Below are 57671 nucleotides of genomic sequence, written 5' to 3'. Positions count from 1 at the left end.
AGTGACGAGCTTCAAGGTGATCTCCTTTGATCGATTATCGATAATTGATAGCAGCGATGATACACGAGGGTGATGGGCATCACAAGAGGATGTCGCAGGAATGTATCTGCATCATCCCGTGCACACCGCCGACAGGCTGGGGCGGGCGTTATTCCTGGGGAAGGATGGAGTACTCGTGCTGGTGCTCGATGACGAGCTGGGTGCAGAGTTCCGGTGTGCCGCTCTCGAATGCTTCCAGGATCGGGACATGGGCTTCGGCGGCGGCGTGCAGGTCCACGTGCCCGCGGACGACGGTTGCCATGGTCCGCGCCTCGACGTAGAGGGTGTCCCAGATTTCCATCATGAGCCGGTTTCCAGTGGCGGCAACAACGGCGCGGTGAAAGGCCGTGCTGAATTTGGCGATCCCGTGGGCATCGTCCGTCGCTGCAGCCTCGCGCATGCCGGCCAGCGCTTCGCGCAACGGCGACGGGTCGGCATGCAGGGCCGGATAGGCGGCCGCGGCAGCGGTTCCCTCCAGTGCGAGGCGGACAAAATAGACCTCGGCAAGGTCGTCCTGGGAAGCGGACCGGACAAAGGTTCCGCGGCGGGGGATATTTTCGACCAACCGGGTGGAGGACAGCTCCCGCAGGGCTTCTCGTACCGGTGCCTGGCTGACGCCGAACTCCTTGGCGAGCTGGAGCTCCACGAGGCGCATGCCGGGAGGGTAGGTGCCGTCAACGACCCGGTCCACGATGGTCCGTTTGACCTTTTCGGAGAGGCTCTCGTTCTCAAACGCTGCTGATACCGCCATCTTCCCAGTCTTCCATGATGCTCTCCCGGTGCCCGAACCATCAGGCCGTTTCGGGGCATGTTCTGGATGTCTCGATGCGGGTTTCGGGTCCCCTGAAGGGTTGAAAGCCGCCGGGAGGGCTTCGGCCCCGAAAGAGAGCGCAGGGCTCGGCACGCGGGACGGGCTGAATCGATCAAACAGGCGAACAAAATTCTGTCCGGCCCGGCAATCGCCCGTAAAGCTGCGTCTTAATTCGACGGGCGACTTGAATGCCCCGGCGCCGGCCCCTAGAGTTCTATACAAGTTACCGAGGTAACGTGTCAGCGATCCTCCGCAGACGGCCGGCCCCAGGGCAGCCCAGGAGGGTGTGGGTGCCCCCATGTGGGCCTGACATTTGCTCACGGACAACTTCGTTTCAGGCGTACCAGTCGCGGCTGCGTCCTGCTGAAGTTTTCTCCGTGTTCCCCAAACTCAATTCGCTGTCGTCGGCCACCGGTTTTCCGGCCACCTGGCGCCAGGGTTCACAGCCAAGGACGCAAATGTCACCACCTAGCCTTATCGATACCCATCCCAATCTTGCCGGCGCGGCCCCCGTCGCGCTGTCGTACGAGCTGTTCCCGCCGCGGTCTCCCGCGGCGGCGGAATCGCTGTGGACCACCATCGGTGAACTGGAAGCCACCAACCCGGACTACGTCTCCGTGACCTACGGTGCGAGCGGCTCCAACCGGAACACCGCCGTCGAGCTCATCAACCGGCTCGTGCAGGAAACCACGCTGCGGCCGCTGGCCCACCTGACCTGCGTGGGCAACTCCCCGCAGGAGCTTGCCGAGATCATCGGGGAGCTGCTCGACGTCGGCGTGCGCGGCATCCTGGCCCTGCGCGGTGACCAGCCCAAGGACGGCGGCGTCCCTCCCGAGGGTTCGCTGCGCTACGCCCAGGACCTGATCGAACTCATCCGCCGCGTGGAGCAGCGCCGCTCGGCGCTGCTGTGCGCCGGCAAGGTGGCCGTCGGCGTCGCCGCGTACCCCACCCGGCACCCGGAGTCCCCGAGTGAGGCGCACGACGTCGAGGTGCTGCTGGCCAAGCAGCGTTCCGGCGCCGACTTCGCCATCACCCAGGTCTTCTTCCACACCGAGCAGTACGCGGACCTGCTGGCCCGTGCCCGCCGGGCCGGCGTCACCATCCCGATCATTCCCGGTGTCATGCCGCTGACCAGCATCCGGCGGCTGAACCGCCTCGGCGAGCTGACCGGCGTCGAACCGGCCCCGGAACTGATTGAACGGCTCGCCGCCGCCGATACCGACGCCGAACGGGCGCGGATCGGGGTGGGGGCCACCGTGGACCTCGCCAACGCGGCCCTGGCCGCCGGCGCCCCCGGCATCCACCTCTATACCTTCAATGAACACACGGCAGCGCTGGATGTGCTGGACAAGCTCGCCCTGCCCCGCCCGCGTCGCACCGCGGCGCACGACGCGGCGCGGCTCAGCCCGGCGCGGCGCACGGCCAGCCGCCAGCTCGCCAGCTAGCACCACGCTTCCTCCACTCGAACCACCAACACCAAGGACTTCCCATGACTGAAAAGAACACGTTCAACCCCACTCCGTTCCCGGCTGCCTCGATCCTGGGCTACCCGCGCATCGGCCGCCGCCGCGAACTTAAGAAGGCCGTAGAAGCCTACTGGGCCGGCAAGATCGACGCCGCCGCCCTCGACGCCGCCGCCAAGGAGATCCAGCTCGGCACCGCCAAGCGCCTCCAGGACCTGGGCCTCACCGAAGCCGCCGCCATCCCCGGCACCTTCTCCTACTACGACCAGGTGCTCGACGCCGCCGCCCACCTCGGCGCCGTCCCCGCCCGCTTCGGCCAGCTCCTCAACGCCGAGGGCCAGCTCGACATCGACGGCTACTTCACCCTGGCCCGCGGCAACAAGGACCAGCAGCCGCTGGAAATGACCAAGTGGTTCGACACCAACTACCACTACCTCGTCCCGGAAATCGGCCCGGAGACCCCCTTCGCGCTGACCTCCAGCCGGATCGTGGAGGAGTTCGAATACGCCCTCGCCAACGGCGTCGAGACCCGCCCGTACCTCGTCGGCCCGGTCACCTTCCTGCTGCTCAGCAAGGCCTCCGACGACGCCCCGGCCGGCTTCAGCCCGCTGTCCCGCCTCGAGGACGTCCTCCCGGTCTACGCCGCCCTGCTGGAGAAACTCGCCGCCGCCGGCGCCAGCTGGATCCAGCTGGACGAACCCGCCCTCGTGGTGGACCAGGACACCCCGGCAGGCGAGATCCAGGCCGCCGTCGCCCGCTCCTACGAGGCCCTCTCCACCGTCGCGAACCGCCCGCAGCTCTTCGTCTCCACCCCGTACGGCGCGCTCAACGGCCAGCTCGGCACCCTTGCCGCCACCGGCATCGACGCCCTGCACCTGGACGTCTTCAAGGGCGAGGTCCCGTCCACCGCGGCCCTGGCCGCGCTGGACAACAAGACCCTGGTCGCCGGCGTCGTCGACGGCCACAACATCTGGCGCAACGACCTCGCCGCCTCCGCGGACAAAATCGCCGAGCTGCGGAAGTCGGTCGCCAAGCTGGCCGTCAGCACCTCCACCTCCACCCAGCACGTCCCGCACGACGTCGACGAGGAAGTCCAGCTCTCCGCCCAGTTGCGCAGCTGGCTCGCGTTCGCCGACCAGAAGGCCGCCGAGGTTGTCACCCTGGCCGGCCTGCTGGCCGATCCGGCCGCCGTGCAGCCGGCCATCGACGAGGCCACCCGCATCATCGCCGACCGCGCCGGAGCCGAGGGCGTGCGCCGCGCCGAGGTCCGGGCCCGCACCGCCGCCCTGACCGACGCCGACTTCAGCCGCTCCGACTACGGAGTCCGCGAGGCCGCGCAGACCGAGGCCCTGCACCTGCCGCCGCTGCCCACCACCACCATCGGCTCGTTCCCGCAGACCGGCGAGATCCGCACCGCACGGGCCCGCGCCAACAAGGGCGAGCTCAGCACGGAGCAGTACGAGCAGCTCATGAAGGACGAGATCAAGCGCGTCGTGGAACTGCAGGAAGAGCTCGGCTTCGACGTCCTGGTCCACGGCGAGCCCGAGCGCAACGACATGGTCCAGTACTTCGCCGAGAACCTCGAAGGCTTCGACGTCACGGTGCACGGCTGGGTCCAGTCCTACGGCTCGCGCTGCACGCGTCCCTCGATCCTGTGGGGCGATGTCACCCGCAGCGCCCCGATCACGGTGGAATGGGCCCGGTACGCGCAGTCCCTGACCAACAAGCCGATGAAGGGCATGCTCACCGGTCCGGTCACCATCCTGGCGTGGTCCTTCGTCCGCGACGACCAGCCCCTCGGCGAGACCGCCAACCAGGTGGCGCTCGCCCTCCGCGACGAGATCGCCGACCTCGAAGCGGCCGGCATCAAGGTCATCCAGGTGGACGAGCCCGCCCTGCGCGAGCTCCTGCCGCTGCGCAAGGCCGACCAGGCCGCGTACCTGGACTGGTCCGTGAAGTCCTTCCGCCTGTCCACGGCCGGAGCCGGGGACAGCACCCAGATCCACACCCACCTGTGCTACTCCGAGTTCGGTGCGATCATCGACGCGATCGACGGCCTCGACGCGGACGTCACCTCGATCGAGGCCGCCCGCTCCCGCATGGAGGTTGTCCACGACCTCGAGTCCCATGGCTTCGGCCGCGGCGTGGGCCCGGGCGTCTACGACATCCACTCGCCGCGCGTCCCGGGGGAGCAGGAAGTCACCGAACTGCTCAGCACCGCCGTCAAGCACGTCCCGTCCCGCCAGCTCTGGGTTAACCCGGACTGCGGCCTGAAGACCCGCGGCTACGCCGAGACTGAAGAGTCCCTGCGCAACCTCGTCACGGCCACCAGGACGGTCCGCGCGGAACTGCTCCAGGCCACCAAGTAGCAGGCCGCCAAGTAGTCAACACGCTCTCCAGCTAACGACGCCGGCCGGTCACCTTTGAAAGGTGACCGGCCGGCGTCGTACGTTTTAACCATCGATTGCTAAGCAACCGCCGTTATGAGCCCTCAAAAGGGCAGTTGCGGAGCAATGGATTCAGTAGTGCCGGCGATTCAGGATTCCCAGAGGATCTCGTCGTCCACGACGCCGTCCTCGTCCGCTGAGGCCACCAGGACCTCATCCGTGAAATGCGCGCCGAGCGTGAAGTCCAGCACGAAGTACCGTTCCGGCTGGCCGGGGTAGATGCCCACATGGCCCAGCTTCAGCGCCTTGAGGAAGACCTCGTCGGTGAGCTGGCTCTTGTCCTGGACGCCGAACACCTTCTGCAGGTGCTCACTCTTGATCGCGTTGCAGTGGAAGTGGCGGTACTCCTGCGGGCTGGTGCCTTCCTGCTCCAGCTCCTCGGCAATCATGTCGCGGACCTGGTCCACGAGTTCAGGCAGGAAGCGCAGCCGGTAGTCAACCTTGTGCAGCGCCGCTTCGTCGAAGCGGTCATGCGCATTGACATTGAGGTCAAGCTCCACGGTCTGGCCGGCCAGTTCATGCTTGGCCGTGAAATTATGATCCCTGCCGTGGTTGAGCTCGACCTCACCGAAGTGCTTGCTCGCTACCTTGTTCATATCTTCAACATAGTCCTCAAGTCCGGACCATTCCAGCATTCCCAAGCTTTTATCCGGTGCCGGCACGGCAAGCTGCACAGGAAGCGCTACTTCGTCCCGAGCTTGTGCAGGGTGTCGGCCAGCAGCTCCACGAACAGCTGCACCTGCGCCGTCTGCTTGTCATTGATGAGCAGGGCGAAGACGTTGCGGGCCAGCCGGATCTCCGGAACGTCCAGCACCACCACCCCGGCCGGGCGGTGCAGCAGCGCAAGCTCGGGAACCAGGGCGGCGCCGAGCCCGGCCGCCGCCATCTCCAGGCTCGCGTGGAAGTCGTCGCTGTACGCCACCACCCGCGGGTGCAGATTGCAGCTGGCGAAGAGCCGCTCGATCACGGTGGCATCGCTGGTGCCCGGGTGGTGCATGATCCAGGGCATGTCCGACAGGTGGTCCGCGGCGACCTTCGACTCCGTGCCGATGCCCCAGGCCGCCGGCAGCACCACGCGGAAGTTGTCGTCCCCGATCCATTGCCGGTTGATGGTGTGCGGCCACGCCAGCCCGGACTGGCCCACCTGGTAGACCAGGGCAACATCCAGCTCGCCGCCGGTGCGCAGGCCCTGGATGGTCTGGGCGGGTTCCGCGACGGAGACGCGCAGGTCGATTCCGAGCTTCTTCCACGCCGGGTTCTGCAGGATCCGCGGGAGCACATAGGTGGCGAGACTCGGGAAGATGCCGAGCCGGAGCTCCTGGCTCGTGGCGTCCTCGGTCCGGGAAGCCGCGGCCAGCAGCGTCTCAATGTCGGTGAGCACCTTGGCCGCGTGCCGCGTCATTACGACGGCGGCTTCCGTGGGCTGGATGCTGCGGGCCGATCGCTGGAAGAGGACAACCCCGGTATCGCGTTCCAGGGCGGACATCTGCTGCGAGACAGCCGACGCCGTGTAGCCGAGCCTGCCGGCCGCCGCCGCGAAGGAACCCAACCGGATGACTTCGACGAGGGTCCGCAAATGGACGGGGTTGATCAAGGACTGCCCTTCGCCTGGTAGCTGAAATCCCGCTTCATTCTGGCACACCCGGGCAGATCCGGCTCCGGCGTGACCCGACCCTGATCAGGGCACCGGGGACGCGTGCGGAATGTCGCCGCGGCCGGGCCCGGTCCATGGCGGAGAATCCTGGGAAGGCAGCCGGGTGGAATTCAGACTCATCCGGCGGGCCCGTGGTGACGAATTGCCCGTAAGACGATTCACCAGGACGAATTCGGCAAGCCAACAGGAGCAGATCAGTGTCGCAAGAAGCAGGGATTCCGGCGGGCCGGCGGGTAGCCGTCATTGGCAGCGGCGTGGCAGGGCTGACCGCCGCCTACGTCCTGAACGAGAAGGACAGCGTCACTCTCTTCGAGGCGGACGCCCGGCTGGGCGGGCATGCCCACACGCACGACGTGCCGCAGGCCGACGGCTCCGTGCTGGGAGTCGACACCGGCTTCATCGTCCATAACGAGCGCACCTACCCCACGCTGCTGAAACTCTTCGCCGAGCTGGGGGTCGAAACCCAGGACTCGGAAATGAGCATGTCCATCCGCTGTGACGGCTGCGGGCTCGAATACGCCGGCGCCCGGGCCAAGGGACGCGGCATTCTTCCCCGGCCGTCCACGCTGCTGCGCGGCCGGTACCTGCTGATGCTGCTGGAGGTGATGCGGTTCTACCGCCGCGCCCGCGCCCTGCTCGCAGAGACAGCTGCAGCAGAGTCAGATCAGGCGGCGTCGGATACCCCCGGAACCGCCACCGGCACGGAACTGACGCTCGGCGAGTTCCTGGACCGTGAAAAGTTCAGCGGCTACTTCATCTCGCACTTCATGACCCCGATCGTCAGCGCGGTCTGGTCCTGCGACCCCACCACGGCGCTGGCTTACCCGGCCCGGTACCTCTTCACCTTCCTGGCCCACCACGGCCTGCTCGGCGTCGCGGGCTCACCGCAGTGGCGCACCGTCACCGGGGGGTCGCGCAGCTACGTGGACAAGCTCGCCGCCACCTTGCCGGACATCCGCCTCGCCAGCCCGGTCACGGGCCTCCGCCGCCACCCGGACGGCGTGGAACTGACCAGCCAGCACGGACCGGAGACTTTCAAGACCGAGAACTTCGACGCCGTCGTGATTGCCACCCACCCGGAGCAGGCGCTGCGGATGCTCAGCGACGCCTCGCCCGCGGAGAAGGAAGCCCTCGGCGGGATGCCCTACTCGGTCAACCACACGGTGTTCCACCGCGACGGCGCCGTGCTGCCGTCCAGCGACAACGCCAAGGCCTCCTGGAACTACCGCCTGCCGTCCTGCGACGCACGGCCGGACAAGGTGCTGGTCAGCTACGACATGACCCGCCTGCAGCGGCTGGAACCGGCGGACGGCCGGCCCTACATCGTGAGCCTGGGCGAATCAGACCTCATCGCGGACGGGACCGTGCTGGACCGGATGGTCTACGAGCATCCGCAGTACACGCCGGAATCACTCCAGGCCCAGCAGCAAATCCTGGAACTCGGCGACAGCAGGCTGGCCTTCGCCGGCGCGTACCAGGGCTGGGGCTTCCACGAGGACGGAGCGCTCTCCGGCGTCCGGGCGGCGGCCCGGCTGGGACGCGACTGGGACGAGACTGCAGCCGTACTCAACGAGCAGTACCGCGCCGTCTCGATCGACCCGGATCTGCACGCCGTCTCCGCGGAGAGCGCATGAGCACAACAGCAGCCATCTATCGAACCTCCATCGCCCACGTGCGGCGCACCCCGCTGCGCAACGCCTTCACCTACCGCAGCTACAGCTGGTACGTCGACGTCGACCGGCTCCCGACGGTGCCGCGCCTGCTGCGGCCGCTCGCCGGCTTCTGCGTTGCGGACCACCTGGGCGATCCGGAGGGCACGCTGCGGGGAAACGTTGAGCGGTTCCTCGCCACCAGGGGGATCGAGCTCGACGGCGGCCGGATCACCATGCTGGCCAGCGCCCGCGTCCTGGGGCACGTGTTCAACCCCTTGAGCCTGTTCTGGTGCCATGACGCGGCGGGGGAGTTGCGCTGCGTCGTCGCCGAGGTCCACAACACCTACGGGGAGCGGCACTGCTACGTCCTGGAAACCGACGACGCCGGCCGGGCCAGCGTGCCGAAGGCCTTCTTCGTCTCACCGTTCAACGACGTCGAGGGCGAGTACCGGATGAAACTTCCGGAACCCGGCGAACGGCTCGCCGTCTCGATTGTCCTGGAGCGGGACGGGCACAAGCCCTTTCTCGCCACCGTGGACGGCGAACGGCACGACGCCACGGTCCGGACCATCCTCGCCACGGCGCTCGCGGTTCCGCTGGCACCGCTGCGCGTCAGCGCGCAGATCCGCTGGCAGGGCATTAAGCTTTGGGCACGTCGGCTGCCCGTCATCAAGAGACCACACCACCCCTCACAGGAGGCAGTTCAGTGACAATGACCGAAGCGACCGGATCCGCCGCAGCGCGGGGACACGAGGCCACACCGGCTGCGCTCCCCGTCACTGTCCACACGGGCCGCCTGCCGTACACCGTTCCGCAGGCACCGGGCACCATCGACGCCACGATCTGGCCCGGCATCGCCACGGTGCCCTCGGGCCTGAAGGCCGGCCTTGCCGGCCGCGTCGCCGACGCCATCTTCAAGGCCGCCGTCCGGCGGCTGCCGATCGAGGTCCGCTACCCTGACGGGACGGTGCTCGGAAAGTCGGCGCCCGGTACGGCAGCCCTTCCGGGGGACACGTACCCGGTCATGACCATCAACCGGCCCGAGGCCTTCGCCGCCCGGCTCGGCGACGGCGGGCTGATCGGCCTGGGCGAGTCCTACATGGCCGGCGACTGGGACGCCGACGACCTCACCGCCGTCATGGAGGTCTTCGCCGCCCGCGTCGGGACCCTCGTGCCGGAACCGCTGCAGAAACTGCGCGCGTTCTACCTTCCGCGCCAGCCCCGCAAGGAGCGCAACACCGAGCAGAACACCCGCTCCAACATCTCGCGGCACTACGACCTCTCCAACGAGCTCTTCGCCACCTTCCTGGACGAGACCATGACCTACTCCAGTGCACTGTTCCCGGAATCCGGGGAGGCCCTGAAGAGCGTCGACTGGGACGGGCTGCCGTCCGCGCAGCAGGCGAAGATCGACCGCCTGCTGGACAAGGCCGGCGTCGGGCGGGGGAGCCGGGTGCTGGAAATCGGCACCGGCTGGGGAGAGCTGGCCCTGCGGGCCGCCGCCCGCGGCGCCACCGTGTACTCGGTCACCCTTTCCAGCGAACAGCAGGAACTGGCCCGCCAGCGCGTCGCCGAGGCCGGCTACACCGATGCCGTCACGATCGAGCTCAAGGACTACCGCGCCGTCGAGGGCGAGTACGACGCCGTGGTCTCGGTGGAGATGATCGAGGCCGTGGGCTACGAGTACTGGGCCACGTACTTCCAGACGATCGAGCGGGTCCTGGCCCCGGGAGGCAAGGTGGCCATCCAGGCCATCACCATCGACCATGACAGGCTGCTCGCCACCCGCTCCAGCTACACGTGGGTGCACAAATACATCTTCCCGGGCGGCTTGATCCCGTCCGTGCGGGCGATCGAGGACGTCACCGCGAAGCAGACCGGGCTCCGCGTCCGGGAACGCCTCGCGATGGGCGAGCACTACGCGCAGACGCTGCGGCTGTGGGAGGAGCGCTTCATGGCCCGCGCCGAGGAGGTGCGCGCCCTCGGTTTCGACGAAATCTTCCAGCGTATGTGGCTGTTCTACCTGTGCTATTGCCGCGCCGGCTTCGAAACCGGCTACCTGGACGTCCAGCAGATCGTCCTCGATAAGCCTTCGGCCGGCTAAGGCAGACCGGCCTGCCGCCGGCTTAGACAGACAAGCCTTTCGTCGGCTTAGGCCGGGCTGGACAGTTCCACCGCAAGAAGGCGGGCACCTCGGTGCCCGCCTTCTTCGTGTTCCCGGACACCACATGTGGTGTTTGCCGCCACCGTACGGCACCGTTCGCCCACTGCCCGACACGCCGTCTCCACGGCGACACGCGGGCCGGTTAATTGTGGCTAAGTACTCCACAGGGTGTGGATTTCGTCCTCGAAAACTGCAGAAACCCGGACATTTTGAACCCCCCTGCCTGTGGATTAAAGGTGGGTTAAATGACATACTTGTAATACATCATCTTGGGGTCCACATCGGGCTCTTGCACTACATGTAGTATCGACTTACAGTTCGAGCGGAGCAGCGCAGAGTTTCTGCAGCCCGCCGGGGACGGCCAGTAACGGATCAGGATTCCTGTCCCGGAGCGGCCCGCCCGCCGCGAACCACAGACTTGGCAAGCACCACAGACTTAGCAAGAAAAAGGGGACAGGGACCATGACCGTAACGGTTTACACGAAGCCGGCCTGTGTTCAGTGCAACGCGACTTACCGCGCGCTGGACAAGAAGGGCATCACCTACGAGAGCGTCGACATCTCCCAGGATGCCGAAGCCCTCGAACGACTGAAGGCCCTGGGCTACATGCAGGCCCCGGTTGTCGTGACGGACCAGGACCACTGGTCCGGTTTCCGCCCGGACAAGATCGAAGAACTGGCCCAGGCTGCCGCCGTCGCCGTAGCCTGAAACGCAGCTCGAGATGAGGTGACTTCCATGGCACCAGCCGCACTGGCGATGGCCGATGCACCGGTGGCAGCCGAATCTGCCGCTGTTGCGGAAGTCCGGACCACCAGCCACCTCATCTACTTCTCCTCCACGTCGGAGAACACCGCACGCTTTGTTCGGAAGCTGGGCATCGATGCCGCCCGGATTCCCCTCCACGCGAGGGAACCGGGGCTCGTTGCAACCGAACCCTATGTGCTGGTGCTTCCCACCTACGGGGGCACCGGGGGAGAGGGATCCGTTCCGAAGCAGGTCATCCGCTTCCTGAACGATCCGCGCAACCGGCAGCAGCTCCGCGGAGTGATCGGCGCGGGAAACACGAATTTCGGGGACAACTACTGCATGGCCGGCGAGATCATCGCCGCGAAATGCCGGGTCCCGCACCTATATCGCTTCGAACTCATGGGCACTCCAGAGGACGTCCAGCGGGTACAACAAGGATTGGAAGAGTTTTGGACACGACTGTCGCAGACACAGCAGTAACTGAGGGCTCGGCTTCCCGCACGCCCACCGCCACCGCCGTCGAAAAGCACGAGATGCCGGCCGCGTACAAGGGCCTGGGCTATCACGAGCTCAACGCCATGCTGAACCTCTACGGCCCCAGCGGCGAGATCCAGTTCGAGGCCGACCGCGAGGCTGCGCACCAGTACTTCCTGCAGCACGTGAACAACAACACCGTGTTCTTCCACGACCTCGAGGAAAAGCTCGACTACCTCGTCAAGAACGAGTACTACGAGCGCGAAACCCTCGACCAGTACACGATGAACTTCATCCGCGAGCTCTACAACCGCGCGTACAAGAAGAAGTTCCGCTTCGAGACCTTCCTCGGCGCCTTCAAGTTCTACACCTCCTACACGCTGAAGACGTTCGACGGAAAGCGCTTCCTGGAGCGCTACGAGGACCGCGTCTGCATGGTGGCCCTGCACCTGGCCCGCGGCGACGAGCAGCTCGCGCTGCAGATGGTGGACGAGATCATCGAGGGCCGCTTCCAGCCGGCCACCCCCACCTTCCTCAACGCCGGCAAGCGCCAGCGCGGCGAGCTGGTCTCCTGCTTCCTGCTCCGCATCGAAGACAACATGGAGTCGATCGGCCGTTCCATCAACTCCGCGCTGCAGCTGTCCAAGCGCGGCGGCGGCGTGGCCTTCGCGCTGACCAACATCCGCGAAGTCGGCGCGCCGATCAAGCAGATCGAGAACCAGTCCTCCGGCGTCATCCCCGTGATGAAGCTCCTCGAGGACAGCTTCTCCTACGCCAACCAACTCGGAGCCCGCCAGGGCGCCGGTGCGGTGTACCTGCACGCGCACCACCCGGACATCTACCGGTTCCTGGACACCAAGCGCGAGAACGCGGACGAGAAGATCCGCATCAAGACCCTCTCGCTTGGCGTCGTGATCCCGGACATCACCTTCGAGCTGGCCAAGAAGGACGAGGACATGTACCTGTTCTCGCCGTACGACGTCGAAAAGGTCTACGGCATGCCGTTCTCCGACGTCTCGGTCACCGAGAAGTACTACGAGATGGTGGACGATTCCCGGATCAAGAAGACCAAGATCAAGGCGCGCGAGTTCTTCCAGACCCTCGCCGAGATCCAGTTCGAATCCGGTTACCCGTACATCATGTTCGAGGACACCGTGAACCGGGAAAACCCGATCGACGGCAAGATCATCATGTCCAACCTGTGCTCCGAGATCCTCCAGGTTTCGCAGCCCACGACGTACCACGATGACCTGTCCTACGACCAGACCGGCAAGGACATCTCCTGCAACCTGGGTTCGCTGAACATCGCCAAGACGATGGACTCGCCGGACTTCGGCCTGACCATCGAGACGGCCATCCGGTCCCTCTCGGCAGTGTCGGACATGTCCAACATCACCTCGGTGCCCTCGATCGCCCGCGGCAACGACCAGAGCCACGCCATCGGCCTGGGCCAGATGAACCTGCACGGCTACCTGGCCCGGGAGCGGGTCCACTACGGCTCCGAAGAGGGCCTGGACTTCACCAACATCTACTTCTACTCGGTGGTGTACCACGCGGTCCGCGCCTCCAACCGGCTGGCCATTCAGACCGGCCAGACCTTCGGCGGCTTCGAGAAGTCCAAGTACGCCTCGGGTGAGTTCTTCGACAAGTACACGGAGCAGGAATGGGTCCCGCAGACCGAGAAGGTCGCGGAGCTGTTCAAGAACATCCACATCCCCACCCAGGCTGACTGGCGCGAGCTAAAGGCTTCCGTCATGGAGCACGGCATCTACAACCAGAACCTGCAGGCCGTCCCGCCGACGGGCTCGATCAGCTATATCAACAACTCCACCTCCTCGATCCACCCGGTGGCGTCCAAGATCGAGATCCGCAAGGAAGGCAAGCTGGGCCGCGTGTACTACCCGGCGCCGTACCTGACGAACGACAACCTGGAGTACTACCAGGACGCGTACGAGATCGGCTACGAGAAGGTCATCGACACCTACGCCGCTGCCACGCAGCACGTGGACCAGGGCCTGTCCCTGACGCTGTTCTTCAAGGACACCGCCACCACGCGCGACATCAACAAGGCCCAGATCTATGCCTGGAAGAAGGGCATCAAGACCATCTACTACATCCGTCTCCGCCAGCTCGCGCTGGAAGGGACCGAGGTGGACGGCTGCGTCAGCTGCATGCTTTAATCTTCAACTAAATCGGAACAGTACGACGGCGGGCGCCCGCCCGCCGTCGTACGCTTTAACTAAAGAACTAACCCAACTTTTAGGGGATGACATGACCGAGAAGGTCAAGCTGCTTAGCCACGTCGAGGCAATCAACTGGAACCGCATCCAGGATGACAAGGACGTGGACGTCTGGAACCGCCTGGTCAACAACTTCTGGCTGCCGGAGAAGATCCCGCTGTCCAACGACGTCCAGTCATGGGCTACGCTGACCCCGGACGAGCAGCAGCTCACCATGCGCGTTTTCACCGGCCTGACCCTGCTGGACACCATCCAGGGCACCGTCGGCGCCGTCTCGCTGATTCCGGACGCAATCACCCCGCACGAAGAGGCTGTCTACACGAACATCGCCTTCATGGAGTCGGTGCACGCGAAGAGCTACTCCTCGATCTTCTCCACGCTGGCCTCCACCAAGGAGATCGACGAGGCGTTCCGCTGGTCCACCGAGAACGCGAACCTTCAGAAGAAGGCCCAGATCGTCATGGACTACTACCAGGGCGACGATCCCCTGAAGCGCAAGGTGGCCTCGACGCTGCTGGAGAGCTTCCTGTTCTACTCCGGCTTCTATCTGCCGATGTACTGGTCCTCACGGGCCAAGCTGACGAACACGGCCGACCTGATCCGCCTGATCATCCGCGATGAGGCCGTTCACGGCTACTACATCGGCTACAAGTTCCAGAAGGGCCTCGAAGGCCTGTCCGAGGAGCGCAAGCAGGAAATCAAGGACTACACCTTCGAGCTGCTCTTTGAGCTGTACGAGAACGAGGTCCAGTACACGCACGACCTCTACGACTCGGTCGGCCTGGCCGAGGACGTCAAGAAGTTCCTGCACTACAACGCCAACAAGGCCCTGATGAACCTGGGCTACGAGGCCATGTTCCCGGCCTCCGTCACCGACGTGAACCCGGCCATCCTGTCGGCACTGTCACCGAACGCCGACGAGAACCACGACTTCTTCTCTGGGTCGGGTTCGTCTTATGTGATTGGCAAGGCTGTAAATACTGAGGATGACGACTGGGACTTCTAGTCCCTGCCTGTTCTTTCGTTCATCTTGTTGATAGGGCTGGCTGGCGGCGCGCCCGTGACCGGGCCGAGTGATTTTTGATGGGGAGTATTGGTGGCACCGAGAGCTTTTATTAGTTTTGAAATGGAAGACCGCTGGTCGCGGGATTTTTTGGTCCAACAAGCAAAGGACTCGCGGAACCAAATCGAGTTCGTTGATTATTCGGTGCAGAATCCGTTCGACACTTCTTGGAAAACGCAATGCAAGGAGAGGATCGCTCGCACGCGAGGAACGGTTGTGCTGATCGGTCCCACAACGGCGTACTCAGACGCAGTTCTGTGGGAGATTGAAGAGACAAAACGTCAGGGTCACTACATGTTCGGAATCCAGATTCACTCCGATCGCACGCATCCCGTACCCCCGGGTCTGCCGTCAGCTAATGTGATCCGATGGGATTCTCAGCAGATAACGGACTGGCTGGCGACGTGGGTCTAGCATGAACTACGTCGATGAGGTTGCCGCACTGATCCGCGCCGAGGTGCCTCCACACAAGCTACCCGAGGAAGACACCAGGACCCTCTTCCGCTCTTACGCAGTTCTTCTGTTTGCGAAGGGCCAGGAGGTCACGTCCTCTGATGTTCACAATGCATGGGTCGCTTGGATGTCTGAACGTGAACCGAATCATGACGCGTTGGTGCCGTTTGATGAGCTAGATAAGGCCGTGGCTATGGAGGACGAGCCGTATGCTGCGGCGATACGAGCCGTCTCGAGATCCATGGCCCGGTCAATATGACCGTGCCGGAACCAATAGACGTTCACCTTTTCCCTCAGGGCGTACCCACTGACGAAAAGGATGTAGCGCGCCTCTTTGAACTGTACAAACTCATGGTCACGAGCTCTGAGTCCCTGGTCGCCAGACGTCAGGGTGTCAACACTTTCTTCGTCACCATGAACGGTGCAGTCCTCACCGCCGCCGGCTTTCTTCTCACTAATGGGAAAGATCCTCGTCTTCAGATGTTGGGGCTCATGGCACTCACTGTAACGGGCGGGATATTGGCTTTTGCGTGGCGAAGCCTCATTTTGTCGTTCGGTCAGCTCAACACTGGAAAGTTTGTTGTAATCAATAGGCTCGAAAAAGTGCTGCCGGCGGCTATATACCTGGCTGAATGGAAAGCGCTTGGCGAAGGCCAACAGCCAAAGAAGTACCGCACGTTTACTTCCAAAGAGGTGTGGACGCCCTGGGCATTCTTTGCGGTGTATGTCACTGCCACCGTAGCCGAGTTGGCTACATTCTTTACAATCTCCTAGGCGTTTGTGGGTTCCAGGGTCTAACCTTAGTGACCGCTAGGTGCTAGGTGCTAGGTGCTAGGTGCAAGGAGTTATGGACTGAAGTCCGAAGTCCAAGGTCCAAAGCCGGATTTTTTGTGCCGACGGTGTATTGGTGGATGCGCGGTAGCGTTCCATCTCATGGACGATGCTGGCGTCGCCCACTCCGACACCCTGCGACGCGAGATCGACAAGACCCAGAATGGACCGGTGCGGGAGGCCGGAAACTACGTTTCCTATGAACTCTCTATCCCAATGAGCGTTTCCGACTACCCATGGAGCCGTTGCGCTAGAACTTGCTATAAGCAGCTTCGTCAGGGCTTCCATTCTCTGTCTGCGAAGTCCACCTTCGGAGAGTTGCGCTATGTGATTTCCGGTTTCGATTATGGTAGCGACTGGAAGAATGAGTGTGTTCCCGGTCTTGGTGACGAGGTTCTTGAACTCCTCGACCAGCGGTCCGCGATTCTGGTTTTTGCCCGGAATGTCTAAAATGCAGAGAAGCACGCTCGTATCAATGAATACAACATCTGCCATATCAGATCATCCTCAGGAAATCGTCGATACTCTCCCGAGCGATCACGGGGCTCTCAAAGGCCTCCGATATACGGCCGTTTTCGACAAGGCTTCCGAGAGGCTCCGAGGCCAAAGCCCGGTGATAACCGGGTAGGTCGATGAGTCGTGAAACTGAGCTCCACCCGGAGGACTTATCTCTGGAGACGATCAATACCCCTCGGTGCTGTTCTCCGCTGAGTGCGTTGAGAAGGGCGGGTGAATGGGTCGTTACCACTAGTTGCTGCTCGCCTGAACTAATGGACTCAACGATTAGCTGCAGGAGGGCGTGTGCCTGCGAAGGGTGAAGTCCGTTCTCCAGCTCTTCAATCAGCAGGGTGGGGGTTGACTCTGCACCCGAAAGAGAAGGTGAAATGGCTAGGCTCGAAGCCCCGCCGAGGATCGATGTTGTGATTGCCAACATTCGGAGCATTCCATCACTCATCTGGCGGGCTGGAATTATCTCGACATGATCGTCGAAAGATTCCCGGATGCCTGCCATGACATCACCGAAACTCGTGCTCACGAATTCGACTCCAGATATGGGGTGCTCGGGAAGACGCTGGATTGCGCTTGTAAGACGGGCCCAAGTGTCCGGAGCGCCACTGTCCTTCAAATGGGCTAAGACTGCTGACAAATTTCTCGCGTCGCGGTGTAGATCGGTGTCTTTTTCAGGCACATATTGCCGCATAGAGCTAGGGATAGGGTCTAAGTGAAATACGCCCAAGAGACTGGCCAGAACGCGGTTGCAGAGATCACTTACTAGGCGTTTTGCAGCAGACCCAGTGTCAAGCCTTTGCGGCACCTGGAATGTCAGTAACTGTGAGGATCTCAAGGTAGTCCGCGGGTTTACTCCACGTTTTCCGCTGTAGACCCTCGCGTCGATATCACCACGCCAAGAGTCGTCTTGTGGAACCGATTCGAAAACTGTGAAGCTCTTTTTTCCCCTCACCCCCGCCAGGTTGAGACGTTCGGATATGATTTTCGGTTCCGGACCAACCGCTATTTCTGTCTCCATGGTGAGAAGTCCATAATCGGGATCTTCGACTTCTACCGCCAACTTGATAGCACGCTTCTCGGATCCCGCCGGCGCCAAACCACTGGATCCACCACGGATGGGGGCGAGACCTTCCAGGCTCCCGTCGAGCGCATCGCGGATCTCCAGTCCGCGTGCAAGGCGGCCGAGCACTTCAAAAGCGTCTAGCGCATTCGATTTACCGCTCGCGTTGCGGCCGATCAATACGGTCAGCGGTTCAATCGGTATGCGGACACTCTGGTATGACTTGAAGGGGGTCAGAGAAATTGCCGCGAGTCGAGGAGATTTCATGGTTCTGATTGTCCAATACTTTTTGTCGAGGTCGTGCATCCAACACAGGTCACAGTACTGGCGGGCAGCGAAGCAACACTATGGAAGAAAGCGCGTCACTGGAAGTGTCTAGCAAACATGATCACGCCCGCACTTCGACAAACCGCGGCGCCATGGACTCCATCTGTTGCATGACCAGCTTAATGGCCTCGGGCTGCCTATCCGGCGGATAGCCGAAGCGGACCAGGAGCCGCTTGATCGAGGAGCGGAGTTTGGCCCGGACATCGTCACGCACGGTCCAGTCGGTGCGCACGTCTCGCCGCATCACGGAAACCAAGTCGCGGGCGATGTCAGCCAGAACGCCTTCGCCTTGGACCTCCACAGCCGACTCGTTCTGGGCCAGGGCATCGTAGAACGCCAGTTCGTCGGAGTTCAACGGGGGAGTGAACTGGTCACCGCGGTTGCCTTCGGCGGCAACTTCCCTGGCCAGCTCCACCAGCTCGGCAATAACCTCCGCTGACGTCAACTGCTGGTTGGTGTACTTCTTCATCAGCTCGGTTATCCGCTCGGAGAAAGCCCGCTGGCGGATGACGTTGTTGCGGGTCGTCTTCGCTAGCTCGTCGGCGATGAGCTTGCGCAGTGCTTCGATGGCCAGTTGCGGGTTACGCGCCTGCTGCGTCTTGGCGATGAACTCAGGGGTCAGATCATCCAGCGACGGCTTGGGCATGCCGGCGGCCTCGTAGATGTCGAGCACTTCGCCGGAGGACGTCGCGGTAGCGATGAGGTTGCCCAGCAGCCGCTGGATCTCCTCCGGCACGGGCTCGCCGCTGGCTTGCCGGTCGGCGGCGTCGTATTTCGCCATCCAAACGCGGATCTCCTCATATACCTGAATCTCCGGACGCAGCTCAGCAAGAGTTTCAGAGCCGGAGCATAGTGCCCACGCGCGGGAAAGCTGGCTGGAGAACCTGCGGTATTTCGCTGCTAGCGACTCTTCCCCGTCGGCTGGCTGGTTGCCGGGGGTGCCAGGATTTCGCAGGTAGCTCACCGCTCCCGTGACGGCGTTTAAAAACGCCTTCGGCCCGCCCTTCAGCAGCACGGCCTTCCAGTCGTACCCTGCAAGCAATTCCCGCAGGGAGGCCACGAGCGAAAGCGTCACGCCAACGGCCTCGTCGATGTTCTTGCCCACCGGCTTGTTCGTCTGGTCGGACTGCGTGTACTCGCCCAGCGCCTTGGCCAGGTTCTCCGCCAGCGGGGCGTACGCCACCAGCAGCCCGTCCTCCTTGCCGCGGAAGGTGCGGTTCACCCGGGCTAGCGTCTGCATCAGCAGCGCGCCTCTGAGCGGCCGGTCCAGGTACAGGGTGTGCAGTGGCGGGGCGTCGAAGCCGGTGAGCATCATGTCCTTGACGATTACCAGATCCAGCTCGTCGTCCACGTCCTTGAGTCGTTCCTTCACAGTGGCATTCAGGGAGTCGCGGCGCACATGGTCGGAGACTGGCGGCACGTCGGACGCCGTCCCGGAATAAACCACCTTGATCTTGCCCTTGGCCAGGTCATCGGAGTGCCAGTCCGGCCGCAGCTCCACGATCGCGGTGTACAGCTTCGCGCAGATTTCCCGCGTGCCGCCTACGATCATTGCCTTGCCCGGCGCCTCGATGAACTTGCCCATCTTGGCGCTGCGGTTCTCCCAGTGCGCCACCAGGTCCGCGGCCAGCGCCACAATTCGCTGCGGCGCACCGTACACGGCATTCACGACGGCGACGCTTGCCTCGATGCGTGCCCGCTCGGTGTCGTCCAGGCCCAGCGTGGCTTCGTCGGCGGCCTGGTCCAGGATCTCCTCCGTCACGTCCGATGCGAGCCCCACTTTGATGAGCCGTGGCTCAAAGTACACCGGCACCGTGGCGCCGTCCTCCACCGCCCGGGAGAGATCGTAGATGTCGATGTACTCGCCAAACACGTCCTGGGTGTTCCGGTCATCGAACGAGATCGGTGTCCCGGTGAAAGCTATCAGCGTCGCGTGCGGCAGGGCGTCACGCAGGTGCCGGGCGTAACCGTCAAGATCGTCGTAGTGTGAGCGGTGAGCCTCGTCCACCACCACGATGATGTTGCGCCGGTTGGACAGCAGCGGGTGCTCGGCGCCGGCGTCCTTCTCCGACTTGCTGCGACTGAACTTCTGCAGGGTGGTGAAATAGATGCCGCCGGTGGTGCGATTGCTCAATTCGTCCCGGAGTTCGGAGCGTTTCTTGACCTGTTTGGGGGACTCTGCCAGCAGCAGGCTGCGGTCGAAGCCCTCGAACAGTTGGCCGTCGAGTTCGTTGCGGTCTGTGATGACGACGACGGTGGGGTTTTTCAGCTTCGGGTGGCGCGCCACCAGATTGGCGTATAGCTCCATTTCCATGGACTTGCCCGAACCCTGAGTGTGCCAGACGACGCCGGCCTTGCCGTTACTTTCCACGGCCTGGACGGTCCTGCCCACGGCTTTGGTCACGGCAAAGTACTGGTGCGGCTTCGCGATCCGCTTGGACAGCCCATCCGATCCCTCATCAAACGCAGTGAAGTTGCGGATCAGCTGCAGGAAGCGCTCCTGGTTGTAGAGCCCCTGGAGTGCCGTCTCCAGAGCCGTCACGGCCTCACCCTCTTCCATATGCCCGGGCGCAACGGGCACGCCGTCGTCGTCGACGTTCCACGGTGAGAAGTGATTCAGGGGAGTGAACGGTGTGCCGTACTTGGCCTGGATCCCATCCGAGGCGAGCGTGAACACGCAGAAGCGGAACGCCGTGGGGAACTCGCGCAGGTAGGTCTGCAGCTGGGCGTGCGCTGAGGCGAGGTCGGCGGTGGCGCTGCCGGCTTTCTTGAGTTCGATGACGCTCACCGGCATGCCGTTGCAGTAGAGCACGAGGTCGAAGCGGCGTTTGTAGTCGCCCTGCACAAGGGTGACCTGGTTTACGGCGAGCCAGTCGTTCTGGTCCGGGTCCGAGCTGAGCAGATGGATAGTGGGGTTGGCCTCGTTGCCGTCCTCGTCGATGTAGCTGAGCCTATAGCCGTCCACGAGGTAGTTGTGGAGCCGGTGATTTTCGGTGATGGCATCGTTGGACGTGGGCGAGGCGATTTCCGCGACAGCTTGCTGCAGGTATTGGGCCGGAACTGTCGGGTTTAACTTCCGCAGGGCCTCGAGCAGCCGGGGCCGGATCAGCAGCTCGTCCCAGGAATCCCGCTCGCCCCTCCCGGGCGCGATGTCCTGTCCGGCCAAGGGCCGCCAGCCGAGCGGCTCGGCCAGGAGCTCAAGGGCTACACCTTCCCAGTCGGCTTCGGAAAAGGCTACTGCGGGTGCTGCTGTCACGGTGGTTCCCCCTGATAGACCAGTGATTCTGAAGTGTTTGCGCTAACTCTGTTCAGAGGTTGGAGGCGCTGGCTCGGATCAGCCCGTGCGACCTCATACCCCTGCGTCCCCCAGGACCCTTTCGGCATCCCTGACCCGCAGTTTGCCGGACATAAGCTGGGGGAGAAGAGCGTCGCGGGTGGCGGCAAGGCCGGAATTCTCAGTCACCGCTGCGGATACAGATTCGAGGAGCGGTCCGATCTTGGATTCCGTTTCGCACATCGTGGCTGAATCGAATCTCGGGAACGCCAAATGATCAAATGTTTTCATCGTGATGGTGTCAAATACTGAACCATGAGCGATTTCTTTGGCTCGCTCTGTGGCTCTAGCGATTGCGAAGAACAGCACTCCCGGCGGGACGACTCCGGGGACGAATCCGTAGCACGATTGATTGAACGAAGCTGGAGCGGCCAACCGGGCAACGGCTCCAACGGTTCCCCGAGCCGTTAGGATGACGCTTCCCTTTGGCAGTGGCTTGGCCTTGGTACTAGCCACAGCGAGATCAGTAATTTTTTCCACGGTGTCGATAACGATTCCGAAGTCTGCCCCGGTGATGTCCTTAGCTGAAGCCCATGGCTGGTCGCCGTCCCAAAAATCATCGCGGGAGCGCGGTGGCGTTCCGCCCAATACTGGCTGCAGAACTTGGCTCATGGGCTGCGACTCGATCTGGCCAGTCGCTTGATCGTAGATCAGCCCGGCAAGGGTGCTGGCAGTGGCGGCGAGTTTGGAGTTGGCGGCGATCTTGTCGTCGAGAGCCCCCAGCACTTCTGCGATGGAGCGCTGCTCGTGCATACCAGGGATCGGGATGGTGGCATTGCTCAGATCCCGTACCGGAAGCTGAGGCTGCGCACTACCCGATGTGAGGGACTCGATCTGCTGTGCCATGAAGTCAGACCGGACAAAGTAGTAGAGGTACCGCGGATCGAGGCGCGCTCTGTCGGGCCGAAGGATAAGCATTCCGGAGTTGACGCGCATATTTTCGAAAGGTACAGACTCGTCGAAATAGGCTACATTCCCCACAGTTCCGCGGGTAGTTAGAACCACGTCACCGCGAATAAGCTTTCCGGCGCGAAGGGAGGCGTCCTTGTCGGCGGAGACAAAGGTAGTTTCTTCGAACAAGAATCCAGACTTGGTGACGTTGCGCGCACTTAGAAATAGACAGTATCCCTCAGCAGCAAAATCAGTCCCGTTGGGATAATTCTTACCTCGATCTCCGTCGATCATTTGGAGAGGGCCACTGCCGAAAGCGTGGACGGGCCATTCGTTCATGACACCCGCCCCAACTGCTCGCGCACAACCTGAGCCAGCCGCTCGGACTCCTCGAACTGCGCAAACAACTCCTTGGAAAGCCGTCCGATTTTCTCATCGAGCGGCTCGTCGTCGCCTTCCCCGTCGGCCGCTCCAACATACCGGCCCGGCGTGAGCGCGTAGTCCGCTGCCTTGACCTCCGCGAGGCTGGCCGAATAGCAGAAGCCCGCCTCGTCGTCGTACGTCAGGCCTGACTCAACCGCCGAGCTCGTTCCGCGCCAGGCGTGGTACGTGTTGGCGATCTTGGCGATGTCCTCGTAGGACAGGGCGCGTTCGGCGCGGTCAACCATGTAGCCGAGGTTGCGGGCGTCGATGAAGAGTACCTGGCCGGTGCGGTCCACGGAGCCGTTCTTGCCGGCGGTCTTGTCCTTCGCGAAGAACCACGTGCACACCGGGATGCCGGTGCTGCGGAACAGCTGGGTGGGCAGCGCGACCATGCAGGAGACGAGGTCGGCCTCCACCAGCTGGGCGCGGATCTCGCCCTCGCCGCCGGAGTTGGAGGACATGGAGCCGTTGGCCATGACCACGCCGGCACTGCCGCCGGGTGCAAGTTTGGAGATGATGTGCTGGATCCAGGCGTAGTTGGCGTTGCCGGCCGGCGGGACGCCGTACTTCCAGCGGGGGTCGGATTCGGAGCGGGCCCAGTCCTTGATGTTGAAGGGCGGATTGGCCATGATGAAGTCGGCGCCGTTGTTGCCGGTAAGTTCCGGGTGCTGGTCGCGGGCGAAGGTGTCGCCCCAGCGGGAGGCGAGGTTGGCGTTGAGTCCGTGGATGGCGAGGTTCATTTTGGCCATACGCCAGGTGCGCTCGTTGAGCTCCTGGCCGTAGACGGAGATGTCCGAGCCCTCCATGTTGTGGGCTGCAAGGAATTTCTCGGCCTGGACGAACATGCCGCCCGAGCCGCAGCAGGGGTCGTAGACCCGGCCTTGGTGCGGTTCGAGGACCTCGACCAGGACACGGACCACGCCGGCGGGGGTGTAGAACTCGCCGCCGCGCTTGCCCTCCGCCTTGGCGAACTTCTCCAGGAAGTACTCGTACACCTCGCCGAGCAGGTCCCGGGCCTTGCTGGCGCCCTGGCCGGTGAAGCGGGCAGAGTTGAACAGGTCCAGCAGCTCGCCGAGGCGGCGCTGGTCCACGTTGTCCCGGTTATAGATCTTGGGAAGCGTGGCGGCCAGGCTCTTGTTGTCCGCCATGATCAGCTCCATGGCCTCATTGATCAGCTGGCCGATCTGCTTGGGCTCGGCGCCGTTGAGCGCCGGGAGGCCCTTGGCGTTCTCGGCGAGGTAGCCCCAGCGGGCCCGCTCCGATACCCAGAAGACGCCGCGGCCGGTGTACTCGTCCACGTCGTCGATCAGCTGGGCGATCTGCTCTTCGTTGAGCCCGTCCGCTTCCAGTTCGGCCTGGATCTGCCCCCGGCGCTCCTCGAATGCATCTGAGACGTACTTCAGGAACACCAGGCCCAGGATCACGTCCTTGTACTGGGAGGCATCCATGGAGCCCCGCAGTTTGTCCGCGGCCTTCCAGAGGGTGTCCTTGAGTTCCTTCATGGTGGACGGGGCGAGGTCCACCTTCAATTTCGGGGGCATTAACGGGTTCCTTCGGTCTGTGGTTCGGCGAGCTTAGTGCTGGGGTCTGTCAGGGTGAGGCTTCCGCCCGCTACGCCGTCCGTAATCAGGGTAGCGAGTTCTTCCAGCCGCCCGAGGCGTTCGCGGGCTTGTTGCTGGCCGTGTTGCAGCCGGGCGAGGGATTCGGCCAGCTTCTTGCGCTGGGCATCTGGAACGCGGCGCAGGCGCCACTGGCGCCAGGACTTGTCCGCCGCGGAGATGCTGTTGATATCGGCGGTGACAACGTCGGGCAGCAGCCCGCCGGGGTCACCGGCGTCGATCCGCAGCACGCGGGCGGGGAATACGACGGCGGAGCCACCTTCCACATCCACTAGTGCCGCGGGCCGCGGGCTGGTACAAAAGACGACGTCGCCGGGTTCGGTGAGGCGGCCGGACGGGTAGTTGGTGGCGAAGTCCAAGAGACTGAGATGGCGGGGCGGGGCGGTGTGCGGGTTGAGTAGTTCGGCCGGTCCCAGGACTCGTGTCCCGCCGTTTGGCCCCGGGTCCACGTTGTCCAGCCGGTTGCCTTTGATGTACTTAAGATTGCCGGCGGCGAGGAGTTCCTGGACGGAGGCAGGCTGAGCCTTCGTGTTCAGATCTGCGGGCAGAACGTTCACGGCAACGGATTGGCCGGATTCGCTAGCCTGCAGCAGGCGCACGAGTTCCTCCACCCGAAGAGCTGCCTCGGCCCCGCCGGAAGTCGGCGCCGAACCGCCGGATTGCGCTGCCACCAAGGATTTCCTACTGGCCAGCAGGATACGAGTCTGCACCAGCCGGGCGAAACGAAAGGAGTGCGCGCGGACCGTGGCGCGGTTCCCCATGGATGCGACTATGTCGCTGACCACGTCTTGTTTGACGTCTTCTGTGAGCTCCTGTGCGCTGAGGTCCGCCACCATGGTCCAGCGCTCGGCAATGGGCACTTCCGCAAAGGATGGTCCCAGCACCCAGAGGGCTTGAGCTTCGCGTGGCTTGGCACGCAGCAGGCCTTCGGGCAGCCGCACGATTGCGCGAACCCGGCCCGTTCGTAGAAGCCCTGAACGGACGCCGGCAGCCGCGGCCGTCAGCGGGACATCGCAGAGAACGCGTGCGGGCGCGATGAGGACTGCCCGCTGATGATCGTCCATCTGCAGAACAACCTGTTCCGCCGCTGAAAGGATCTCGGCAGCATTCATACCCGGTTGCCCTGGGGACGGGTACTGCGCCACGTGAACCACAGGCCCGTGAACGGCAAACTCGCCGCTGGAGTCGACACGGATCTGTCCGCCGTCAACGCCATGCACGCGCACGCGGCGACGCACCAGGCGAGCGGCGCCGCCGCCGTCGTCCGCTGTCAAAAAGGTGAGAGCAGAACTCTCCCCGGAGGTATGCACGACGCCCATCAAAAGGTCGCTGCCCCCGCGCGTGGAATCCGCGAAGACAGAATCTCCACCCAGCGTTGCCGCTAATTCGACCGCAGCCGAGGCGACCAGATCGACGGGGGAATCGGTGAGGGCGGTGTCCGAGTGTTCCCGGAGCCCCGCCCGGAACCGGGCGGCCAGCAGCTGCTCGAAGGCGGCAGGCGCGTTGTAGGCGCTGTCCACCAACCGGTCCGCGAACGCCGCCGTGGAAGCAAGCGCCGCCCCCACGGCCTCCAGCTCCGAGTACAGGAACAAATCGTCCGGATCGCACTCGTCTGCGAGGTCCAGCAGTTCGTCCGGGCTGAGAGTTCCCAGCGCCGTTCCCGTCATGGCCTTGAGCGTCAGCAGCGCGGTGAGAGCGTTCAGTGTGGCTGCACTGGTGCCGTAGGTTTCTGTGGCGGGCGTCCGTGAGAACGCGGCGACGTCGTTGCGGGCCTCCGGATTGTTGCCGCGACCCGTTGCGTGCAGCCAGTCGGCGACCTGGTCGGCGTCGAACAGCTCCCGGCCGCCTTCAAGAGCAGCGGGTTCCGGAAACGGGTGAGCCGATCCGGCGCTGCGCTTTCGCCACATAGATACGACCGGGCGCTGGACCTGGGCCAAAGCGGCAACGTCGGACAGGCTCATGCGCAGGGCTTCTGCTTCGTACATTTTCCGCCTCCTTACGACGTCGACCTTCAGCCTAGCGGCCCGGTGTTCTTTTATCGGTGAATCACTGATAACGGGGGTTATCACCGTTCTTTGACACCGGGGGTTGCCCACGGCCGTAGCTTCGTTTTGCAGCGACGAAGGAATCCTCCGGAGCTGTGACGGCGGCGGGGAACCACACATTGGGGGATCGGTATCCCGCCGCCGGTCAGCAGCTACCCGTGAACAGAGGAAGAGAACATGTTGAATACCGACACGAGCCAGGCGGATGCGCGGCAGATCAAAGACGTTCGCCAGGAGGGGCCGCAGTCTTCGGACGAGGCGAAGCCGGCACGGAAGAGGAAGGTGCTCCCGATGGTGGGCGTTCTGGCGCTGCTGGTAGGCGCTGTTGGCCTCGGCACCACGCTGCCGGACCCGAAGTCCAGCGACGCGTACATGGCACTGGCGGGGGAGAAGGCGTCTGTGGAGTCGGACCGCGACTCGGCCAAAGCCAGTTACGAGTCGATGAAATCGAAGTACGACACTCTGCAGAACGGCATGGCAGCCCGCGAAGCCAAGGTCACGGCAAGGGAGGGCGAAGTGGGTAAGGCCGACGCGGCCGTGAAAACCGCCGAGGCCGCCGTGAAGGTTCGCGAGGACGCGGTGACGGGAGCCGAGAAGACTAAGGCGGCCAACACCATCGGTGACGGCACCTGGACAGTCGGGACTGACATTGAACCGGGCACGTACCGGGCAGCGGCCGACGTCGGTTCTTCCTGTTACTGGGGCATCTACGCGACCGGCAGCAACGGCAGCAACATCCTCGACAACGACCTCCCCGGCGGCGGCCGGCCCTCCGTCGCACTTTCTGCCGGGCAGGACTTCAAGTCCAGCCGCTGCGGCAAATGGGAAAAGCAGTAGCAACACCCGCCCTCATAAGCTTCATTCACTTTTGGAAAGGCACCACATGTCCCACGAGAATCACTCCCTGCCCTTGCCCGCTCCCACTGCAGCGCCTCAGCCGCGACCGTTCTTCAAGAAGAAGCGCTTCCTCATCCCCGCTGGCGTTCTGGTGCTTGGCATCGCCATGGGCTCGTGCTCCGGTGGGTCGAAGCAGGCAAGCGACGCCGGCCCCGCCGCCACGGCCTCGACGACTGCGGCGGCAACAGCTGCCACGCCGGAAACTGCTGCACCGGCCGCTGCCGCGCCGGCGCCGGCGGCGCCTGCTGCTGCACCGGCAGCTGCACCGGCGAAACCCGCCGCGCCCGCCGTCGGCGTTCCGTTCAGCGTCAAGATGGGAAACGGCGACGTCGCCAAGATCACGATTGTCTCGGCTGTTCGGACGGACGCTGTCACCACCACGGCCTTCGCGACGGCAGCCAAGAACGGGACTTATCTGCTCCTGGATGTCCTGTGGGAAACCGAGGCAGGGAAAACCAGCTCCAACCCGTTCTACTTCTCGGCCAAGGACACCAACGGGCGCAAGGCGGATCTCAGCCTGTTCGCTGACAACCAGCTCGCCTCGGGCAACGTTCTGCCGGGGGACAAGGCGCGGGGATTCATTGCTTTCGATATTGCTCCCGGTGCGTCGACCGTGATGATCTCCACCCCGCTGATGCAGGAAGCCGCACGCATTCAGATTCCGGCGTAACGGCGACGCAAGAGGAAGTTGTTGCGGTCCTGTTATTCGAAACTCGATGTTGCGGCTCACATACGGGGGACCATGCCGCTACGGTATGCGGGGAACCAGGACCCGCTGCATGCACCCGCATGCAGCGGGTCCTCCAAGACGCTTGTGGATATGAAGACTAGGACGGCTATGTCAAGCGAAAAGCACGAACACCGGTTCATGGAGCGCTACGGTGAATTGAAGGCGTTCATTGAGCAAAACGGGCGCCGCCCCAGAGCCGAGTCAAAGGACACGGCCGAAGCAGCGTTGGGCCGTTGGACCACTACGCAGCAGACTCTGAGGAACGCCGGTCAACTCGCTGCGGATCGTCGGAAGCTGATGGAGGACCTGGGGAGCGCCCTGGTTCCAAGGCAGACATATGCTGACCGCATTGCGGAACTTTCAGAGTTTATTCGCAGAAACGGAAGGCGCCCACTCTTCGGGGCCGTCAGTCCGTCAGAACGCAGCCTTGCAGCGTGGCTGAACTATCAAGTCATCGCGCGAAACAAGGGGGAGCTCTCTGCTGAACGCTCCGATCTGCTTGAGCCGCTCGTCCCCACAGACTCGACGCGGAAAATCCGATCAATCCCAGAATGGGTTGCGGACCTTTCGGCATTCCAAACCGAGCATGGCCGGATGCCGCTCAGCACACGAGATGAAGAGCGAGGGCTTGCGCTGTGGCTCATTAACAAGCGGATGTCTTTCAAAGACGGGACCATGTCCCAAGACCAGATTGACGCCTTGTCCGCAGTCCCCGGCGCGCTGACTACCAGGAAGAACGCTGATCCTGATGCGATGCTTTTGGAGGCACAGGAATGGTGCGCCCAGCACGGGTACATTCCCCGGGCTAGTTTCACCGATACCGACGCGCTCAGCACAGATGAGGAAAAGGAACGCTCGATTGCGGCTTGGATGCGTAATCATGCACGGGAAAGCACTCGTGCGTATGAGCCCACCGAGTACGCTGAGCGCCGAGAGAGCATCCTCGATCTCTATGACAAGTACCCTTCACGAACGGAATTCAACGAAATCCTGGCAAGGGAAAAGGTACGAAAAGTATTGGCGGACGCCGATCACCTGCCCTCAAGCACCGAGGACAGCCATACCCACGGCTGGATCGCGAATGCCCGCCGGCTACGTGCTGCCGGCGCCGATATGTCACCAGAGGCCCTGGAGGTGCTGGCACTCGCGGAGCGCCTCAAAGCTCACACCGAGCACAAACGCGATGCGCGACTTGAGCAGTTGAACGAATTCGTCAAAGTCAACGGACGCATGCCTGGCTTCGCGAAGTTGGCGCCGAAGGAAGAAAAAAACCTCGCCTTCTGGGTTAAGCGGCGACTCGACGGCTCCAGGACCTCGGGGGGTGCTCAAATCGAGGAGACAATCGCAGAGCTGATAGATAAGTGCAGGAAAATGGCGGAGGCCGCTGTGAGCGTTGCGCCCGTCAAGAAGAGGCACGCGAACCTCGACCGGGAGACGGCGGAGTGCGCAAAGGTTATGGCGGCGTTGACCGAATCAGGCCACATCCCCGGATCCGCGTCCCCGGTCTATGCGTGGTTGGTCAAGCACCGAAAGCTCCGGACCGCAGGAGCACCAATCTCCAACGAAGTTTCGCATGTGCTTGAGTACGCGGACACGTTGAAATCAGCGCGCGAAGTGCGACACGAGCGACGGCTTGCTGACTACACGGACTTCCTGACACGTTTCGATCGGCTCCCGACTCCAGGTGGTGAGAAGACAGAAGCGTCATTAGCGAACTGGGCCAGCGGCGTCCTGCGCGGAGTCGTCAACGCCGGGCCTGAAGTTGAGGCGGCGCTTCGCACGCTTCAGGAAGACTCGAATCCGCAGACGAAGAACGCACCTGAAGAAACTTCGAGCGGCCGAAGCCAGAGCTGGCAAATGATTGTGGACGCATACGCCCAGGGGGAGCGGATAGCCACCCTGTATGAAGGTGCTGAGTCCCCAAAGGAGTTCCTTGACCTTCTCCGGGAAGAAGTTACGGTCCAAGACGAACAAAACCGTGCTGACGCCATCGCGAGTGAAATCCGTGCGCTGCGTCGACTGATTCAGGAAGATGTCCACGGCGGCCTTGTCGGCGGCGGACCATCCGCGGGATCGGTTCGCCGGTCTATGGTCCTTCAACACAGATTTCATTGGTTGCATGACTCGGCGACCGACGTTTATGAAGAGATTTGCCAGAAAGGTGGGCTCAACGTCGATTACCCGATGACCTGCCATTCCCCTTATCTCGACTATGGCGTCTTCGCGGTTTACGGCATGCTCGAGGGGCTCAGTGCAGACCTGACTGATCCGCTTTCTCCGGAGGAAGCAAGAGTTGTGGACGATCTTGAACGTTTGCTGTCCGGAGCGCCCGACTCAGCGCGGCGAAGTGCTGTGTGTTTTGTTCTGGGGGCGCTGAGGCAGCTAAATCGTGCACCGGGTAGGCAACTCTACGCGCGGGAGTACAATCTGGGCCGGGCCCAGTTCCGAGAATTTCTTGAAGTATCCGACTACCTGGACTGGCCGGCCCCGGCGGAAACTGTGTCCGAATTCCTAGGCAACGGCTCGTGGAACGGGGCCATGGCCGCGGCGGGCCTCCCTCCGATTCTGCAGGGCTGGAACTGGCAGGGATCGGACTTCATCCGTGCTGCGCTCGACTTTTCGGAGTCGGCATCGGGGCTGGACCGTTCCCCGGGGACGGAATTCGCGTACGACGACTGGGTGAAACAGCAGGTAGTGCGGGGAGTGGAACGACCATCGCTGCTCAGCATGCACGCCGAATTCGGTGTCTTGAGTAATGGACTAAGGCTCGTGGCGGGGAGTCGCGACCTAGCGGAGGACGTCGACGAAGAATCCGAGAGGGAGTGGCGCCGTGTCCAACGCTTGCTCTCCAAAACCGTGTCCGAAACTCCAGAGGGAGCCTCACTTGAACTCCGGGTCGTGGAACAAGGCGACGACTTGGACATTCCACTGTTCGCAACGGCGAGGATCGGTGCAGGCGGAGCCGAATGCTCATTCCCCTCAAACCTGGTAGTCGAAACGAAGGACTGGCCCCAGGACGTCGGACGGATGCTCGAACTTGGTTGGGCTTCGGCCCGAGATGCCCGTGACGTCTGGATTAAGGAGTCCGTCCCGCTTAAGGACGTCGCGTCAACTCTCCTCGCCGGGTTGCGGGAATGCCGCGGCGTCACGAATCCTGCACAACTTACATGGTCTGCGAACCACCCCTCCGGGGGACACGAAACGAGTAGTCCGTCCGCTGACCAAGGCGAATGGCAGAGCCTGGCAGGGGAAGAGCCGAGGCAAGTGATTCTGTGGGCCGACGCAGTGGAGTCGCTGACAGACGAGTTGCTGTGGCTCAAAGATGACGACTTCCTCAGCGTCGAATACGGGTACGGAACGGGGGAGGACTGTGCACCCTATGCGCAGGCCACTCCGCGTAAATCGGGATTGTCCTTGGAACTCGTTTCTGAGGAATTTCTTTCTGCCGAAGCCTGGCCGCTCAACGCGCATTTTCTCGTTTCAGCAGGATGGGAAGCCCCGACTGGCGAGAACCCGAACTGGCACATCACCGATGTGCCAAGGGAGTCCGCTGCTAAGAAACTCCTGGACGGGCTGCGGATCGGCCGGGAATGCCGGGACGCTCGACTGCTGCGCTGGCATTTAGCAATCTTCCCTCCCGAGGTGGACGCTTCTGACGACTGAAGGAGCGGAAGCAGGACGCCTATACGTAAGACGCTCCCGTGGGCGGCCGTAGCGGCGAGGGCGGGTGCATGGCCTTTAGATTCATCGAAATGGGATCATAGGAAAAACTGGCAGTCGACGTCATTTTCCGAATTGTGGAAAGAACGCCCCTCGGGGCTATGCGGCCCGGAAGGGTGCGGTCGGATGACGAGCCTCAACAACAGAGGAGTGCACAATGAAAGCCAACGCATACAGCGCAGAACTGGCCGCGGCCATGGAGGCCGGCTTCGTAAAAAACTACTACACAGGGGAGCACTGCCACAGCCTTGCCGACGCTTACATGGCGTCCTTGCCCGAAAACTCCCTGCCTGAGGACCTTGAGGAGCGCGAGGAGTACGACCGCCTGGTCAGGTGGTCCTTGGAGCCAAGCAACGCGTCGCCGGGAGAAGTCGTCAGGACGTTCAATTACATCCGAGTTAAAGCAGTGCGGGTCGCCATGAAAGTCGCGCAGAGCCGCGGCGAGGTAGGCGAGCACAACTTCCTTCATTAGGTTCGGGCCTGACGTCGCACACCGCACTGGGGCGTCTGAAAGGACTTGCACAATACAAACCCAATTGGGCCACCGAACTTGCGGCATGACAGAACCTCGGCTTACGAGCTCGAAGCATGGCGCAACGTTCAGCGGTTCAGAGGCCGTCGGGCCTGTAGTTTCGGCGATGAAGAGGAGTTTCCCCATGTAGTTCTGGTCTCCGGCGGGCTCGTAGGTCCAATCGAGGCGTTCGTGACGGTGATCTTCCGCCTGGCCACGCACTCGGCAAAAGCGCGCGGATCAGCCTTGGCTGCGACGCCGAGCTTCCGCCGATGGGCCGCTCGCTGCCAGTACGAATTTCAAGGAAGCTCACTCCATAGGCAACAATAGCCAGCCAACGGGTGCGTCCAGCCGAACTTGAGACGCGATCTGTCCCGATCCTGGCCCCTGCGCAGGGCAGGCGTTGATGAAAGACGCGAGAAGGAGCTGCCGGGATGTCTGGAAATTCTGCAGATCCGGCCGCAGATGCTGCTTTGCGTCAACACCTCTCCACTCGTGGTGGCGGGGACGGTCGGAATGCGGTCTTTACACACGTGTCTCTCGCAGGATTTAAGAGAGGCGGGGGTGCTACGTTGTACGGTTCAAAGTGGCATCGGATCTAAGCCGGCATGACTTGGTTGTCTGAGCATGAGCATGAGCATGCAATGGCAAAAGGCTCTGTAAGCGTCAATGTGTGGAGGGTGCACTGAATGAGGGGGATCATCGATGAATTGCGTGAAACTGAGCTGGAGTCACTCCAATCAGAAGTCAAAGCAGGACGTGCAAGGCACTATCTGAAATCCTTGGATGAGCGCGGTGCTGCCCAAGTGCTCATTCGCCAGCAGTATTCAGGCCGATATTTGTTTGAGCTCCTGCAGAACGCGAATGCCGCTGCCGCTGAATCAAGCCGCGGCGGCAAAGTTCGTTTTCAACTGACGGACGAGGCTTTGCTTGTTGCTGACAATGGTGTCGGATTTCAGCGCGAACATATTGAAGCCATCTGTACCCTCGGGCGTTCTTCCAAGAGTGCTGCCAAGAGCATCTGGTACAAGGGGCTGGGATTCAAATCAGTCGGCGATCAGCCTATCGTCGGAGATAAGGACGGCGGATCTACGGCGCTCGCCGACTGAGTTTCCGTCTGGGTGTGAGTCGCCGGAAGTGTCCAAGCTGCCTTCATATAGGTGGCGCCGGTAAGATGCCAACGGCACTTTTGCCGGACTCAAAGGAACCCAGTGCGAATCGTCTCGTGGAACTGTTCTATGGCGTATTACAAGAAACGCCACCTGATTGAAGCGTTGCAGCCTGACGTGGTCATTCTCCACGAGGTCGCCAAGAAGGACATTTTGGCGGCTGAACACCCCTTCGCGGCATGGACTGGCAGCAATCTGAACAAGGGTCTCGGAGTTATTGGATTCGCCAACGCTCGCTACAAGATTTCAGAACACGCGGATCCTAACTTGCCCTGGCATCTTCCCTTTTCGATTGATGGCCTCAACGTCATTGCCCTTTGGGCGCATCAGCTGGATCGTGAGCTGAGGTACGTTCGCGTGACTCATGAGATCGTGGACCGCCACGCTGGATTCCTCGCCGGTGGCAACGCGTTGCTCATGGGGGACTTCAACAGCAACACGGTCTGGGACAGGGCGCATCCGGGGAGGAACCACAGCATGCTGGTCGGAAAGCTCACGGGGCTTGGGCTCAGCAGCGTGTACCACCGCGACGCGGTGAACGACCAAGGTGCGGAGCCGACGAAAACGTACTTTCACACTCGGAACCCCCGATTTGGGCATCACATCGACTACGCATTCCTGAGCGACGGCATCCCGGCCGATCTCCGAGTCGGAGTATCCGAAGACTGGTTGAGGCATAGCGACCACATGCCGCTGATCTTGGATGTCGCCTAGTAACTCGCGGGTCAGGCGCCGACTCAGCGGCCTCCCTTCGCGCGGCACCGAATTGCCAGCGGCATGTGGAGACTTTCGGCGAGCCCCGCCTGGACTGATCTTCGGGTCATTCCTTCGGGTGGGAAAAGGACCATCTTGCCTGTCCGTGGGGAGACGGGACCAGGCCACCGCCGCCGCGAACATAGGGGGACAGGGGAACGGTCCTCAAGACCAAGTAACCTGTCCATCTACATCTTTTGTGAGGTGTCGACCTAATTGGAAGAATGGCACCCTATTTGGAAGAAACGTATCGCCGAGTTGGAAGTCTTCTTCCAAGTAGATGCCACCAAAGCGGCCACACAGGGAGACGTGCAGGGTGCCAGCTGATTGTCCCGGTGAGCTGTGTTCGCGTCTTGATGTGTGACATGTCGACTTAGTTGGCATAACTCACAAGATAGTTGGCGCCGTGACAAACGGAGTGGCGCGGGGCCAACTATCTTGGTTATGCCCGTTGCTGAGACCAGGCCCTACCTGAGTAAGTGGGACTAAATCTCGACAACGTGACCTTGGGTTGCAATGCAGGCCAGTTGGAAGACACGAGACGCTGGTTCGGAGAAAGCAGCGCGGGTAGCTGGAAGTCTCCCAACTCGTGAGTGGTCCTCACTCCCTCGATATGGCGTGCTGCGAACCGATTTGTCTGCGAATTCTGGTTCATCCTGGGCAACACCTTGTCTGGCTGGTGGCGTGCGCATTTCTTCGCGGCTATTTCTTCCGGCAGGTCCTTGGGACCTCTATCGACCGGGGAGGGCCCGGTGAAGGCATCGTCCAAAATCGGTTCGTCAATACCTATCGAGCAAGGCCCCAGTGTCCGAGGTTCTTGCGTGGGCCAGGTCAAGCCGCCGGGTAAGTCGGGCGCGGTCCGGCGCACAAGAGTCCCCTTTGAGAGGATCAATCCTGTCTCTGACGGGGACGGTGGCGTCGTTCTCGACTAGCGTTTCTATCCGGCGCTTGGACCCGAAGGCAGGGATGAATCGCCTTTTGAGATTGCGGCAGAACTGTGTGACTTGATCGGCCCCCTTGTTCGAGAGCAGTATCCAAATGCACGCATCTATACTTCCAAACGGGGTCCGAAAGTCACGTTCTGGCCGATTTCAACAATTAACGCAAGCGCTTGCCAAGTGGCTTATCCATCGAGTCCTACTTGCCTGACGACGACGGTGGAAGGTTCGGCCCGCGGTGCCCGGTTTAGCTGCCGTTCTGGTGGTTCAGGGTGTGGGCGAGGCGGTAGGAGTCGGTGCCGGTTTCGATGATGGTGCCGTTGAAGGTCAGCCGGTCCACGATCGCGACACACAGCCGGGGTCGGTGAAGGTTTTCGTCCACCCGGAGAAGGACTCATTGCTGGCGATCGCGGTGGAGTTCTTTTCCTCCTCTCTCGGTGAGGACCTGGAACAGCAGTCACTACCGCCGCGGCGGTAGTGACTGCAGGGCAGCGGCAAGGCGTTCAAACCCACGCGCGCCAGGGGACTCTCTATTTCAGGCGAGTCCCCTGGCAGGCAAGCTGGGCCGCCGTCGTCCACCCGTCGCGTTGATTGGGTGGGTCTGAATCCATCCGGCGGTTGCGTAGCCATGGTCAGGCGAGGGTGGTCAGCCTGAGCGAAGCGACCTTTGCGGTTCCTCCGGTGGTGTACAGCGACACGCCGGTGCTGGAGGGGTCTGGGAAGATCAGTTCGGTGAGGGTGACCTCTCCGTCTTGGGCGAAGATCTCCACAGAGCAGTGATCAACGAAAATACGCAGGTTATACGCTCCATCCACGGCACGCAGGGGCGCGGTGTCGATCGATGCAAAGGCGCTGTGGAACGCCGTGTTGCCCGAGACCGTTCGATCCACGAGCAGTCTGCCGTCACCCGGACAGATGCCGATCCTTGTACCTTCGTTGCCGTTGCCGCGGACCACGAGGCCAAATTCATCTGCGGAACCGGGCATAAACGTTACCTCGATGAGTTGCACGGCGTCCCCGCCTGCCACGGAACGGATGCCATCGACGTCGAGCTCTGTGTAGGCAACTGTGCGGGAAAACGCTGCGGGGTCAATCACTGCCTGCTGGGTGAGGTGCGGTGCCCCTTCAGAGGTGACCAGCGAGACCTCGCGTACAAGCGACATGGGGCTTCGCCACGGGGAGGTTGGAATGTCGTTGCCGTACTGCCAGTTGTTCATCCAGGCCATCATGAGCCGGCGGCCGTCCGGAACGTTGCTGAAGGAAACGGCAGCGTAGTAATCCCGGCCCCAGTCGAGCCAGTGATACTCGGTCAGGCGCGCCGGATCCTGGTCGCCTTCAGTGACCGTGGTTTCGGACCTGAACGTCTCGCCGTCGAATTCGCCAACGAAGTACTGTCCCGCAGATCCTCCGTTTGGCCCGCCGGGATTGAGGTTAACGGTCAGGACCCATCTGATCAGGTCCTCGTTCCCGTCAAGTGGAAGCGGGAACAGGTCAGGACATTCCCAGACTCCGCCGGTGGCGTTGGCGGGCCCGAAACTGCTGAGGTAGTCCCAGCTCTTGAGGTCATCGGAGCGGTACATCACGACGGTGAAATCCAGTGCCTCGACAGCGACCATGACCCAGTAGGATCCGGAAGCGCCGTCGTACCAGAAGACCTTCGGGTCCCGGAACTCGGCCGAGTCCCTGCTCAAGACGGGGTTGCCGTGGTATTTGGACCAGGTGTAGCCGCCGTCGGTGCTCCAGGCCAGTGACTGCGCCTGGATCCCGGCGTGCTGTGAGTTCTCCTTGTAGGCACTTGTGTAGATCGCGACCAGGGGTGCAGCAGTTCCGTCGCCGAGTCCGCTGCTGTTGTGCTGGTCGTAGACGACGCTGCCGGAGAAGATGTCCTCGTTTTCGTCGCAGGCAATGGCGACGGGTTGTTCTGTCCACGTGATGAGGTTCGTGGAGGTGGCGTGCCCCCAGGACATGTTTCCCCAGACATTCCCGAAGGGGTTGTTCTGGTAGTAGAGGTGGTAGCTACCCTCGTAGTAGATGAGGCCGTTGGGGTCATTGAGCCAGGTGTCCTTGCTGGCGTAGTGCATCGCCGGCCGGAAAGCCTCACGTGTGGGCGTGGTTACCGCGGTCATGAATCAAAGTCTCGTTTCATTTCGTCTTCCTGAGGAAGGGTGGGGCGGCCATCGAGCCGGCGACCGGCGCGGGCGCTGTTCGGCGGCTGGACGGATGCTGGTGTTAGCAGTTGACTCCAAAGGCGGGAGAGGTCGGACTGAGTTAGGGGAAGAGGTTCCGGGCTCCTCCAAAGATCTCAGCCATGGTCCAGGCATCGAAGGAGAGCAGCCTCACGGTACCCTCGGCGGCTAGGCTCACGTGCTCACCGGCCAGGGTCGGGTAAACGCGGGCGGTGAGCGGCTTACCGTTGGCAAAAATTTCGACGGCGGATCGGTCCACCAGGACGCGCAGGTGCACCCGGCCGTCGGGCATCGGGAGCGGTCCAGACTTGTCGTCGACATCAACGGTCGGATCGAGGCTGCTCTGAGTCCGGTCGAGGCGGAGTGTGCCTTGGCCGTCGCCTTCCGTGGTCCGGCGCAGCTCGATCACTGTTTCCTCCTTGGGTTTGCCGGAGACGCCACGGTCAGCCGATCCCAGCAAGCCCAGTCGCAGCACAGCACCAGGCTCGAGCTGCACGTCCAGTTCGAGGTCCAATTGGCTGCCGGACACCCCGGTAGCCGCAGGTGCCCCGGTACCCACCAGCTGCTGTCCGGGCAGGCCCACATGGTCCCGGCGTAGCTTCTCGATTTCGGGCACGGGTGCGAAACGGAGGGTTCCGTCGTCGGCCAGGGTGGTGACGCGCGGCAAACTCATGACGCCCGACCACCCGGCCTCAACCATCGCGGCGTCGCTGCGCCCCTCCTGGAGCCAACCAAACATGATGCGTCGGCCGGACTCATCCTGGAATGACTGCGGCGCATAGAAGAACCGTCCGCCGTAGTCGAGCCGATGCAGCCCGGCGGGCTCGAAGGAGTTTTCCGAGTAGCGCCCGGTCCAGTACAGCGGGTGGCGGGTGTCGCCGTTGTCCCATGCGGAAAAGACCAACACGTCGGGCGTGTCACCAGAAGTGGGAACCGTACCCAACGAGCCTTCGCCTGCCCGGAACAGGTCCACGCATTCCCACATGGTCCCGGTCCAGTCGGAATCGGCAGGATCGCCCAGTGAGGCGTCGCCGATGAACAGGGGCCCGACGTATTCCCAGGCGCGCAGATCCTCCGACTCGTACAGGAACGCCGTGCCGCCGCGCCCACGAATGCCCGAACCTACCAACTGCCGCCAGGTGGAACCCTCGCGCCACACGCAGTGATCGCGATACGCCGTGATGTCCACCCCGGCCGGCGGGGCTGCGATGACCGGGTTCTGAGGCAATTTGCTCCAGCTCAGCAGGTCTGCGGATCCCACGGCAACGCAGGGCAACTCCTGCTCGCCTAGCCGTCCCGAGTACACCAAGGTGGGCGTGCCGCCGTCGTTCACCAACACCCCCGACCAGCAGCCGTCGGCGTCCGGACCTGCGGAAGGTTCCAGCGCCACCGGCTGGTCCGTCCAGTGGACGAGGTCGGTGCTGGTCGCGTGGCCCCACTGGATGCGGTGGTGGAAGGCGCCTTCGGGGTTGTACTGGTAGAAGAGGTGGTAGGTGCCGTTCCATTGGCTCACGCCGTTGGGGTCGTTCAGCCAACCGGCCGGGGACACGAAATGGAAGCGCGGCCGAAGGGGGTCCGCATCGGCGCGGGCAATCAGTTCGTCCTGGGGAACGGTGCCGAGCGGGTGCGTCGATTCAGTCATACGGAGGCCTTGTTGTCCGTAGGTTCAGTTGCCAGCGCGTGGCCGCCGGCTCCAGCCTGCGGGCGGTAAAGGTGGCAGCGCACCCAGTGGCGGTTTTCGGGGTCGCCCACGCGGTGGCGGACGGGTTCCTCGGCCGAGCAGCGGTTTGGGTCGCCGTCGAAAGCGCAGCTGGTCGAAGCCATCACAGCCTGGCGCAGCTCTGCCCGGCGGACGGGATCGTAGGAGCCCGCCCGGGCCGGATCCGGGACGGCCGAGACCAGCAGCTGCGTGTACGGGTGGGCCGGGTTGGCCAGGAGATCCAAGGACTCGCCCTCTTCAACGAGCTCTCCCGCGAACATGACCGCCGTCCGGTCCGCCAGGTATCGGGCCGAGGCGAGGTCGTGTGTGATGTAGAGCATGGAGATTCCCTGCTCATCGCGGAGCTTCCGCATCAGGTTCAGCACGCCGATCCGGACCGAAACATCCAGCATGGACGTGGGTTCGTCGGCGAGGATGACCCGTGGTTCCACGGCAAGGGCCCGGGCAATCGCGACTCGTTGGCGCTGCCCGCCGGAGAGCTCGTGCGGGTAGGAGTTCAGCATGTCGGCCTGCAGGCCCACGGTGGTCATGAGCTCCTCGAGTCGCTGCTGCGTCTCTGTCTCGGAGCTGCCGCCCTTCCGATGGATCGCTAGCGACCTCCGCAGGAAGTGCTCCACTCTGTGGGCAGGATTCAGCGAGCCGAAGGGATCCTGGAAGACCATCTGCAGTTGGGAGCGGAAGGCCCGCGATGCTTGGAAGCGGTCTCGCTTGAGGACGTCGACGCCGTCGATCAGGATCTCGCCGGAGCTCGGCTTTTCCAGCCGGGCAACGCAGCGGGCCAGGGTGCTCTTACCCGACCCGGACTCTCCCACGAGCGCCACGATTTCGCCGCGGCCAATGGTCAGGTCCACGCCGTGCAGGGCCCGGACGGACTCCCGGGAGAACAAACCACCTATAGGGAAAGACTTTCCTAGTCCGCGGACCTCGAGGGCTGGAGCTTCGGTGTCGGCGGCGGGGCGCTGGGATGACAGTACAGCGTGGCTCATCGTGCGGCTCCTTCCATGATGGCGGTGTCAGCCGCTGAAGCGTCGGCACTGACAGGTGCCACGAAATGGCCGGGTGCTGCTTCGGTGAGGTCCGGGATGTTCCGGAACTTCACGCCGTCGGGCAGTCCGGTCAGCGGAACCCGCGGACCGGTGAGCGGCGGGAACGCACCCATCAGCGCCTGAGTGTAGGGGTGGCGGGGGTTGGCGTAGACGTCCTGGGCTTTCGCGGTCTCCACGATCCGGCCTCCGTACATCACGGCCATGCGGTGCGAGAGCTCCACCATGAGGGACATGTCGTGGGTGATGAAGAGGACGGAGAACCCCAGTTCGCGTTGGAGTTCCTTGATTTGGGCCATGATTTCCTGCTGCACCACCACGTCCAGCGCGGTGGTGGGTTCGTCGAGGATCAACAGGGACGGCTTGAGCGCCACGGCCATGGCGATCACGGCGCGCTGCCGCATGCCGCCCGAGAGCTGGTGCGGGTAGGACTTGAGGCGTGCGGGGTCGATCCTCACCAATTCGAGCAACTCACCGGCACGCCGCAGCGATTCCTTGCGCGAGTAGCCCGCATGAGTGGTGAAAATATCCACGATCTGCTCGCCGATGGTCAGCACCGGGTTGAGCGAGTTCATGGCCGACTGGAACACCATGGCCACGTCCTGCCAGCGGAAGCGCCGCAGCTCCTCCGGGCTCATGGCCAGGACGTCCTTGCCGCCGAAGGAGATGCTGCCGCCGGCGATCTTCGCGGGATCCTTCAGGAGCCGCATGATCGAGTTGGCTATGGTGGACTTCCCACAGCCGGACTCGCCCGCCAGCCCGAACACCTCACCGGTGCCGATGCTGAAGGAAACACGGTCGACGGCGGTGGTGGAGCGGGTGTCGCCGATGTACTTGACGGTGAGGTTCTTGACCTCCAGGACGGGCTCGTGGGAGCCGAAGGAAACTTGGGAGACTGTCATTTGGCGGCGCTCCTTTCGGTAATTTTTGGGGTTTTGATCTTCCGCAGCCGCGGATTAGTGACCTCGTCCACGGCGTAGTTGATGAGGGCCAGCGCGAACGCGACCAGCGCGATGCAGACACCCGAGGGAACAAAGACCCACCAGCTGCCGGTCAGTAGGGCGCCCTCGTTGCCGGCCCAGAAGAGGTTGTTGCCCCACGAGACGGTGCTGACGTCACCCAGGCCAAGGAACTCCAGGCCTGCCTGGGCGCCGATGCCGTAGATCACGCAGGCCAGCAGGGTACCCATGACGATCGAGGCCATGTTCGGCAGGATCTCGCGGAACATGATCCGGCCCGCCCGTTCGCCGGACACCACGGCCGCGGCCACAAAGTCTTTTGATCGGATGGACAGCGCCTGGGAGCGCAAGACACGTGCCGAACCGGCCCAGCCGGTGACCACGAGGACAAGGATCACGGTGCCCAGGCCCGGCGGCAGGAACGCGGCCAGGATGACAAGGAGCGGCAGTCCGGGCAGGAGCAGGAAGACGTTGGTCACCAGGGACAGTGCTTCGTCAATGAACTTGCCAAAGTACGCCGAGGCCAGGCCCACCAAAATGCCGATAAAGGTGGATGCGAAGCCCACAGTCAACCCGACGAACAGGGAACTGCGGGAGCCGTGGACAGTCAGGGCAAGCACGTCCTGACCTTTGGCCGTGGTGCCGAGCCAGTGCTCGGGAGACGGTTCCAGCGAGGCCATCGCGGTGATCCGCGACGGATCTCCGGGGAACACCACGGGGGCCAGCAACGCAAGCGCGATGAACACGAGCATCACGGTCATGCCCAGCAGGGCCTTCTTGTTGGTGCTAAGTCCGTGGACGAAACTGCGGTTGGGCTTGCGGGCAGCTGTGCGCTCAGTGGGCTCAGTGGGCTGCTTCAGAATTGCGGTTGTCATGATGGGTCCCTCAGTTGCTGCGCACGCGCGGGTCGAGGCGGACGTAGAGGATGTCCACCAGGAAGTTCGCCAGCAGCACGGCGGCGGTGATGGTCAGGAACAGGCCCTGCATAAGCGGGTAGTCGAGGCCTTGGACGGCGTTGAGGAGCTGGTAGCCGACGCCGGGGTACGCGAACACCACCTCGGTGAGCAGCGCACCACCCACCACGAAGCCCAGCCCCATGCCGAAGCTCGTGACCGACGGGAGCATGGCGTTCCGCGCTGCATAGCGGAGCATGATGCGGCCCGGCCGGAGACCCTTGGCTTCAGCCATGGTGATGTAGTCCTCGGAGTTCGTGGCGATCATCGTGTTCCGCATGCCCAGCATCCACCCGCCGATGGAGACCAGCACGATCGTCAACGCCGGGAGTACAAGGTGCGCACCGACGTCGCCGATGAACTCCCAGGTAAACGCGGGCTCCAAACCGGCCGTGAACGCGTGGCGGATGGGGAACCAGCCCAGCACCACGCCAAACAGGTACAGCGCGCCCATAGCTAGCCAGAAATAAGGGAAGGAACCGATGAACACCAGCACCGGCGGCAGCGCCGAATCGATCACGCCGCCCCGCCGCCACGCGGCCAGGATGCCGAGCAAGTTGCCCACGAGGGCGGCTATCACCAGTGCGGTGCCGCCGAGCAGGAGGGTCCAGCCGATCTGGGCGGCGATGACCTCCGTGACCGGTGTGGGGAAACGGGAAATCGAGACGCCCATCTGGCCGGTGAACACGTTGTGCAGATAGTCGATGTACTGCTCCCAGATGGGACGGTCGTCCACACCGAGCAACTTACGCAGTGCGTCGATCTGTTCGGGCTGCATCTTGCCCTGGGTACGGGCGAACATGCGGGAGACGGGGTCCCCGGGCATGAAGCGCGGCAGTAGGAAGTTCAAGGTGATGGACGCCCAGAAGGCGATCAGGTAGAAACCCAGGCGGCGCAGGATAAAGCGCACGGTTTCCTCCATTCAGGTATTGCGGTAATGGGGAGGGGGCGGCATGCCCGGCGCGGTGATCCGGCGCCGGGCATGCCGGGCTGCTGGGCCTGCGGGGCCCAGCTGTTACTTGCGCGGTTCCAAAGTGGTGAGAATCAGCACCGTGGTAGGAGAACGATCGGAAAGTGTGGCATAAGGGTTGTCCTGCGACGGCCATCCCGTGAAGTGGACGTCCGTGTAGTCGCCCCATTCAGGTCCTGAGAACAGCGGCACCAGCGGGGCGGCGTCGTTGTATTCTTCCTGGAGCTTGAACGCGACGTCCTTCTGTTTGCCTTCATCGCCGGCGGCAACGAAATCCTGCAGGAGCGCATCGGCTTTGGGGGCACCAAAGCGGTGGTAATTGTCGAACGTCTTGGTGCCGACCGGCTTCACTGTGGCGCTGCCCATGGCATTGTTGAAGTACTTGAACGGGCTGGGATCGTTGGCGCTCCAGACAATGCCGGAGTCAAACGTGCCCTGTTCGTATCCGGCCACCACGGAGGCCCAGTCCGGAGAGTCCACCTTGGCCGTGACTCCCACTGCTTGGAGGTTCTGTGAGATCACGTTGGCTACGGACAGCCAGTCGGAGGAGCTGGCGCCCACGGAGATCTTGAACTCGAAAGGCGTTCCATCCTTCAAGGTGCGCTTGCCGTCGGCCCCCTTGGGGTAGCCGGCTTCGTCCAAGACTTTGTTGGCTTCGTCCACGTTGAGCTTGGTCCAGCTGCAGTTGTCCTTGACGGCCGGGTTCTTCCACTTCTCGTAGTTGCCGGAAAGGCCGGTGCAGTCGGCGGGCTGGGCGTAGCCGCTCATCCCGATCTTGGTCACTTGGTCGCGGTCCACGGCCATGCTGAGCGCCTTGCGCACCTTTGGGTCGTTAAACGGAGCCTTGGTGGTGTTGAGCTGCCAATTGATCATGGCACCCGTGGGTGGGAACCAGTAGTGGCGGTGCTCCTTATCTTTGGAGATGAAGGTCTTCTCGATGTTTGGGATGAACTGGGTGGACCAGTCGACATCCCCGTTGACGCTGGCCAGATTGGCTGCGTCGTTGCCGGACATTGCAAGCATCTTGATGCCAGCAATCTTCTGTTTTTCCGGCTGCCAGTAGTTGGGGTTTTTCTTGAGTGCGTAGGACTGAGCCTGGAAGGAATCGACCTCCGTGTAAGGTCCTGTGCCCACGGGCGTGGCGTTGGCGTCCTTCGCCGGGTCGGCGATCGCAGACCAGATGTGCTTGGGCAGAATGGGTAGCTGGCCCACTTCGTAGAGCGCCGGAGACCATGGCTTGTTGAAGGTGAAGGTCACCTTGTTGGTTCCCTCGGCGGTGGCACCGACGAGGTACTCGTAGCCGCCCTTGAGCTTCTTCTGGAGTTCGAAGGTGTAGGCGACGTCGTCGGCCACGAGTGGCTTGCCATCGGACCACTTCACGCCGTCGCGCAGGGTGAAGGTGATGGATTTGCCGTCAGCAGCAGTCTTCCATTCGGTGGCGAGCCACGGCGTCGTGTCTCCCTTGGCCGGGTTGAAGACCAACAGGGGTTCGTAGATCGCCTGGTTGACCATGGGATTCACCGCGGGCGCAAAGGGATTGAAGTTGCGGTCGAAGGTGCTCATGTCTTCCCGTGGGATGGTGAGCATGGCGTTCGTGTTGTCCGAAGTCGAGGAGCTTGTGCCTGACTTGTTGACGGTGGCAGCGCAGCCGGTCAGCAGCATTGCGCCTACCGCCAGTCCGGCCGCTGCAATGCGGGCGGACCTCAGGTGTCGGGGTTGTGTCATGATGGTTATCTCTTTCCTATCTTCATCAGCAAGGTGAAGGGGTGGGTAAGGGTTGCTCTTCGAAACTTGATTTCGCGGTCAGACCGAAGAGCGTTCTAGCAGCGGACAGTCGACCAGTTGCTGGTCGGCAGTGATCGGCTGTCCTGCTGTAAGAGCGGCGAGCGTCTGGACTCCCAGAGCGCCCATTTTTTCGAATGGCAACGCAACCGTGGTCAGCTTTGGCCTGAGGTAGGCCGCAATTAGTTCCTGGTTGTCGAAGCCGATCACGGCGATGTCTCCGGGGATGGTCAGTCCCCGTTCCTTGATGGCGTCGTAAGCGCCCATCGCCATGCGGTCATTGAGGCAGAACAGGGCAGTTGGCCTTTGATTTTTTGGATAGCGGTCCAGGATTTCGCAGGCCGCCTCGTAGCCCCCATCCGCCGTCGCATACCCGGACACCACCAAATCCGGATCCAGTTCCAGCCCGGCGCCGGCGAGTGCTTCGCGTGCACCCTCCAAACGCCCGACAGCTGCGGGGATGCGCGGGTCGAGATTGATGACTCCGATCCTGCTGTGGCCAGCTTGGAGTAAGCGCTCGACGGCGACCCGGCCGCCGGCGCGCTCGTCCGGGACGATCGAGGGCAGCTTCCCGTCCGCGTCGAAACAGTTGATCAGGACCGTGGGCACCTCGTGGGCGCTTTCCGGAACATGTACGCCGCGGTGGAATGTTGCCGCGTACAAAAGTCCTTCCACTCGTTGTTCCAACAGCTTTTCAACGGCTGCGTCTTCCAGGCCCTGGTTGGGTCCTACGGCATCGGCCTGGTCGGAAGGCGCGATAAGCAGGAACCGGCGGTCAAGCCAGGCTTGATCCTGGGCGCCCTTGATGATGTCCACCGCAAACGGGGCCGTCACGATCTCGGTGACGAGTCCATACCAGTCACTGCGCTGGGAAGCCAGTGCGCGTGCTCCGGCATTCGGGCGGTAACCCAATGCCTGCACGGCGTCGTTGATGCGGATGCGCGTTTCCTCAGAAATGCTGGCGTTTTCCCGGTTGCTCAGCACGAACGAGACCGCCGTACGGGAGACACCCGCGTGCCGGGCGACATCACTCATGGTGACACCCCGCTGCCGCACAGCCGCGGCTTTGTTGGGGGTTGTGGTTTTCGCCATTGAATGCTCCGGTGGTCTTCGTTGATCCTGGGCGTTGCGCCGGGGAGTTGGTCTGAGGTGTTCCGCGTTTGCTGTCTAGTAACGCGGGTTACTCAACAGCATTGTGAGCTAGGTTACCCGCGTTACCTTGGAGCTGTCAATGGCTCCACCGGCATGCCACCCGGCACGAGCATGCGGCTTAGCCGGCCGGTTGTTGGGCCAGTGTGTGGGCGAGGCGGTAGGAGTCGGTCCCGGTTTCAATGATGGTTCCGTTGAAGGTGAGCCGGTCCACGATGGCCGCGCAGAGCCGCGGGTCGGTGAAGGTTTTCGTCCAGCCGGGGAAGGATTCGTTGCCACCGAAGCTTTCTCTTCGCGTTCGGTGAGGACCTGGAAGAGCAGCTCGGCTCCGCGTTTGTCCAGTTCCATGTAACCGAGGTCATCAATGATGCAGAGCAGGTCCACGCGGCTGGTAGCGGGCAAAGGTTTTGGCAAGGGCCTTATCGTTCTCGGCTTCGACAAGCTCGTTAACGAGACGGCTGGCGAGGATGTACACAACACTGAAACCCTTCTCAGCCGCCGCTGTGCCCCGATCGCGAGGGTGTGGATGGTTGCCTGACTGATGTTCGGGTTCGCGTCGAAATCAAAGTCCCCAAGCCATTTATCCCGTGGGAAGTCCGCAGACTTGACCCTCCGGATCGAACAACGCCGGTCCCGATCATCACACTCGGCCAGGAACCCCTGATAGGAGAGCTGTTCCCTGCCGGCGACCGTCAAGACTTCCTCGAGAACTGCACTGATGGTGGGCAGCCGCAGGCGCCGGCAAGCCTGGTCCAGCACCAACGGCGGAATAGCAAGATGATGTCCCACTAGAGGTTCGAGCGGGCGCTAAAGGTATGTGGGGTGGTGCTAAATCAAGTCGTCCTGAATGAAGCCGACATACTCAGGCATGTGTGCGACACCTGTCGCGCACTGAAAACTGCAATCTCATTGTGCCAAAGTCAGCACAGCGGCGCTTCACGCCGACAGAAAACCGGGTGAATTCCTTGCCCTGCCGAGACCACAGGGCCACCCCGGTATCGTCGTGGACCACCACGCAGCGTTAGCGGACCATCTTGGACGACAACAAGACGAAGCACTTCTACGACCAGCTTGCCTGGTTCTCAAAGTCTGTTGGGCCGGCTGGTTGAGAAACTTGCCGCCACCTCTCACCGGGATCTCGCCCCCCGGGTTGGGGACAACCTCCCGAAGCTGCCAGTCGTATTCAAGGGTCGACCGGCTGGTGGCCTGGATTTCGATGCATTTGGTGGAGGCCGACACTACGTGCCTTTCATTTCTGGTTCCTCGGGAGTCGCGACTTGGCCTGCATGTCCAGCCTGCGCCGGGCGTCCGTTGTGAATCTGCGGGAGTAGAGCTGGGATCTTGGCTGTAAAGCCACTTAGCCTGCGGGTTAGATTCGTAGGGCAGACATACTGACCTCCTGGGATGCCCTGGGAGGTCAGCATGTAGTACCGGTATTGCCTTTGGACGGGGCAGTCAGGAGAGCGCGCCGCTGAACGGGCGGGGGCGTCGGCGGTCAAGCTCCTCGTTGCTCCAGGCCGGCGGCAGGAATTGTGCGCCGCCGTACATAGGGAATGACAGGATTCCTTGCTGGTCCTGGAGTTGCGCCCAGGGCCGGTTGATGCCGTGGGTTCCGTAGCGGCGGACCTGGGTGACCCTGTCGAGATCCAGGACTCCGTAGAGGATTTCCTCGCCTCCTCTAGCGTGCTGCATGATGGTGCCTTCCGGGTCCACGATGACGCTTTCTCCGACTGCTGACGGGTCGGCGCCGTTGACGTTGACGACGTAGACCTGATTGGCGAAGGCGTTGGCCCGGGACATCACGATTTCCATTTCCCTGTCCCGGGTGGTGGTGAGGGTGGGCTGGATGATGACTTCGGCGCCGAGCCATGCCAGTTGCCTGGCGACCTCGGGGAAGCTTCCATCGAAGCAGATGGCTAGGCCTACGCGTCCCCGGTCGGGGATGTCGAAGGTCACGAACGAATCGCCCGGCGTGGTGGTTTCGAACGGGCGCCAGGGAAAGAGCTTCCTGTAGCGGGCCACGATTTCGCCTTCGGGGGAGACCGCGATTGCCGTGTTGTAGGTGTTCCCGCCCTCGGTTTCCAGCAGGGATCCGGGCACGAGCCAGACCCCCAGGCGGCGGGCCAGATCCGCGATCTTGTTGGTGAGCGCGCTGGGGATGGGGCCGGCGGAGCGGGTTTCGCCCTCAGGGTCCGGGATCAGGAATTCCCCGGGCGCCGCCAGCAAAAGTTCGGGTGCGACGATGATGTCGACCTCAGGGCCGAGCTCCTTGGCGGTTTCGGCCTGGGCGGCGAAACGCTCCCAGGTGGCTTCGACGTCGTAGGGCACGGGTTTCGTTTGGATTGCTGCAATGGATAGGACGCGCATTTATGCCTCGGTTTCGCTGCTCAGGATGGATTGCAGTTCGTTGCGGGTGGAGTAAGTTCCCCGGGGGATCGTTTTCCCGGTGAAGAAGGGCCGGAGCCGGGGGCGGATGACGGCAATGACCAGAACGCCTACTGCCAGGGCGCCGATTCCGATCCAGAACACGGTTCCGATGCCGAGCCAGGAGAGCCCGGCGTATTCGGGGGACAACATGTCGACCGCGCTGTACGCAAACGCTCCCATCATTAGGAGGGAGCCCAAGCCCGGGAGGATGCCCTTCAGCCAGAGCGCGGAGGCCGAGGTGCGCATCTCAGGAGCAAAGTACACGACACAGGCCAGCGCGGTCGCGGCGTAGTAGGCGGCAATCATCAGGCCCACTGACAGAATGGCCAGGCCGATGAAGTCGGCACTGATTGCTGTCAGAACCACCGTCACGGCAATACTTATCATCGCCCACCACGTGATGGACGTTATCGGCGTTCCCCATAAGGGATGCATTTTCGTGGTGGCCCGGGGCAGTGCACCGTAGGTTCCCATGCTCAGCCAGGACCGTGGGGTGCTGACGGCGACCGTCATCAGGGCCGCCAGCGCGGAGAGTCCGACGGCGAGGACAATGACCTGCCCGAAGAGACCGCCGGTGGCCTGGGGGCCGAGCACGGACAGGACGTCCGAGACGGTTGCGGGATCCGTGATGCCGGCGGTCCCGGCAAACCCGACGGCTGCCGTCGCGGTGACGACGTAGAAGAACAGAAGGATCACGGTGGTGATGACAACGGCCCGCCCGGGTGTTCCTTTGCGGTCTATCGTTTCCTCATTGACCGCAATCAAGGCGTCCCAGCCCCAGTAGATGAACAGACACAGGATCACGCCGGAGACCAGGCCCGAGAGATCGCCGGAGGCAAAGGGGTTGAACCAGTCCAGCCTTGGCTGCTCAGCAGCTTCCCCTGCGCTGCCGGTGGCCACGGCGGCAAAGGCGCCGATGCAGAAACCGCCCAGGGCAATCAGCTGCAAGGCAATCAGCGCGTACTGAAGCCAAGCCGAGAGTTCGATTCCCCTTGCTGCCACGACGCCGCTCATCGCGATCAGCCCGCACGCGACGGCGGCGACGATGACCGGTTGGGAGGCGGCCCAGCCGAGTCCAAGGAAGTTAAGTAGGTACGTCGTGGCAACCTGCGCCAGGGCCGCGCTGGCAATGAAGGTGGCGACCTGGGGCACCCAGCCGCCGAAGTACCAGCCGGCCCATGGGCCGAAGACCCGCGATATCCAGACGAAGACCCCGCCGCAGTCAGGCATTTCCCGGTTGAGATCTCGGAATGCGAAGGCCGTGAACAGGATCGGCAAGAATCCCAGAAGGAACGCCGCGGGTGTACTCGACCCGACCGCGACGACAACGAAACCTAGGGTAACGGCCAGGCTGTACGCCGGTGCCACGGCGGCGAGGCCAAGGGCCACGGTCGGGCCGATGCCGATTGAGCCCGCCTTCAGTCCTTTCGTCGAGGTGACAACAGGGAGGGTGGGGGGTGGAGGGTGATGTGACATGGTGACTCCTCATCGAATCATAGTTATTTGAATCACATTCAAACTTGAATGCTATTCAATACCGGTCTAGAGTCGTTGTCAATAGGCATTGGGCCGGAGGGGAGTGGCAATGGCAGGCCTCAGCAAGAGGGAAGTACGCCGCAGGGAGATTGCAGCGGCAGCGCAGGCCGTCGCCGCGCGTGAGGGTGCCGAGGGGGCTACATTGCGCGCAATAGCGGCCGAAGTCGGGATGGCCGCCAATGCCGTCCTGTATTACTACGGAAGCCTCGCTGAAATCACCAATGCAGCGGTCAAGGCCTCGTCCGATCGCTTTCTTGAGAAACTGTCGGAAGCAGTACGCGCGGACATGAGCCCAACGGCCAGGCTGGCCGCCGTGATCGGTGCGGGCTCAGCCGGGCTGGACGATGACGCTTCCAGGATCCTGTACGAATACTGGCCCCACTCGCTCCGGGACGGTGAGATGCGCCGGATCCAGGAGGAGCTCACGAACACCCAGCAGACCATCTACGAAGAAATCATTACCGACGGGACCCGGGCTGGAATGTTTTTCCCCGTCCTTGCCCCCGCGAAAATCGCGCGTACCCTCGTTGCCCAGGAAGACGGCCTTTTGATGGACGTGCTGGCCGGAACCGCCAGCAGCGACTACGTACTGGACCTGATCGGGAGCCTCGCGGCCGCCCTGCTCGGTATCGAACCCGAGTCACTGCTGGAACAGATTCATTGCCCGGAACGGTCCCTGCCTGGCGTGTGAGTTCCTCGGGCGACTAAGAACCCGCCGATATGCTCCGGGAAATCTTTGTGGGGATGTACGACGTGTTGAAGCTCGCGGACGAAATGGGCGAAGCCGGGGTGGCTCTGGCCGGACAGGCTACTCCTGGCGGAGGCGCCGTCCCTGCGTGCCGGCGGAACGAGCCCGCCAAGCGGAACGGAGCCTCCCAGGTCGACTCCGCGCTTGGACGCGGAGCCGACCCTTCAGGCCGCCGACAAGAGGTGTCTGCCGACGGCCTGCCTGCGCTGACATCCGGACGCCGCACGAAAACGGCCCGACCGTCGCAATAATCGATCCTTTACGCGAAGCCTGCTTGCTCTAGCTGTTGAGCGCCTTGCGCCATCCGCCGATGTGCTGTGAGACGTACTCGGTTGTTGCCTTCCAGTGAGCACCGTGCCCGTCGTCGTACATGCCCGCCCAAGGCTGGAAACCTGTTGCTTTCGCGTCGCACAGCAGCTCGTACATTGCCCGGACGCGGAGAACTATTGTCTCGGGAAGGGCTCGGCGCAGGATGTCATCTGTGCCGTATCCATCGACCAGGGCGCGAAGGCGGATGCCGGCGTCGTTAGGGTCGGCACCTTCCCACAATCCGGCGAATGACTGCGCAGCGTAGGCGAGGTCCCAGACCCGTGAGCTGGGGCCGGCTCCGTCCCAGTCGATGCATACCCACCGTTCCCCCAGGATGAGGTTCCAGGGAGCAAGGTCATTGTGGCAGATCAACTCGGGAGACGTGGCAGGCAGCAGCATTTCCAGTTGGCGAGGTCGTCCAGGGTGCATCGCGGGCTGTTATCGTGGATTGCGCGGATGATGCCACCAACCCGGCGCAATTCTTGGGCGCCCAGTTGCCCCCGTTCATAGCCAGGTCGCCGCTGACGAACTCGATGATCTGACGCCGTCAGAATCCCGGCCCCACACCCGGGGAACATCTAATCCAGCAGCTCCAAGGGCTTGAAGATAGCCGTGCACTCTGCCGGAGGCTTCCTCCCAAGGCTTGCGCACCGTGTTGTCTACCCGCACCACGAAGTCGGAGGCATTGCCGCCCTCCAGCACGTGCTCTTCGGTCATTGCCCGCCCCCTTCTCCCGCGCCAGGTCGATTAGTTCCCAATCTATCTGGGCACCTTGGTTGGTTTCGCCTGTGATCGGGTTTGGCGCAATGCTCCGAGCGGGTTTCGCGGGAACTTGCGCATAATTTCCCCTCGTTCCTCCCTGCGTAGGAGTTCCGTGTATCCCTTGGATTGGGCCCCTCGGGTGCAAGGTGTCCCCGGCCTGGTGAGGGACCGTCCCGGCGGGATCAAATTCGCCAGGGCTGTTGCCGCCGGATCCGGCGGAGTAGGATCGCCGAACCGTAGCGTCCAGACCAGGAGGCCCAGTGGTTCCCGGGTTGTTGTCCCTCTCCTCAGCCCTTGCGTTCCGTCGGGGGCCCTATGCGTTCATCTCTTCCTTTTGTGATGCACCCCGTAGCGATCTTATTCCGGACCCGTCTGGGACCGCTTCCGGTGGTCTGCGCGCGGGGCTGGAACGCGGGCGCACGATCATGCCCGGCTTCTGCTAACCAAAGCCGTCCGCGTCTGCGTGGCCATCCCGATGGGCGTACCAGGGGCCGGAACACGCACCAGTCGGCACGCTAGACCAGAAAGGATCCAGGATGATCGCCGTCCTGATTGTTGATATGCAAAACGCGTTCTTTGAGGATCCGGCACTCCGCGGCCAGAGGGACGGACTCACGACCGCGTGCAACGCGATATTGGCTGCGGTGGCCAACGCAAACGCCAAAGCGTTGCTGGTCAAGACCGAGCACGAGCGCGACAAATCCACCTGGACGCTGAATATGCTCGATGACGATCAGGGCTTCATCTTCCGCGGCAGCGAGCAGGCAGACTTTGTCCCCGGGCTCGAAACCGAGGGCGTGCCGCACCTTCTCAAGACCCGGGACAGTGCGTTCTTCGGGACTGACCTGCTCCTGCGGCTGCGCAACTGGGACGTCGATACTGTGGTTCTGGCAGGGGTGTCTACCCACAACTGCGTAGCCCAGACCGGGGCAGACGCCTTTGCCAACAATTTCCGCGTGATCTACGCCTCCGACGCCACCGGCTCCGAAGACACCGAAGCAGCGCACGCTATCCAGGACATTCTTTGCAAAGAGTACCGCCAGCGCATTCTCACCGTTACGCAGATCCAGAAGCTCCTCGGCGATCCTTCGGTCGGCCCGAACGCCGATAACTAACAAAGGAACGGCTTGGCTTCCCCGGCACTGCGCGAAGGTTTCCGGTCCGCGTCGCGGCCCCACCGGGGGCGGTCATAACCGGGCTATGTACATTCCCCGGCAGCGCGGGGTATTTTCATTAAGGACCCCTGCCTGCGCGAGTCTTCCGCGGGGAGCCCCTTTCGGCGTTGTGCGCCGCCGGGAGGAAACGCTGCTGTAGCCTCACGGCGGCCCATCACGCACCCTGAGGAAAGAGCCTCCCATGGCCACCTCGCATTTCCAGCAATTCCTTCGGGACGCCACTTCCCCCGCCCCGGACACCGACTGCCCCTTGGGGGCGGACTGCCTCTACGGCCTGTACACGAGCTGGTGCCTGCTCCAGGGAATGGCACCCAAACCCGGCCGGTCCTTCCGGGCAGGGATGCGCCTGTGCCGTGTCAACGTCCACCACGGCAGACTCAGGATGAAGGGCCGCGCCGCAGCAGCCTACATCCTCGCCAGCTACCCGCACGCCGCCTGATCATGTCACTCGAATTTCACGGCTTCCGCCCCGACGGCGCCGGCCGGCCGCCCCGCGTGTTGCCGGTGATGTGCGCCCATTGCGGCACCGACCGCCATCTCACCATCAGATCCGTGACAGATCTTCCCGACCATCCGGCCGACGTCGTCCTGGCTTCCTATACCTGCAGACGGTGCCGGCGCTTCAGTGAACATCCCGCCCGCGTCGCTGACCTGTCAATCGTTCTGGGCCGCGAACAGACAGACGATGTGCTGATCTTCGGCGGGCACTACATGCATTGCGGACAACCGATGGAAAAGGCAGGCTCGGAACTCCGTCGGCTGACCGCGCCCCTGTCCACCGAGGACGCGGCCGAAGACGCTCTTGACGTCTACCTCTCCACCAGGGTCATCAGATGCGTCTGCGGCTTCCAGATGGAACTGCCCGAATGACCGTCCCCGCGCTGCCGCCAACCGCCGGCCCTTACGAAACGCGGACCAACAGCCCGCCTAAACGTCCTCTGGGCCTTGCACCGCGGCGGCACCACTTACACCCAGCGCCGATCCCGGAGCTCGGCGTGCTGCCTCACAGGTGCGGGACATTCTCGCGGGACGTTTTCCCTGAGGGCCTGCAGGCTCGATGGCCACCCATATCGAAGCGGCAGTGCGGCGCTGGAGCCGCACTGCCGACACCGCTGCTTAGCCACCCACACCGGTTCTCTTCAGAACGTCCTTACGCGTCGAAGTGCGTCCGGACGCTCGGGTCATGGCACACTGAAGCGACCACTGATGCGGCGATGTCCCGGAGTTTGACGTTCCGGGTGCTGGAAGCGATTTTCAGGATCTTGACGGCCGTCTCCTGGCTGCAACGGTTTTGCGCCATGATGGCGCCGGTTGCCAGATCGATGGTGGTCCGGGATTCCATAGCAGCCATGAGGTTGGTGTTCGCCTCGGCCAGCTGGCTGATCCGCACGGCCAGGCGAAGTGCTTTTGACGCATGGTAGGAATACGTTTCGACCATGCTGATGTCTTCACCTGTGAAGCCATGGGACCGTGTGGAGTACAGGTTCAGGCCGGCTTCCGCTTCCCCTTCGAGGATCAGCGGCACGGAGAGACTGGATCCTACCCCTGCCTCCCGCGCGGCGGCGGTGAAGGCGGGCCAGCGGTGGTCGTTTGTTAGATCAGGTACATGCACGACGGCCTGCTGATGGATCGCTGACAGGCAGGGCCCATCGCCGGAACTGTATTGGGTTTCATCCAGCCGGACGGCGCGTTCTTCGCTGCTGGCCACCGTCACGGGTTTCTTTCGCTGAATCAGCGTGATGCTGCAGAAGGCGATGGCGGGGTCGGCCAAGGTGACGGCGGAGAACCCGGCAAGTTCGTCCAGCATGTCCTTGACGCCCTCGGTTTTCAGGACAAGATCCTGCAAGTGGTCGACGAGGAGCTCCGGGAACAGCAGACGTGGTTCGTGTGCCATGACTCGCCTCATTCCTCATTGGGCCCTGACAACAACCCTTGACGGGGGCACCGGAGGACGGCGAAGCAGCGCGTGCGGCTGTCCCTTGAGTATGCTCCGCTTCTGCAGGAAGAACCAGCAGGTCCCGTTTAAGCGACCCGGGATGGGCGAGGAACGCCGTCGTTTTCACCGACCAGGCCATCGGAAATGTCGTTTTCAGAGCTCGTGGGGGCAAATTTCAGTGCTGGTCACAGCCCATCCGTATTCCGTTTGCGAGGTTGTCGTCGCTTCCGGCCCAAAGGACACCGCCTCCAGGGCAGGGCATCACCTCGAACGCCAGGCCATCACGCTGGGCCCGCAAGCGGCGCCCGTCGTCCTCGACCACTTCCCAGCCCGCCGCTGGCAATGCTGCACGATAGTGCCGCAGCACGTCACCGTCTCCCGAGAGCACAAACCTGCGTTCACAGCCGCCGACACCACTCACGCCGCCACCGCTGAAATCGCCGATGTGACTGATGGAATCGAACGCCCGCTGGGACTCACGATCCGCAGTGGCCATGGGCTCGTCCGAGCCCTCGCTCACGCATTGCGGAGTCGAGTCGAACTGCACCTCAAGCTTCTGCCCCAGTGCCGAAGGGGTGACAGCGAACATCCCGAGCAGCATGAGGACCGGGATGGCCACGGCCGTCAGCCGCATCCACCGTCGTGGCGAGAGCACCAAGCCGATCACGGCAACCACCGCGACCAGACCGAGCGCCAATCCGGAGGGGCCGGCCGTCAACCCCCAGGTAAGCCCCTCGAACGCGGTACCGGTGACATCGCCGTACATTCTCATGAATTCGTAGTGGACCAGCACAGCCAGCAGCGCCAGCCCTGCCCCGATGACGAGCAGCACCACGGTAGAGACGGATCGGCCGGTCATGGGCATGGCTCATTCTAGTGCTGCCTGACATATATCCACAGGGGCCGATCGCAGAAGCCCTCACCCCCCGAGATCGCCCACGCAGCCCGCGAGACACTCCACAAACGGCAGCCTCGCCGGTGGGCCGGACCAGAACGAGCGACGTCGGGGGTTGGCACTGCCCTGGACTCCACCCCGTCGTTGGTCCTCAGCACGCGAGCCCGGACGCCGGTCCCGAGGGTACAACGGACGCCAGTCTCGAGGGTGCAATGGACGCTAGTCCAGCGGCAGTGTTATCGTCACACAGGTTCCCGCGGCGGCGGAGGAATCGATGATCATTTCTCCGCCAGCAAGGACTACGGCCACTTGCATGAGCCGCAGTCCCATGCCCGTGTGCCGACCAACCATAGCTGCTGCCACGTCGAAACCACGGCCGTCGTCGGAGACCTTGAGCTGAACGCCGTGGCTCATGCCTTGGGTGACGCAGCACAGCCGGATCGTTACAGCTGATGCCTGAGCGAATTTGTAGACATTACTGAGGAGCTCCTGCGCCGCTCGGTACAGAAGAGTTGCCGACTGCCGGTCTACTTCCATCCCGTGGTGCGGAGTCTCCAGATGCACCGCGGTTCCGCGTTCGCGGAGGGGAAGCGTCAAACGGTCAATTGCACCGGTTACCCCAAGAGCATGGAAGTCGACCGGGTGTGTATCGGTGAGGACGCCACGTACGGCGACGACTTCATCGCTTAGTAGTGATTTCATACCCTTACTGTGCGCTTGTGTCCTTGGCATTTTCTTATGCCGCGCCGAGGCTACGAAACCTGCCCCGCAACCTGAACGCGAGTCGCGGGACCGGCCGTGAGCGCCAACTAGCGCTGCGAATAACTCGCCATGTAACTCTAAGGATCACTTCTAGGAACTTGATTTGCTCAGAGTCGGGGGAGGACGGCGGAGCGTCGGCCGCGCAGGGTGAGCAGGAGGGCAGTGATGCCTAGGATGATCATGACTACTGGCAACACCAGCGCGTTGAATGGCGTCAGGAGGAGTGCGCCGAGAATGCCGGCGCCGAAAATTGCCACATTGAAGGCGACCGGGAGGAACGCATTGGCGACGTCGGCGTTTTCGCCTCCCGCGGTGGTCAGCGGGCCCTGCAGTTGGGCGGAAGCGCCACCGAAGGCGATGCCCCAGAGGGCGGCGGCCATGACGATGGCCATCGTCGATGTGTGTCCAATGAGCAGAATGACTCCGGACGCGACGAACGCGGTGACACTCAGGTGCAGGAGAGGCCGGGGGTGGCGGTCCAGTAGAGCTCCGGTGATCGCAACGCCGATGACCGATGCGATGCCATAGATCAACAGGATGAAGTCGGCGGAGAGGCCGGTCCCTGTGACGCGGAGGTACGGGGCAATATAGGTGTAGATGGTGCTGTGGGCGAGCATCCAGGCGACGATGACGGCGAGGATGAGGGCGACTCCGGGGATGCGGAACACGCGCCTAAGAGGAAGCCGCGACGTGGGCGGCTGCCCGGGGGCATCAGGGACGAATGCGATGATCAGTCCAACGACGGCGACTGCGAGGACGGAGAGTGCGCCGAAAGACCACCGCCAGTCGAAAGTCGTTCCGATCCAGGCGCCGAGGGGGGTTCCAAAGGCGAATCCGAGCGGCGCGCCCGTGGAAACGATGGCCAGGGACAGCCCGGCGTTTTGGGGCGGGCTGATGCGGCGCCCGTACGCAGCGAGCATTCCCCAGATGATTCCCGAGAATGCACCGGCGAGGAACCGTGACACGAGGGACAGTGTCACCTCGGGGGAGAACGCGGTGAGTGTGTTGGCGAGCACGAGCCCGGTGATACCGACGAGCAGCAGCGGCCTTCGTCGCATGCCGCGGGTGAGGGTGATCGCGGGAATGGTGGCTAGGACGGTGCCGAGGGCGTAGGCGCTGACGAGCAGACCGACTGTTCCCTCGCTTGTGTTGAGGCCTGCGGCGATGACGGGGAGCAGGCCGGCTGGCATCGTTTCGGTGGCGACGAGGATGAATCCCATTGCGGCCAGGACGACGAGCGCGACCAGAGGCAGTTTTTGCTGCGCCGTGGTTGCTGGTGCAGGTGTTCGTGTGGGGGCGGTTGTCATGCGGCTTCTTTCGTGCCCGGCAATGAAGCCGGGGATCGGGCTTGGAGAGTTGACGCGCCGAGAGGTCTATCCCCCGGGCGTGGGATA

General features: G+C 62.9%; 48 protein-coding genes and 2 pseudogenes (1 of these 50 running past the window's edge). 23 read left to right on the top strand and 27 right to left on the bottom strand.

What is annotated here, in order from left to right; translation table 11 throughout:
- Together OM977_RS11720 and OM977_RS11715 are read right to left on the bottom strand one after the other, a co-directional pair.
- On the bottom strand, positions 1 to 15 hold the start of the coding sequence (locus OM977_RS11720) for a fumarylacetoacetate hydrolase family protein (protein WP_264354139.1). Its footprint begins 858 nt before the window's first position; only the first 15 of its 873 coding nucleotides appear in the window; the start codon lies at positions 13 to 15; its stop codon lies off the left edge, out of view.
- Positions 16 to 148: 133 nt separating this feature from the next.
- Entirely contained in the window at positions 149 to 790 is a 642-nt protein-coding gene (locus tag OM977_RS11715) for a GntR family transcriptional regulator (RefSeq protein WP_264354138.1), read from the bottom strand.
- Between the two features lie 518 nt (positions 791 to 1308).
- Here OM977_RS11715 and OM977_RS11710 point away from each other — a divergent pair.
- Positions 1309 to 2295, top strand: a complete 987-nt coding sequence (locus tag OM977_RS11710) for a methylenetetrahydrofolate reductase (protein ID WP_264354137.1) — start codon at positions 1309 to 1311, stop codon at positions 2293 to 2295.
- Positions 2296 to 2339: 44 nt separating this feature from the next.
- Positions 2340 to 4682: a 5-methyltetrahydropteroyltriglutamate--homocysteine S-methyltransferase gene (gene metE / locus OM977_RS11705; RefSeq protein ID WP_264354136.1), complete on the top strand. Its 2343-nt coding sequence runs from the start codon at positions 2340 to 2342 to the stop codon at positions 4680 to 4682.
- Positions 4683 to 4849: 167 nt separating this feature from the next.
- Here metE and OM977_RS11700 read toward each other — a convergent pair whose 3' ends face one another.
- Both OM977_RS11700 and OM977_RS11695 read right to left on the bottom strand, forming a co-directional pair.
- Complete coding sequence (locus OM977_RS11700; RefSeq protein ID WP_264354135.1) at positions 4850 to 5356, bottom strand: DUF2004 domain-containing protein; 507 nt, start codon at positions 5354 to 5356, stop codon at positions 4850 to 4852.
- 86 nt (positions 5357 to 5442) lie between these two features.
- Entirely contained in the window at positions 5443 to 6354 is a 912-nt protein-coding gene (locus OM977_RS11695) for a LysR family transcriptional regulator (protein ID WP_264354134.1), read from the bottom strand.
- Positions 6355 to 6611: 257 nt separating this feature from the next.
- On the opposite strand from OM977_RS11695, the gene OM977_RS11690 reads away from it, so the two are divergent.
- From OM977_RS11690 to OM977_RS11645, 11 genes are all read left to right on the top strand, one after another.
- On the top strand, positions 6612 to 8048 hold the full coding sequence (locus OM977_RS11690) for an NAD(P)/FAD-dependent oxidoreductase (protein WP_264354133.1): 1437 nt from the start codon (positions 6612 to 6614) through the stop codon (positions 8046 to 8048).
- Positions 8045 to 8776, top strand: coding sequence for a DUF1365 domain-containing protein (locus OM977_RS11685; protein ID WP_264354132.1), 732 nt, complete (start codon positions 8045 to 8047; stop codon positions 8774 to 8776). The genes OM977_RS11690 and OM977_RS11685 overlap by 4 nt, the downstream gene beginning before the upstream one ends.
- Positions 8773 to 10170: a class I SAM-dependent methyltransferase gene (locus OM977_RS11680; protein WP_442960641.1), complete on the top strand. Its 1398-nt coding sequence runs from the start codon at positions 8773 to 8775 to the stop codon at positions 10168 to 10170. The genes OM977_RS11685 and OM977_RS11680 overlap by 4 nt, the downstream gene beginning before the upstream one ends.
- Before the next feature lie 522 nt (positions 10171 to 10692).
- On the top strand, positions 10693 to 10938 hold the full coding sequence (nrdH, locus tag OM977_RS11675; protein WP_264354131.1) for a glutaredoxin-like protein NrdH: 246 nt from the start codon (positions 10693 to 10695) through the stop codon (positions 10936 to 10938).
- 48 nt (positions 10939 to 10986) lie between these two features.
- Positions 10987 to 11457, top strand: coding sequence for a class Ib ribonucleoside-diphosphate reductase assembly flavoprotein NrdI (nrdI, locus tag OM977_RS11670; RefSeq protein WP_264357393.1), 471 nt, complete (start codon positions 10987 to 10989; stop codon positions 11455 to 11457).
- A 53-nt stretch (positions 11458 to 11510) separates the two neighbouring features.
- Positions 11511 to 13631: a class 1b ribonucleoside-diphosphate reductase subunit alpha gene (nrdE, locus tag OM977_RS11665; protein WP_264357392.1), complete on the top strand. Its 2121-nt coding sequence runs from the start codon at positions 11511 to 11513 to the stop codon at positions 13629 to 13631.
- 91 nt (positions 13632 to 13722) lie between these two features.
- Positions 13723 to 14697 (top strand): class 1b ribonucleoside-diphosphate reductase subunit beta, encoded by a 975-nt coding sequence (nrdF, locus tag OM977_RS11660; RefSeq protein ID WP_264354130.1) that lies wholly within the window; start codon positions 13723 to 13725, stop codon positions 14695 to 14697.
- Between the two features lie 120 nt (positions 14698 to 14817).
- Positions 14818 to 15168, top strand: coding sequence for a TIR domain-containing protein (locus OM977_RS19745; protein ID WP_442960640.1), 351 nt, complete (start codon positions 14818 to 14820; stop codon positions 15166 to 15168).
- Position 15169: 1 nt separating this feature from the next.
- Entirely contained in the window at positions 15170 to 15466 is a 297-nt protein-coding gene (locus OM977_RS11655) for a DUF7701 domain-containing protein (RefSeq protein ID WP_264354129.1), read from the top strand.
- Positions 15463 to 15981, top strand: coding sequence for a RipA family octameric membrane protein (locus tag OM977_RS11650; protein ID WP_264354128.1), 519 nt, complete (start codon positions 15463 to 15465; stop codon positions 15979 to 15981). The genes OM977_RS11655 and OM977_RS11650 overlap by 4 nt, the downstream gene beginning before the upstream one ends.
- Before the next feature lie 159 nt (positions 15982 to 16140).
- Positions 16141 to 16488: a hypothetical protein gene (locus tag OM977_RS11645; protein WP_264354127.1), complete on the top strand. Its 348-nt coding sequence runs from the start codon at positions 16141 to 16143 to the stop codon at positions 16486 to 16488.
- Between the two features lie 46 nt (positions 16489 to 16534).
- Here the strand turns inward: OM977_RS11645 and OM977_RS11640 are convergent, their stop codons facing one another.
- The 5 genes from OM977_RS11640 to OM977_RS11620 all read right to left on the bottom strand — a co-directional run bounded on the left by OM977_RS11640 (position 16535) and on the right by OM977_RS11620 (position 26187).
- Positions 16535 to 17914, bottom strand: a complete 1380-nt coding sequence (locus OM977_RS11640; RefSeq protein ID WP_264354126.1) for an AAA family ATPase — start codon at positions 17912 to 17914, stop codon at positions 16535 to 16537.
- Between the two features lie 82 nt (positions 17915 to 17996).
- Complete coding sequence (locus OM977_RS11635; RefSeq protein ID WP_264354125.1) at positions 17997 to 21191, bottom strand: type I restriction endonuclease subunit R; 3195 nt, start codon at positions 21189 to 21191, stop codon at positions 17997 to 17999.
- A gap of 93 nt (positions 21192 to 21284) precedes the next feature.
- Positions 21285 to 22499: a restriction endonuclease subunit S gene (locus tag OM977_RS11630; protein WP_264354124.1), complete on the bottom strand. Its 1215-nt coding sequence runs from the start codon at positions 22497 to 22499 to the stop codon at positions 21285 to 21287.
- Entirely contained in the window at positions 22496 to 24124 is a 1629-nt protein-coding gene (locus tag OM977_RS11625; protein WP_264354123.1) for a class I SAM-dependent DNA methyltransferase, read from the bottom strand. The genes OM977_RS11630 and OM977_RS11625 overlap by 4 nt, the downstream gene beginning before the upstream one ends.
- A complete protein-coding gene (locus tag OM977_RS11620) occupies positions 24124 to 26187 on the bottom strand; it encodes a hypothetical protein (RefSeq protein WP_264354122.1) in 2064 nt (687 codons plus the stop codon). Before OM977_RS11620 ends, OM977_RS11625 begins: the two co-directional genes overlap by 1 nt.
- A 237-nt stretch (positions 26188 to 26424) precedes the next feature.
- Between OM977_RS11620 and OM977_RS11615 the strand changes: the two genes are divergently transcribed.
- From OM977_RS11615 to OM977_RS11590, 6 genes are all read left to right on the top strand, one after another.
- Positions 26425 to 27084, top strand: coding sequence for a hypothetical protein (locus OM977_RS11615; RefSeq protein ID WP_264354121.1), 660 nt, complete (start codon positions 26425 to 26427; stop codon positions 27082 to 27084).
- 46 nt (positions 27085 to 27130) lie between these two features.
- Positions 27131 to 27814, top strand: coding sequence for a DUF4352 domain-containing protein (locus OM977_RS11610; RefSeq protein ID WP_264354120.1), 684 nt, complete (start codon positions 27131 to 27133; stop codon positions 27812 to 27814).
- Between the two features lie 168 nt (positions 27815 to 27982).
- Entirely contained in the window at positions 27983 to 31537 is a 3555-nt protein-coding gene (locus OM977_RS11605) for a helicase associated domain-containing protein (RefSeq protein ID WP_264354119.1), read from the top strand.
- A 214-nt stretch (positions 31538 to 31751) separates the two neighbouring features.
- Positions 31752 to 32066 (top strand): hypothetical protein, encoded by a 315-nt coding sequence (locus OM977_RS11600; RefSeq protein WP_264354118.1) that lies wholly within the window; start codon positions 31752 to 31754, stop codon positions 32064 to 32066.
- A gap of 728 nt (positions 32067 to 32794) precedes the next feature.
- Entirely contained in the window at positions 32795 to 33214 is a 420-nt protein-coding gene (locus tag OM977_RS11595) for a sacsin N-terminal ATP-binding-like domain-containing protein (protein WP_264354117.1), read from the top strand.
- A 102-nt stretch (positions 33215 to 33316) separates the two neighbouring features.
- Positions 33317 to 33988 carry an endonuclease/exonuclease/phosphatase family protein gene (locus tag OM977_RS11590; protein WP_264354116.1) on the top strand — a complete coding sequence of 224 codons (672 nt, stop codon included), beginning with the start codon at positions 33317 to 33319 and terminating at the stop codon, positions 33986 to 33988.
- Positions 33989 to 35212: 1224 nt separating this feature from the next.
- Here the strand turns inward: OM977_RS11590 and OM977_RS11585 are convergent.
- The 12 genes and pseudogenes from OM977_RS11585 to OM977_RS11530 all read right to left on the bottom strand — a co-directional run.
- Positions 35213 to 35422: pseudogene (locus OM977_RS11585) on the bottom strand (ATP-binding protein); the annotation flags it as partial.
- A gap of 175 nt (positions 35423 to 35597) precedes the next feature.
- Entirely contained in the window at positions 35598 to 37091 is a 1494-nt protein-coding gene (locus tag OM977_RS11580) for a glycoside hydrolase family 32 protein (RefSeq protein ID WP_264354115.1), read from the bottom strand.
- A 142-nt stretch (positions 37092 to 37233) separates the two neighbouring features.
- Positions 37234 to 38793 carry a glycoside hydrolase family 32 protein gene (locus OM977_RS11575; RefSeq protein ID WP_264354114.1) on the bottom strand — a complete coding sequence of 520 codons (1560 nt, stop codon included), beginning with the start codon at positions 38791 to 38793 and terminating at the stop codon, positions 37234 to 37236.
- A complete protein-coding gene (locus OM977_RS11570) occupies positions 38790 to 39857 on the bottom strand; it encodes an ATP-binding cassette domain-containing protein (protein WP_264354113.1) in 1068 nt (355 codons plus the stop codon). Before OM977_RS11570 ends, OM977_RS11575 begins: the two co-directional genes overlap by 4 nt.
- Entirely contained in the window at positions 39854 to 40816 is a 963-nt protein-coding gene (locus OM977_RS11565; protein ID WP_264354112.1) for an ABC transporter ATP-binding protein, read from the bottom strand. Before OM977_RS11565 ends, OM977_RS11570 begins: the two co-directional genes overlap by 4 nt.
- Positions 40813 to 41748 (bottom strand): ABC transporter permease, encoded by a 936-nt coding sequence (locus tag OM977_RS11560; RefSeq protein ID WP_264354111.1) that lies wholly within the window; start codon positions 41746 to 41748, stop codon positions 40813 to 40815. Before OM977_RS11560 ends, OM977_RS11565 begins: the two co-directional genes overlap by 4 nt.
- Positions 41749 to 41758: 10 nt before the next feature.
- Entirely contained in the window at positions 41759 to 42736 is a 978-nt protein-coding gene (locus OM977_RS11555) for an ABC transporter permease (protein WP_264357391.1), read from the bottom strand.
- Between the two features lie 105 nt (positions 42737 to 42841).
- Complete coding sequence (locus OM977_RS11550) at positions 42842 to 44521, bottom strand: ABC transporter substrate-binding protein (RefSeq protein ID WP_264354110.1); 1680 nt, start codon at positions 44519 to 44521, stop codon at positions 42842 to 42844.
- 78 nt (positions 44522 to 44599) lie between these two features.
- A complete protein-coding gene (locus OM977_RS11545) occupies positions 44600 to 45670 on the bottom strand; it encodes a LacI family DNA-binding transcriptional regulator (RefSeq protein ID WP_264354109.1) in 1071 nt (356 codons plus the stop codon).
- A gap of 178 nt (positions 45671 to 45848) precedes the next feature.
- Positions 45849 to 46483 (bottom strand): annotated as a pseudogene (locus tag OM977_RS11540) (ATP-binding protein); the annotation flags it as partial.
- A 699-nt stretch (positions 46484 to 47182) separates the two neighbouring features.
- Positions 47183 to 48055, bottom strand: a complete 873-nt coding sequence (locus OM977_RS11535) for a carbon-nitrogen hydrolase family protein (protein ID WP_264354108.1) — start codon at positions 48053 to 48055, stop codon at positions 47183 to 47185.
- A gap of 39 nt (positions 48056 to 48094) precedes the next feature.
- On the bottom strand, positions 48095 to 49630 hold the full coding sequence (locus OM977_RS11530; RefSeq protein WP_264354107.1) for an APC family permease: 1536 nt from the start codon (positions 49628 to 49630) through the stop codon (positions 48095 to 48097).
- A 109-nt stretch (positions 49631 to 49739) separates the two neighbouring features.
- Here OM977_RS11530 and OM977_RS11525 point away from each other — a divergent pair, with 109 nt between their 5' ends.
- Positions 49740 to 50381 carry a TetR/AcrR family transcriptional regulator gene (locus OM977_RS11525; RefSeq protein ID WP_264354106.1) on the top strand — a complete coding sequence of 214 codons (642 nt, stop codon included), beginning with the start codon at positions 49740 to 49742 and terminating at the stop codon, positions 50379 to 50381.
- A gap of 336 nt (positions 50382 to 50717) precedes the next feature.
- Here OM977_RS11525 and OM977_RS11520 read toward each other — a convergent pair whose 3' ends face one another.
- Together OM977_RS11520 and OM977_RS11515 are read right to left on the bottom strand one after the other, a co-directional pair.
- The gene (locus tag OM977_RS11520; RefSeq protein WP_264354105.1) at positions 50718 to 51146 is read right to left on the bottom strand and encodes a phosphotransferase; all 429 of its coding nucleotides are present in this window, start codon (positions 51144 to 51146) and stop codon (positions 50718 to 50720) included.
- Between the two features lie 105 nt (positions 51147 to 51251).
- Positions 51252 to 51464, bottom strand: coding sequence for a hypothetical protein (locus OM977_RS11515; RefSeq protein ID WP_264354104.1), 213 nt, complete (start codon positions 51462 to 51464; stop codon positions 51252 to 51254).
- A 581-nt stretch (positions 51465 to 52045) separates the two neighbouring features.
- On the opposite strand from OM977_RS11515, the gene OM977_RS11510 reads away from it, so the two are divergent.
- The 3 genes from OM977_RS11510 (at position 52046) to OM977_RS11500 (ending at position 53554) form a co-directional block, all read left to right on the top strand.
- Positions 52046 to 52624 carry a cysteine hydrolase family protein gene (locus tag OM977_RS11510; RefSeq protein ID WP_264354103.1) on the top strand — a complete coding sequence of 193 codons (579 nt, stop codon included), beginning with the start codon at positions 52046 to 52048 and terminating at the stop codon, positions 52622 to 52624.
- A gap of 241 nt (positions 52625 to 52865) precedes the next feature.
- Positions 52866 to 53123, top strand: a complete 258-nt coding sequence (locus OM977_RS11505; protein ID WP_264354102.1) for a hypothetical protein — start codon at positions 52866 to 52868, stop codon at positions 53121 to 53123.
- Between the two features lie 113 nt (positions 53124 to 53236).
- The gene (locus tag OM977_RS11500) at positions 53237 to 53554 is read left to right on the top strand and encodes a hypothetical protein (RefSeq protein ID WP_264354101.1); all 318 of its coding nucleotides are present in this window, start codon (positions 53237 to 53239) and stop codon (positions 53552 to 53554) included.
- A 280-nt stretch (positions 53555 to 53834) separates the two neighbouring features.
- On the opposite strand, the gene OM977_RS11495 is transcribed toward OM977_RS11500, so the two are convergent.
- The 4 genes from OM977_RS11495 to OM977_RS11480 form a co-directional block, all read right to left on the bottom strand.
- Positions 53835 to 54578, bottom strand: coding sequence for a GAF and ANTAR domain-containing protein (locus OM977_RS11495; RefSeq protein ID WP_264354100.1), 744 nt, complete (start codon positions 54576 to 54578; stop codon positions 53835 to 53837).
- A 217-nt stretch (positions 54579 to 54795) separates the two neighbouring features.
- Positions 54796 to 55479 carry a hypothetical protein gene (locus OM977_RS11490; RefSeq protein WP_264354099.1) on the bottom strand — a complete coding sequence of 228 codons (684 nt, stop codon included), beginning with the start codon at positions 55477 to 55479 and terminating at the stop codon, positions 54796 to 54798.
- A 255-nt stretch (positions 55480 to 55734) separates the two neighbouring features.
- Complete coding sequence (locus OM977_RS11485) at positions 55735 to 56217, bottom strand: sensor histidine kinase (protein ID WP_264354098.1); 483 nt, start codon at positions 56215 to 56217, stop codon at positions 55735 to 55737.
- A 167-nt stretch (positions 56218 to 56384) separates the two neighbouring features.
- Positions 56385 to 57584 carry an MFS transporter gene (locus OM977_RS11480; RefSeq protein WP_264354097.1) on the bottom strand — a complete coding sequence of 400 codons (1200 nt, stop codon included), beginning with the start codon at positions 57582 to 57584 and terminating at the stop codon, positions 56385 to 56387.
- Positions 57585 to 57671 lie beyond the last annotated feature (87 nt).

The organism is Pseudarthrobacter sp. MM222, assembly GCF_947090775.1.
Taxonomy (GTDB): domain Bacteria; phylum Actinomycetota; class Actinomycetes; order Actinomycetales; family Micrococcaceae; genus Arthrobacter.
Note: the sequence above shows the minus strand (reverse complement) of the source record. Positions and strands in the feature narration are given on the sequence as shown.

Bases quoted from the DNA above. Each gene is read 5' to 3' on its own strand.
- OM977_RS11485 (WP_264354098.1), bottom strand. From the start codon at position 56,217: ATGAAATCACTACTAAGCGATGAAGTCGTCGCCGTACGTGGCGTCCTC.
- OM977_RS11645 (WP_264354127.1), top strand. From the start codon at position 16,141: ATGGACGATGCTGGCGTCGCCCACTCCGACACCCTGCGACGCGAGATC.
- OM977_RS11490 (WP_264354099.1), bottom strand. From the start codon at position 55,479: ATGACCGGCCGATCCGTCTCTACCGTGGTGCTGCTCGTCATCGGGGCA.
- OM977_RS11625 (WP_264354123.1), bottom strand. From the start codon at position 24,124: ATGCCCCCGAAATTGAAGGTGGACCTCGCCCCGTCCACCATGAAGGAA.
- OM977_RS19745 (WP_442960640.1), top strand. From the start codon at position 14,818: ATGGAAGACCGCTGGTCGCGGGATTTTTTGGTCCAACAAGCAAAGGAC.
- OM977_RS11565 (WP_264354112.1), bottom strand. From the start codon at position 40,816: ATGACAGTCTCCCAAGTTTCCTTCGGCTCCCACGAGCCCGTCCTGGAG.
- OM977_RS11570 (WP_264354113.1), bottom strand. From the start codon at position 39,857: ATGAGCCACGCTGTACTGTCATCCCAGCGCCCCGCCGCCGACACCGAA.
- OM977_RS11630 (WP_264354124.1), bottom strand. From the start codon at position 22,499: ATGAACGAATGGCCCGTCCACGCTTTCGGCAGTGGCCCTCTCCAAATG.
- OM977_RS11685 (WP_264354132.1), top strand. From the start codon at position 8,045: ATGAGCACAACAGCAGCCATCTATCGAACCTCCATCGCCCACGTGCGG.
- OM977_RS11640 (WP_264354126.1), bottom strand. From the start codon at position 17,914: ATGCACGACCTCGACAAAAAGTATTGGACAATCAGAACCATGAAATCT.
- nrdE (WP_264357392.1), top strand. From the start codon at position 11,511: ATGCCGGCCGCGTACAAGGGCCTGGGCTATCACGAGCTCAACGCCATG.
- OM977_RS11505 (WP_264354102.1), top strand. From the start codon at position 52,866: ATGGCCACCTCGCATTTCCAGCAATTCCTTCGGGACGCCACTTCCCCC.
- OM977_RS11620 (WP_264354122.1), bottom strand. From the start codon at position 26,187: ATGTACGAAGCAGAAGCCCTGCGCATGAGCCTGTCCGACGTTGCCGCT.
- OM977_RS11495 (WP_264354100.1), bottom strand. From the start codon at position 54,578: ATGGCACACGAACCACGTCTGCTGTTCCCGGAGCTCCTCGTCGACCAC.
- OM977_RS11525 (WP_264354106.1), top strand. From the start codon at position 49,740: ATGGCAGGCCTCAGCAAGAGGGAAGTACGCCGCAGGGAGATTGCAGCG.
- OM977_RS11610 (WP_264354120.1), top strand. From the start codon at position 27,131: ATGTCCCACGAGAATCACTCCCTGCCCTTGCCCGCTCCCACTGCAGCG.
- OM977_RS11655 (WP_264354129.1), top strand. From the start codon at position 15,170: ATGAACTACGTCGATGAGGTTGCCGCACTGATCCGCGCCGAGGTGCCT.
- nrdF (WP_264354130.1), top strand. From the start codon at position 13,723: ATGACCGAGAAGGTCAAGCTGCTTAGCCACGTCGAGGCAATCAACTGG.
- OM977_RS11575 (WP_264354114.1), bottom strand. From the start codon at position 38,793: ATGACTGAATCGACGCACCCGCTCGGCACCGTTCCCCAGGACGAACTG.
- metE (WP_264354136.1), top strand. From the start codon at position 2,340: ATGACTGAAAAGAACACGTTCAACCCCACTCCGTTCCCGGCTGCCTCG.
- OM977_RS11480 (WP_264354097.1), bottom strand. From the start codon at position 57,584: ATGACAACCGCCCCCACACGAACACCTGCACCAGCAACCACGGCGCAG.
- OM977_RS11520 (WP_264354105.1), bottom strand. From the start codon at position 51,146: ATGCTGCTGCCTGCCACGTCTCCCGAGTTGATCTGCCACAATGACCTT.
- OM977_RS11710 (WP_264354137.1), top strand. From the start codon at position 1,309: ATGTCACCACCTAGCCTTATCGATACCCATCCCAATCTTGCCGGCGCG.
- nrdH (WP_264354131.1), top strand. From the start codon at position 10,693: ATGACCGTAACGGTTTACACGAAGCCGGCCTGTGTTCAGTGCAACGCG.
- OM977_RS11510 (WP_264354103.1), top strand. From the start codon at position 52,046: ATGATCGCCGTCCTGATTGTTGATATGCAAAACGCGTTCTTTGAGGAT.
- OM977_RS11715 (WP_264354138.1), bottom strand. From the start codon at position 790: ATGGCGGTATCAGCAGCGTTTGAGAACGAGAGCCTCTCCGAAAAGGTC.
- OM977_RS11530 (WP_264354107.1), bottom strand. From the start codon at position 49,630: ATGTCACATCACCCTCCACCCCCCACCCTCCCTGTTGTCACCTCGACG.
- nrdI (WP_264357393.1), top strand. From the start codon at position 10,987: ATGGCCGATGCACCGGTGGCAGCCGAATCTGCCGCTGTTGCGGAAGTC.
- OM977_RS11560 (WP_264354111.1), bottom strand. From the start codon at position 41,748: ATGACAACCGCAATTCTGAAGCAGCCCACTGAGCCCACTGAGCGCACA.
- OM977_RS11550 (WP_264354110.1), bottom strand. From the start codon at position 44,521: ATGACACAACCCCGACACCTGAGGTCCGCCCGCATTGCAGCGGCCGGA.
- OM977_RS11615 (WP_264354121.1), top strand. From the start codon at position 26,425: ATGTTGAATACCGACACGAGCCAGGCGGATGCGCGGCAGATCAAAGAC.
- OM977_RS11700 (WP_264354135.1), bottom strand. From the start codon at position 5,356: ATGAACAAGGTAGCGAGCAAGCACTTCGGTGAGGTCGAGCTCAACCAC.
- OM977_RS11600 (WP_264354118.1), top strand. From the start codon at position 31,752: ATGAAAGCCAACGCATACAGCGCAGAACTGGCCGCGGCCATGGAGGCC.
- OM977_RS11580 (WP_264354115.1), bottom strand. From the start codon at position 37,091: ATGACCGCGGTAACCACGCCCACACGTGAGGCTTTCCGGCCGGCGATG.
- OM977_RS11545 (WP_264354109.1), bottom strand. From the start codon at position 45,670: ATGGCGAAAACCACAACCCCCAACAAAGCCGCGGCTGTGCGGCAGCGG.
- OM977_RS11650 (WP_264354128.1), top strand. From the start codon at position 15,463: ATGACCGTGCCGGAACCAATAGACGTTCACCTTTTCCCTCAGGGCGTA.
- OM977_RS11595 (WP_264354117.1), top strand. From the start codon at position 32,795: ATGAGGGGGATCATCGATGAATTGCGTGAAACTGAGCTGGAGTCACTC.
- OM977_RS11515 (WP_264354104.1), bottom strand. From the start codon at position 51,464: ATGACCGAAGAGCACGTGCTGGAGGGCGGCAATGCCTCCGACTTCGTG.
- OM977_RS11605 (WP_264354119.1), top strand. From the start codon at position 27,983: ATGTCAAGCGAAAAGCACGAACACCGGTTCATGGAGCGCTACGGTGAA.